The 56993-nt window shown below is 63.3% G+C and carries 54 protein-coding genes and 1 riboswitch (2 of these 55 only partly in view); of the genes, 29 read left to right on the top strand and 25 right to left on the bottom strand.

The features are described from left to right. The 4 genes from dxs to IG122_RS00785 all read right to left on the bottom strand — a co-directional run. Positions 1-41, bottom strand: the beginning of a protein-coding gene (gene dxs, locus IG122_RS00800) for a 1-deoxy-D-xylulose-5-phosphate synthase (protein WP_193179521.1). Its footprint begins 1879 nt before the window's first position; the window shows 41 of its 1920 coding nt (coding positions 1-41); its start codon is at positions 39-41; its stop codon lies beyond the left edge, outside the window. A gap of 20 nt (positions 42-61) precedes the next feature. Continuing rightward, complete coding sequence (locus IG122_RS00795; RefSeq protein ID WP_193179519.1) at positions 62-949, bottom strand: polyprenyl synthetase family protein; 888 nt, start codon at positions 947-949, stop codon at positions 62-64. 41 nt (positions 950-990) lie between these two features. After that, positions 991-1239, bottom strand: coding sequence for an exodeoxyribonuclease VII small subunit (locus IG122_RS00790; protein WP_193179517.1), 249 nt, complete (start codon positions 1237-1239; stop codon positions 991-993). A 79-nt stretch (positions 1240-1318) separates the two neighbouring features. Further along, the gene (locus IG122_RS00785) at positions 1319-2245 is read right to left on the bottom strand and encodes a histone deacetylase family protein (protein ID WP_193179515.1); all 927 of its coding nucleotides are present in this window, start codon (positions 2243-2245) and stop codon (positions 1319-1321) included. Between the two features lie 247 nt (positions 2246-2492). Here IG122_RS00785 and IG122_RS00780 point away from each other — a divergent pair, with 247 nt between their 5' ends. The 5 genes from IG122_RS00780 to IG122_RS00760 all read left to right on the top strand — a co-directional run bounded on the left by IG122_RS00780 (position 2493) and on the right by IG122_RS00760 (position 10171). Next, a complete protein-coding gene (locus tag IG122_RS00780) occupies positions 2493-3620 on the top strand; it encodes an efflux RND transporter periplasmic adaptor subunit (RefSeq protein WP_193179513.1) in 1128 nt (375 codons plus the stop codon). Between the two features lie 4 nt (positions 3621-3624). Then, entirely contained in the window at positions 3625-6819 is a 3195-nt protein-coding gene (locus tag IG122_RS00775; protein ID WP_193179511.1) for an efflux RND transporter permease subunit, read from the top strand. A 244-nt stretch (positions 6820-7063) separates the two neighbouring features. Next, a complete protein-coding gene (locus IG122_RS00770; RefSeq protein ID WP_193179510.1) occupies positions 7064-8323 on the top strand; it encodes a pentapeptide repeat-containing protein in 1260 nt (419 codons plus the stop codon). A gap of 158 nt (positions 8324-8481) precedes the next feature. Further along, positions 8482-8832, top strand: a complete 351-nt coding sequence (locus IG122_RS00765; RefSeq protein ID WP_193179508.1) for a hypothetical protein — start codon at positions 8482-8484, stop codon at positions 8830-8832. Positions 8833-8896: 64 nt separating this feature from the next. Continuing rightward, complete coding sequence (locus tag IG122_RS00760; protein WP_226893241.1) at positions 8897-10171, top strand: pentapeptide repeat-containing protein; 1275 nt, start codon at positions 8897-8899, stop codon at positions 10169-10171. 6 nt (positions 10172-10177) lie between these two features. Here the strand turns inward: IG122_RS00760 and IG122_RS00755 are convergent, their stop codons facing one another. Beyond that, the gene (locus tag IG122_RS00755) at positions 10178-11242 is read right to left on the bottom strand and encodes a threonine aldolase family protein (RefSeq protein WP_193179506.1); all 1065 of its coding nucleotides are present in this window, start codon (positions 11240-11242) and stop codon (positions 10178-10180) included. Between the two features lie 102 nt (positions 11243-11344). On the opposite strand from IG122_RS00755, the gene IG122_RS00750 reads away from it, so the two are divergent. Further along, on the top strand, positions 11345-11758 hold the full coding sequence (locus IG122_RS00750; protein ID WP_193179504.1) for a DUF4870 family protein: 414 nt from the start codon (positions 11345-11347) through the stop codon (positions 11756-11758). Positions 11759-11769: 11 nt separating this feature from the next. On the opposite strand, the gene IG122_RS00745 is transcribed toward IG122_RS00750, so the two are convergent. Then, a complete protein-coding gene (locus IG122_RS00745) occupies positions 11770-12609 on the bottom strand; it encodes a GNAT family N-acetyltransferase (RefSeq protein WP_193179503.1) in 840 nt (279 codons plus the stop codon). 108 nt (positions 12610-12717) lie between these two features. Between IG122_RS00745 and IG122_RS00740 the strand changes: the two genes are divergently transcribed. From IG122_RS00740 to IG122_RS00725, 4 genes are all read left to right on the top strand, one after another. Beyond that, complete coding sequence (locus IG122_RS00740) at positions 12718-14370, top strand: ABC transporter substrate-binding protein (protein WP_193179502.1); 1653 nt, start codon at positions 12718-12720, stop codon at positions 14368-14370. A gap of 107 nt (positions 14371-14477) precedes the next feature. Further along, the gene (locus tag IG122_RS00735) at positions 14478-15413 is read left to right on the top strand and encodes an ABC transporter permease (protein ID WP_193179501.1); all 936 of its coding nucleotides are present in this window, start codon (positions 14478-14480) and stop codon (positions 15411-15413) included. A gap of 14 nt (positions 15414-15427) precedes the next feature. Next, entirely contained in the window at positions 15428-16582 is a 1155-nt protein-coding gene (locus IG122_RS00730; protein ID WP_193179496.1) for an ABC transporter permease, read from the top strand. Positions 16583-16595: 13 nt separating this feature from the next. Further along, positions 16596-18659, top strand: coding sequence for a dipeptide ABC transporter ATP-binding protein (locus IG122_RS00725; protein ID WP_193179494.1), 2064 nt, complete (start codon positions 16596-16598; stop codon positions 18657-18659). 93 nt (positions 18660-18752) lie between these two features. On the opposite strand, the gene IG122_RS00720 is transcribed toward IG122_RS00725, so the two are convergent. Next, positions 18753-19208: a helix-turn-helix domain-containing protein gene (locus tag IG122_RS00720; protein WP_193180417.1), complete on the bottom strand. Its 456-nt coding sequence runs from the start codon at positions 19206-19208 to the stop codon at positions 18753-18755. 503 nt (positions 19209-19711) lie between these two features. Between IG122_RS00720 and IG122_RS00715 the strand changes: the two genes are divergently transcribed. Next, positions 19712-21265 (top strand): trimethylamine methyltransferase family protein, encoded by a 1554-nt coding sequence (locus IG122_RS00715; protein WP_193179491.1) that lies wholly within the window; start codon positions 19712-19714, stop codon positions 21263-21265. Between the two features lie 10 nt (positions 21266-21275). Here the strand turns inward: IG122_RS00715 and IG122_RS00710 are convergent, their stop codons facing one another. Continuing rightward, positions 21276-22067 (bottom strand): fatty acid desaturase, encoded by a 792-nt coding sequence (locus tag IG122_RS00710; protein ID WP_226893240.1) that lies wholly within the window; start codon positions 22065-22067, stop codon positions 21276-21278. A gap of 291 nt (positions 22068-22358) precedes the next feature. Here IG122_RS00710 and IG122_RS00705 point away from each other — a divergent pair, with 291 nt between their 5' ends. The 4 genes from IG122_RS00705 (at position 22359) to IG122_RS00690 (ending at position 25361) form a co-directional block, all read left to right on the top strand. Then, on the top strand, positions 22359-23222 hold the full coding sequence (locus IG122_RS00705; protein ID WP_193179487.1) for a helix-turn-helix domain-containing protein: 864 nt from the start codon (positions 22359-22361) through the stop codon (positions 23220-23222). After that, positions 23219-24022 (top strand): phosphate/phosphite/phosphonate ABC transporter substrate-binding protein, encoded by an 804-nt coding sequence (locus tag IG122_RS00700; protein ID WP_193179484.1) that lies wholly within the window; start codon positions 23219-23221, stop codon positions 24020-24022. The genes IG122_RS00705 and IG122_RS00700 overlap by 4 nt, the downstream gene beginning before the upstream one ends. 75 nt (positions 24023-24097) lie before the next feature. Then, the gene (locus IG122_RS00695) at positions 24098-24802 is read left to right on the top strand and encodes a glutathione S-transferase N-terminal domain-containing protein (protein WP_193179482.1); all 705 of its coding nucleotides are present in this window, start codon (positions 24098-24100) and stop codon (positions 24800-24802) included. A gap of 10 nt (positions 24803-24812) precedes the next feature. Next, complete coding sequence (locus IG122_RS00690) at positions 24813-25361, top strand: carboxymuconolactone decarboxylase family protein (protein ID WP_193179480.1); 549 nt, start codon at positions 24813-24815, stop codon at positions 25359-25361. 289 nt (positions 25362-25650) lie between these two features. On the opposite strand, the gene phnE is transcribed toward IG122_RS00690, so the two are convergent. The 8 genes from phnE to IG122_RS00650 form a co-directional block, all read right to left on the bottom strand. Further along, entirely contained in the window at positions 25651-26571 is a 921-nt protein-coding gene (gene phnE, locus IG122_RS00685; RefSeq protein WP_193179478.1) for a phosphonate ABC transporter, permease protein PhnE, read from the bottom strand. Positions 26572-26649: 78 nt separating this feature from the next. Then, positions 26650-27666, bottom strand: coding sequence for a phosphonate ABC transporter substrate-binding protein (gene phnD / locus IG122_RS00680; protein ID WP_226893239.1), 1017 nt, complete (start codon positions 27664-27666; stop codon positions 26650-26652). 34 nt (positions 27667-27700) lie between these two features. Then, on the bottom strand, positions 27701-28561 hold the full coding sequence (gene phnC / locus IG122_RS00675) for a phosphonate ABC transporter ATP-binding protein (protein ID WP_193179476.1): 861 nt from the start codon (positions 28559-28561) through the stop codon (positions 27701-27703). A gap of 889 nt (positions 28562-29450) precedes the next feature. Next, positions 29451-29921, bottom strand: coding sequence for a MaoC family dehydratase (locus IG122_RS00670; RefSeq protein ID WP_193179474.1), 471 nt, complete (start codon positions 29919-29921; stop codon positions 29451-29453). Between the two features lie 10 nt (positions 29922-29931). Further along, positions 29932-30990 carry a tartrate dehydrogenase gene (locus IG122_RS00665; RefSeq protein WP_193179472.1) on the bottom strand — a complete coding sequence of 353 codons (1059 nt, stop codon included), beginning with the start codon at positions 30988-30990 and terminating at the stop codon, positions 29932-29934. Positions 30991-31127: 137 nt separating this feature from the next. Beyond that, a complete protein-coding gene (locus tag IG122_RS00660; protein ID WP_193179470.1) occupies positions 31128-32363 on the bottom strand; it encodes a M48 family metalloprotease in 1236 nt (411 codons plus the stop codon). Next, entirely contained in the window at positions 32363-32752 is a 390-nt protein-coding gene (locus IG122_RS00655; RefSeq protein WP_193179469.1) for a hypothetical protein, read from the bottom strand. The genes IG122_RS00660 and IG122_RS00655 overlap by 1 nt, the downstream gene beginning before the upstream one ends. Beyond that, positions 32749-34239 carry a CHASE2 domain-containing protein gene (locus IG122_RS00650; protein WP_193179468.1) on the bottom strand — a complete coding sequence of 497 codons (1491 nt, stop codon included), beginning with the start codon at positions 34237-34239 and terminating at the stop codon, positions 32749-32751. The genes IG122_RS00655 and IG122_RS00650 overlap by 4 nt, the downstream gene beginning before the upstream one ends. A gap of 223 nt (positions 34240-34462) precedes the next feature. Further along, positions 34463-34565, top strand: a riboswitch (TPP riboswitch). Between the two features lie 81 nt (positions 34566-34646). Between IG122_RS00650 and IG122_RS00645 the strand changes: the two genes are divergently transcribed. The 10 genes from IG122_RS00645 (at position 34647) to IG122_RS00600 (ending at position 44578) form a co-directional block, all read left to right on the top strand. Further along, positions 34647-35762, top strand: a complete 1116-nt coding sequence (locus tag IG122_RS00645) for an ABC transporter substrate-binding protein (RefSeq protein WP_193179467.1) — start codon at positions 34647-34649, stop codon at positions 35760-35762. An 18-nt stretch (positions 35763-35780) separates the two neighbouring features. Continuing rightward, the gene (locus IG122_RS00640) at positions 35781-36674 is read left to right on the top strand and encodes a branched-chain amino acid ABC transporter permease (protein ID WP_193179466.1); all 894 of its coding nucleotides are present in this window, start codon (positions 35781-35783) and stop codon (positions 36672-36674) included. After that, complete coding sequence (locus IG122_RS00635; protein WP_193179465.1) at positions 36667-38322, top strand: branched-chain amino acid ABC transporter ATP-binding protein/permease; 1656 nt, start codon at positions 36667-36669, stop codon at positions 38320-38322. Before IG122_RS00640 ends, IG122_RS00635 begins: the two co-directional genes overlap by 8 nt. Then, on the top strand, positions 38319-39038 hold the full coding sequence (locus tag IG122_RS00630) for an ABC transporter ATP-binding protein (RefSeq protein WP_193179464.1): 720 nt from the start codon (positions 38319-38321) through the stop codon (positions 39036-39038). Before IG122_RS00635 ends, IG122_RS00630 begins: the two co-directional genes overlap by 4 nt. A 55-nt stretch (positions 39039-39093) precedes the next feature. Then, positions 39094-39780, top strand: a complete 687-nt coding sequence (locus tag IG122_RS00625) for an orotate phosphoribosyltransferase (protein ID WP_193179462.1) — start codon at positions 39094-39096, stop codon at positions 39778-39780. 37 nt (positions 39781-39817) lie between these two features. Then, on the top strand, positions 39818-40441 hold the full coding sequence (locus IG122_RS00620) for a glutathione S-transferase family protein (protein ID WP_193179460.1): 624 nt from the start codon (positions 39818-39820) through the stop codon (positions 40439-40441). Between the two features lie 84 nt (positions 40442-40525). Then, positions 40526-42223, top strand: a complete 1698-nt coding sequence (locus tag IG122_RS00615) for a peptide ABC transporter substrate-binding protein (RefSeq protein WP_193179459.1) — start codon at positions 40526-40528, stop codon at positions 42221-42223. 7 nt (positions 42224-42230) lie between these two features. Beyond that, the gene (locus IG122_RS00610) at positions 42231-43199 is read left to right on the top strand and encodes an ABC transporter permease (protein ID WP_193179458.1); all 969 of its coding nucleotides are present in this window, start codon (positions 42231-42233) and stop codon (positions 43197-43199) included. Next, complete coding sequence (locus IG122_RS00605; RefSeq protein WP_319024788.1) at positions 43196-44116, top strand: ABC transporter permease; 921 nt, start codon at positions 43196-43198, stop codon at positions 44114-44116. Before IG122_RS00610 ends, IG122_RS00605 begins: the two co-directional genes overlap by 4 nt. Positions 44117-44164: 48 nt before the next feature. Then, positions 44165-44578 (top strand): hypothetical protein, encoded by a 414-nt coding sequence (locus IG122_RS00600; protein ID WP_193179457.1) that lies wholly within the window; start codon positions 44165-44167, stop codon positions 44576-44578. A 47-nt stretch (positions 44579-44625) separates the two neighbouring features. Here IG122_RS00600 and IG122_RS00595 read toward each other — a convergent pair whose 3' ends face one another. From IG122_RS00595 to IG122_RS00585, 3 genes are all read right to left on the bottom strand, one after another. Then, complete coding sequence (locus IG122_RS00595) at positions 44626-45063, bottom strand: hypothetical protein (RefSeq protein WP_193179456.1); 438 nt, start codon at positions 45061-45063, stop codon at positions 44626-44628. A 269-nt stretch (positions 45064-45332) separates the two neighbouring features. Next, complete coding sequence (locus IG122_RS00590) at positions 45333-46127, bottom strand: ABC transporter permease (RefSeq protein WP_193179455.1); 795 nt, start codon at positions 46125-46127, stop codon at positions 45333-45335. Then, the gene (locus IG122_RS00585; RefSeq protein WP_226893238.1) at positions 46124-46705 is read right to left on the bottom strand and encodes an ABC transporter ATP-binding protein; all 582 of its coding nucleotides are present in this window, start codon (positions 46703-46705) and stop codon (positions 46124-46126) included. Before IG122_RS00585 ends, IG122_RS00590 begins: the two co-directional genes overlap by 4 nt. A 273-nt stretch (positions 46706-46978) precedes the next feature. Here IG122_RS00585 and IG122_RS00580 point away from each other — a divergent pair, with 273 nt between their 5' ends. Next, the gene (locus tag IG122_RS00580; protein WP_193179454.1) at positions 46979-48079 is read left to right on the top strand and encodes a lipase family protein; all 1101 of its coding nucleotides are present in this window, start codon (positions 46979-46981) and stop codon (positions 48077-48079) included. A 9-nt stretch (positions 48080-48088) separates the two neighbouring features. Here the strand turns inward: IG122_RS00580 and IG122_RS00575 are convergent, their stop codons facing one another. The 3 genes from IG122_RS00575 to IG122_RS00565 are packed head-to-tail and all read right to left on the bottom strand — an operon-like array spanning position 48089 to position 51522. Further along, complete coding sequence (locus IG122_RS00575; RefSeq protein ID WP_193179452.1) at positions 48089-49261, bottom strand: M20 aminoacylase family protein; 1173 nt, start codon at positions 49259-49261, stop codon at positions 48089-48091. 27 nt (positions 49262-49288) lie between these two features. Then, a complete protein-coding gene (locus tag IG122_RS00570) occupies positions 49289-50560 on the bottom strand; it encodes a metal-dependent hydrolase family protein (RefSeq protein ID WP_193179451.1) in 1272 nt (423 codons plus the stop codon). A gap of 47 nt (positions 50561-50607) precedes the next feature. Beyond that, entirely contained in the window at positions 50608-51522 is a 915-nt protein-coding gene (locus IG122_RS00565; protein WP_193179450.1) for a ribokinase, read from the bottom strand. A 67-nt stretch (positions 51523-51589) separates the two neighbouring features. Here IG122_RS00565 and IG122_RS00560 point away from each other — a divergent pair, with 67 nt between their 5' ends. Beyond that, positions 51590-53017 (top strand): mannose-1-phosphate guanylyltransferase/mannose-6-phosphate isomerase, encoded by a 1428-nt coding sequence (locus tag IG122_RS00560; RefSeq protein WP_193179449.1) that lies wholly within the window; start codon positions 51590-51592, stop codon positions 53015-53017. Continuing rightward, a complete protein-coding gene (gene bluB / locus IG122_RS00555) occupies positions 53014-53664 on the top strand; it encodes a 5,6-dimethylbenzimidazole synthase (RefSeq protein ID WP_193179448.1) in 651 nt (216 codons plus the stop codon). The genes IG122_RS00560 and bluB overlap by 4 nt, the downstream gene beginning before the upstream one ends. A 39-nt stretch (positions 53665-53703) precedes the next feature. Here the strand turns inward: bluB and IG122_RS00550 are convergent, their stop codons facing one another. After that, positions 53704-54291 (bottom strand): GNAT family N-acetyltransferase, encoded by a 588-nt coding sequence (locus IG122_RS00550; RefSeq protein WP_193179444.1) that lies wholly within the window; start codon positions 54289-54291, stop codon positions 53704-53706. Between the two features lie 206 nt (positions 54292-54497). Between IG122_RS00550 and IG122_RS00545 the strand changes: the two genes are divergently transcribed. After that, a complete protein-coding gene (locus tag IG122_RS00545) occupies positions 54498-55109 on the top strand; it encodes a TetR/AcrR family transcriptional regulator (RefSeq protein WP_193179442.1) in 612 nt (203 codons plus the stop codon). A 13-nt stretch (positions 55110-55122) separates the two neighbouring features. Here IG122_RS00545 and IG122_RS00540 read toward each other — a convergent pair whose 3' ends face one another. Both IG122_RS00540 and IG122_RS00535 read right to left on the bottom strand, forming a co-directional pair. Beyond that, positions 55123-56751 carry an MFS transporter gene (locus tag IG122_RS00540; protein ID WP_226893237.1) on the bottom strand — a complete coding sequence of 543 codons (1629 nt, stop codon included), beginning with the start codon at positions 56749-56751 and terminating at the stop codon, positions 55123-55125. Positions 56752-56903: 152 nt separating this feature from the next. Beyond that, positions 56904-56993, bottom strand: the final stretch of a protein-coding gene (locus IG122_RS00535; protein ID WP_193179440.1) for a tetratricopeptide repeat protein. 1473 nt of this gene lie beyond the right edge of the window; 90 of the gene's 1563 nt are visible here — the last part of the coding sequence; the start codon falls outside the window, past its right edge — the gene reads right to left on this strand; the stop codon is at positions 56904-56906.

Genomic DNA, 56993 nt, shown 5'->3' with positions numbered 1-56993 from the left:
ACGCGAACTCGGTCCAGAAGCGGGGTTCTGCGGTCAGGCATGTCCAAATCAGCGCGGTGGCTCAATGCGTACGATCGACGACATAGGCGGCGACCTGTTTCAGAAGGTCTGCCCGATCACCGAATAAATCAAGGGCGCGGGCCGCCTGTTCCGCCAGCAGCTTCGCCTGAGCGCGGGCCCGTTCGGGCCCGAGGATGGAGACGAAGGTCGCTTTTCCGGCGCTCGCATCCTGCCCGACGGGCTTGCCGGTGGTGTTGGAATCCCCCTCGTAATCGAGCAGATCGTCCGCGATCTGGAAGGCGAGCCCGAGCTCCTGCGCAAAGGAATGCAGCGCATGGGTATGACGTTTGGTCGCGTGTCCCATGATCGCGCCCGAGGTCGCGGCGAAGGCGAAGATCTCGCCCGTCTTCATGCGCTGCAGCCGGGTGATCGCCGAAATATCGATCTCCTCGTCCTCGGCGAGCAGGTCGATCATCTGGCCGCCGACCATGCCGGTACCGCCCGCCGCCCTCGCGAGGCCGGCAACCAGTTGGGCGCGGACCCAGGCGTCGGAACTGGTCTCTTCCGCAGACAGCACCTCGAAGGCCAGAGCCTGCAGCGCGTCGCCCGCGAGGATCGCGGTTGCCTCGTCGAACTTCTTGTGACAGCTCGGCCGACCGCGGCGCAGATCGCTGTCATCCATCGCCGGCAGATCGTCGTGAATCAGGGAATAGCAGTGCATGAATTCCACCGCCGCGCCGACGCGGTAAGCGCAACGCGGATCGACGGCGAAGAGCTTGGCCGACTGCTGGACGATGAATGGACGCAGCCGCTTGCCGCCTCCGAGGCAGGAATAACGCATCGCCTCGAACAGGCGCGCCTCGGCATCGTCGGCCTCTGGCAACAGGAATTCCATTACGCGCTCGACCTCGCGCGCGCAGCTCGCGATCGCGTCCTTAAGATCGGTCATGTCCGGTATCGGTCCTGCTCAGTCTTTGACGGAAATATGGATCAGCTGTCGAACGGTTCGGCGGAAAGAGCGCCATCGCCGTCCGGGCGCCGGATCTTTTCAACCTTCATGCGCGCTTCGTCCAGCTTCTTCTGACAATGGGCCTTGAGTTCCGCTCCGCGCGCATAGGCATTGATGGCATCATCCAGGGTACCGCTGCCGGATTCGAGCTTGCCGACGATCGCTTCAAGCTGTTCCAGCGCTTGCTCGAAGCTGAGGGCACCGATTTCTGCGGATGTGTTTTCGCTCAAGAGGCATCTCCTTCGGACCGTTGCCCGACAATAGTTCCCGCCCGCCCGCGTTACAAGGCCGGGCGGGCTCGGTCCGCACTCAGGCTTTCATCAGCGTCCGGACATGCGCCGCCGTCGAATTCGCCAGCGCTTCGAGGTCGTAACCGCCCTCCAAAACCGAGACAATCTTCCCGTCGCAGACGAGATCCGCGACACGCATGAGCTCCTCGGTTACCCAGGCGAAGTCCTCCTCGGTGAGGCAGAGTGAGGCGAGCGGATCGTCGATATGGGCATCGAACCCGGCCGAGATCATGAGAAGCTCCGGATGGAAATCGATCAGCTTCGGGGAAATGATCTCGCTGATCGCCGCGCGGAACTGCTCGCTGCCCGCCATCGGAGGCAGCGGCACGTTGCAGATGTTGCCGACGCCGCGCTCGTTTTGTTTCCCGGTTCCCGGAAACAGCAGCGTCTGATGCGTGGAGGCGTAGAAGACGCCGCCGTCGGCCTCGAAGATCGCCTGGGTTCCGTTGCCGTGATGCACGTCGAAATCGACGATCGCGACACGGCGCAGCCCATGCACGGCCCGCGCCTGCTCGGCCCCGACCGCGATCTGGTTGAAAAAGCAGAACCCCATGGGCGTGCGCGGCTCGGCATGGTGTCCCGGCGGCCGCATGGCGCAGAAAGCGTTCTTCGCCTCACCGCCGAGCACCGCGTCGACCGCCGCGCAGGCCGCGCCGGATCCGCGCAGGATCGCGTCGCCAGTTCCCGGTGTCATCACCGTGTCGCCGTCGAGATGCCGCTCGCCGCTTTCAGGTACGGCATCGAGGATCGCCTCGACATAATCCAGCGGATGCGCGCGGGCGATCTGTTCCACGGTCGCTTTCGGCGCCTCGCGGCGCTCGATCGCCGCGAATTCCTCCGCGTCGAGCGCGTTCAGAATGGCCTTCAGACGAGCCGGATGCTCCGGATGCATGCGGCCCGGATCGTGGCCGAAACAATCCGCATGGGTGAAAAGCATCGTCGTCATTTCCGTCCCTCCCCAACGTTACGCCGACTTCCACGACGAACAATGCCGCGCCGACCGTTCTTAGCAAGAACGCCGCCGCACCTTCCAGCGTCAACTTGCCGCGATCCGGAACGGATCCATCTTAGAAACGATTGCGATAAAGACCGGCGCCCGGCAAGATCGTGGTTACCGCGTTCGTAACCTTTTCCCGGAAGAAATCACCGACACGGGTCGCTTCAACAATTTGGCGTCGGAAGGCGTGTGCACAATGCCGTCTGTCTTGAAGTCTCTGCGCCGCGGCATCGTCCCGGCTTTCCTTTCGCTCTCCATCCTCGTTCCTTGCATTCCGCCTGCATTCGCCCAGGGCAAGGCGAGTCCGGTCGAAGTTGATGAAGTCCGCGAGGAGCAATTGACGCAGACGGCTCCCGCCACCGGGCGTTTCGTGGCTCTCGAACTCGGTCCCGTCGCGACCAGGGTGTCGGAGCGGGTCGAGGAGATTTCCGTGCGCGCCGGGGACAGGGTCAAGAAAGGCGATGTGATCGCACACCTGGCCGACAACCGGCTGCGGGCAGAGCGCAGCCTCAGGGCCTCGGAGGTCAAGAAGGCCGAGGCGCAGCTCGCGCGCGCGTCTGCGAACCGCGCCAAGGCCGAGCAGACACTGGCCCGCACCGAACAGCTCCGTGGCTCGAACGCATTCCGCAAAAACGCCCTCGAAGACGCCCAGCGGGATCTGGAAGCGGCAGCGGCCAGCTTTGCCGAGAGTGAAGCCGAGACGGCGCGTGCCAGTGCGGAACTTCAGCTGGCCGAGATCGCACTCGCGGACGCAAGCATTCGCGCACCCTTTTCCGGGGTCGTGCTCGCCCGGCATGTGGTTGCCGGCGACCATGTGCAGGTTGGCGGAGCGATCGTCACCCTGATGAACGACGAAGCGCTGGAAATCGAGGCGGACGTGCCCTCGCAACGGCTCTCGGGTCTCGCGCCCGGAGGACTTGTTGGCGTGCAGCTCCAGGACGGACGGCGTCTCAATGCCACGGTGCGCGCGATCATTCCGGAGGAAAACCCGCGCACCCGGACCCGCGCCGTGCGTTTTACCCCGGAACTGACGGAAGACGCGGTCCGGATCGCCGAAAACCAGGGCGTCACGATTTTCATACCGGTCGGCATGGAGCGTACTGTGATCAGCGTCCACAAGGACGCGCTGCTGCTCGACAGCGCCAAGCCCCGCGTCTATCTGGTTCAGGATGGCAAGGTGCAGCCGCGCACGATCGTCATCGGCGAGTCCCTCGGCAACCGGTTCGAAGTGCTGGAAGGCCTCTCCCCCGGCGATAAGGTCGTGATCAAGGGCAATGAACGTCTGCGCCCGGGACAGCCTGTAGCTGTCCAGGTAAAGGGATAATGCCATGAACGGCCTGATCCGGGTCTCGATCGACCGTCCTGTCGCCGTTGTCGCCGTCGTGCTGATGGTCGTGATGTTCGGCATCGTCGCATTGATCAACATCCCGATCCAGCTGGCGCCCGACGTGAACCGCCCGGTGATCACCGTGACCACGCAATGGAATGGCGCCGCGCCGGCGGAGATCGAACGCGAGATCATCAATCGGCAGGAAGACGAGCTTCGCGGTCTCGAGGGACTTGAATCCATGATTTCCCGTGCCGAGGACGGCCGCGGACGGATCGAGCTCGAATTCACCCCGGGCAACGACATGGACAAGGCCCTGCTGCTGGTCGCCAACCGGCTCGACCGCGTCGGCGGCTATCCGGACGAGGCCGACGAGCCGACCTTCCAGACCTCAGGCTCGGAAGACAACGCCATCGCCTGGGCCGTGATCATGCGGAACGACGGCAACGAGGCACCGATCCACACCTTCGGCGATTTCGCCGAGGATTTCGTGAAATCGCGCATCGAGCGCATCCCCGGCATCGGCGAGGCGCGCATTTACGGCGGTGCCGAACGGGAAATGCAAGTCGTCGTAGAGCCGCAGCTGCTGGCGCAGTACCAGCTGACCATCCCGGACGTGCTGCAGGCGCTGCGCGAGGCCAACGCCTCGATCTCCGCCGGCGCGGTCGAGGAAGGCAAGCGCCGGTACGTGGTCCGCACCGAGGGCGACTTCGAGACCATGGAGGACGTCCGCCGGGTCGTGCTGCGCTCGATCGAGGATCCGATGACCGGTCGCGTCGCGCGCGTCACGGTCGCGGACGTGGCCGAAGTCCAGATGGGCTACAAGGAGCCGGTCGCCCGTATCCGCCAGTTCGGCATTCCGGCCCTCGGCGTGCCGATGTACCGCGAGACCGGGGCCAATGTCATCGAGGTCATGGAGGAGGTCCGCGCGACCCTGAAGGAGCTGAACGAGACGCTTCTGCCCAGCCGCGGGCTCCGCATCGTCCAGGTTTATGACGAAACGACCTACATCGATTCAGCGATCGAGCTGGTGCGGCAGAATATCTGGGTCGGGGGCATGCTCGCAGCTCTCGTGCTCTACCTCTTCCTGCGCAGCGGCAGTGCGACACTCGTTGTCAGTCTCGCCATCCCGGTCTCGGTGATCGGGTCCTTCGTCGCGATGGCGGCGCTCGGCCGCTCGATCAATGTAATCTCGCTCGCCGGTTTCGCCTTCGCCGTGGGCATGGTGGTGGATGCCGCGATCGTCGTCCTCGAGAACATCTTCCGGCTGCGGCAGAACGGCTTCGACCAGCGCGAGGCCTCCTATCTCGGCGCGCAGCAGGTCTGGGGCGCGGTTCTGGTCTCCTCGCTGACCACGGTCATGGTGTTCATCCCGATCCTGGTCATGGAACTGGAAGTCGGGCAGCTCTTCCGGGATATCGCGGTCGCGATCTCGGTGGCGGTCTGTCTGTCCCTGGTGGTTTCGGCCACCGTGGTGCCTGCGCTCGCCAGTCGTCTGCTGAAGAAAAACGTGACCGAGATTTCCGCCTCGCGGCGGATCCCGCTGCTGGACGGCTTTGCCAGCGGCTTCGTTGCCGTCGCGCTCAGGCAGACACGGGCGGTGGTCCGCAATCGTGCCTTCGCCGTCGCCGTCATCGCGGGGATGACGGGCAGCGGCATCGCGGTCACCTGGGCGATGCTGCCCCAGCTCGACTATCTGCCGGACGGCAACCGCAATCTGATCATCGGGTACGTCCAACCCCCGCCCGGCTACAATCTCGACACCATGGCCGCGATCGCCCAGAAACTCGAGAACACGACAAAACCGCTCTGGGACTTCGAGGAAACGCGCAGCAATGCCGACGACGGCACGCCCATGCTGTCCCGCTTCTTCTTCGTCGCCTTCCGGGCCAACGTCATCGTCGGTGCGGCGGCGGTCGACCCGGGGCAGGCAAAGGCTCTGATTCCGGTGCTGCGGCGTTCGCTTTTCTCCGAGCCGGGAACCTTCGGCTTCTTCCGTCAGACCTCACTGTTCGGGCGCGGGGTCGGCGGAACGAGCGCGATCGACCTCGACATTTCAGGCGGCGAGCTGGAGGAGCTGGCGGAAGTCGCCCAGACCGTCTTCCGACGCGTAAGCGACGTCTTCCCGCGAGAGGAAGGCACACAGGTTCGCCCTCAGCCCTCGCTCTCTCTCGGCGCGCCGGAAGTCAGGGTCCTGCCGAACCGGACGCTGCTCGCCGACAACGGCGTGACCGCGCGCAATCTCGGGGTCACGGTCGACGCCTATAACGACGGAGTGCGGGTCGCGGAAATCACCGTCCAGGGCGAACGGATCGACCTGACGCTGCAGGGGCCGGAACGGCATATCCTGGAAACCCAGGGCGTACGCAACCTTCCCGTCGTCACCAGCGAAGGCACGATCGTTCCCGCCGGCTCACTCGCCGAAGTGGTCGTGACAACGGGTCCGACCGAAATCCGTCATGTCGAACGGCTGCGCACCATCACGCTCGTTGTCTCGCCGCCGTCCGGCATGCCGCTGGAAGCCGCGCTCAACCGGATGCGCGACGAGGTGATCGCGCCCTTGCAGGACGAAGGCCTGCCCCCCGGCGTCAGCATCCGGATGTCCGGAACCGCCGACAAGCTGGCGCAGACCTGGAACGAGATGGTGCTCGATCTGATCATGGCGCTGGTCATCGTCTATCTGGTGATGGCCGTACTGTTCGAGAGCTTCTTCTACCCGCTCGTGATCATCTTCTCGGTGCCGCTCGCGACCGCGGGCGGGGTCGTCGGCCTTGCCGCACTCAATGTCTTCACGCGACAGAATCTCGACATGCTCACCCTGCTCGGCTTCGTCATCCTGATCGGCATCGTGGTGAACAACGCGATCCTGCTGGTGCACCAGACCCTCTATCACATACGCGAGGAGCGGATGGAGGCCGGCGCCGCCATCATCGAGGCCACGCGCAACCGGATACGGCCGATCTTCATGTCGACGCTGACCAGCGTGCTCGGGATGCTTCCGCTGGTGATCTTCCCGGGTGCCGGCTCGGAGCTCTATCGGGGCCTCGGTTCGGTCGTGATCGGCGGACTGGCACTTTCCGCTCTCCTGACGCTCGCGATCATTCCGCCGCTTCTCTCCCTGACCGTCGGATTGCTCGAATCAGCCCCGCAAACCGGGCCGAGCGCGGAAACGGGGGCAAAACAGGCGGCAGAGTAGCGGCGGTGGCCCCGCCCAGCGAAACAACCGGGGCTTTGGCATCGCATTAATCATTTATTATGCGATCGCAAGACACTGTATTCGGGGTTTAATTTTGCTGGGCGCTGCGCCTTTCTCCTGAAGGGGCTGACGCTCTTCGTGCTTCCACGCCGGTCATCCGACGGCTATTGTTCCGGGTGAATTTCGAGTTACTTGGACCGCCCCGGGACAAGGGCCACACTAAAATGGGACATGGCTCACCGAGATGACGCCGCAGGAAATAGCCACCATCCTCGACGAGCATGAGAAATGGCTCAGTCGGGCGCATAGCGGAGCGCGAGCCAATCTCGCGCGTGCGAACCTTTCGGGCTTCACGCTCGAGAAAGTCAATCTCAAGTCGGCCAAGCTGTCCGGGGCCAATCTCGAAAAAACCATTCTCGCCGGAAGCAACCTCAGCAATACGGATCTGTTCTGCGCCGTGCTCGACGGTGCCGATCTCCGCAATGCGGACCTGCAGAACGCCGATCTCCGGGGCGCCAGCATCCGCAATGTCGCGTTCAAGGGCGCCAACCTCGTCGGCGCGGACTTTCGCGGCGGAACGCTCATGTTCGGCTCGGACGACGAGGACGGAGAGCGGAAAAGCCCGACCTCGAACCAGCAGGGTGCCGATCTCAGCTATTCCGCCATGCCGAACGCGCAGCTCGCGGGCGCGCATCTCGCCGGGGCCAATCTCTCGGGCGTCAACCTGCGCAAGGCAGACCTGAAGGGCGCCGACCTGTCCGGATGCATCCTCGTGGAAGCGGATCTCTCTGGCGCAGACCTGCAGGATGCGAACCTCAAAGGCGCCATCCTCGACAACACCATTCTGAAGCACGCCAACCTCTCGGGCGCCAATCTGGACGGCTGCGACCTCTCGGCCGCGGACGTGACCGGCGCCAACATGGTCCGGCACGAGGACTCGCTGCCCTTCGAGGTGCGCGAAGTGCTGAACATGCACTATGTCTGGATCCGCGAGGACGGCCGCCTCGGTGACCGCGCTATTCTGAAAGGCACGGATCTGAGCTTCATCGACCTGTCGGCCGTCAACCTGTCCGGCGCCGATCTGCACGGCGCCAATATCAGCGGCGGCAACCTTTCGAATATCCTGCTCGTGATGTCCGATCTGTCCTCGACCAACCTCAAGGGCACCAATCTCAGCGGGGCGACGCTCGAGGGTATCAACCTCGCAAATGCCGACATGACGGAAGCCGATCTTTCCAATGCGATCATCGCGCCGGTCGATCTGAAGGACTCGAAAGGCAAGGTCACCGGCCGCAAATGGCCCGCCAACCTGTCCGGCGCCAAGCTCGTCCAGGCCAATCTGAAAGGCGCGGATCTGCATAATGCCAATCTGGCCGGAGCGGATCTGACGGGCGCCAACCTCGCCGGAGCCGACATGAGAGGGGTTAACCTGACGGATGCCGTGTTCCAGCCGGAGCAGCTCGACTCAGCGAAAACCGATCAAAAGGAGAAAAACTCCGACTGAGGATTGCGGTCGGCGCGCCCCTTCGGAATCGAGCCGCCAAATACAGTCCCAATGGAATTTCCCCTTGACCCGCCGGCCCTTCGCCATGCGAATTCAGGATTGAAGGCACATTCCGGCTATCGATTTCACAGCGACCGGTAGGGAATCACCCCGTATTGATGAGTGAAGAGCAAAAAGCGGAACAACTTGCGTATTTGAGCGAGGAAATCGAGCGTCTCATCGACCGCGTTGCGACGGATGTGCGAGAACAGCGGGGCGAGCATGAAGAGCAGCGGGCCAGTAGTTTTGTGATTTACCTGCTCAGGAATTCCGACAAATCTCCCGTGGCGAGCCTCCGCCTCAGGGAATCCGGAATAGCCCCGGACGACATCAGCGGGACAGACGGTTTTTCGGCTCTGAAGAACTATTGCGAACGCCTCAGTCTTCAGGCGCGAGTTGAGGATACCATCCGCCCGTCCCGGGAAATCGCGGATCCATGTCTCGGAATCATCGTGGACGGATGGCAATGATGGTGCTTGACCTGTTAGAAGCCTTGTACAATGCATCGACGTGTCCGCTTCGCGGCGGCCCCGAATGTTTGGAAAGTGGCCGGAGCCGATGACGCCGGACGATATTCTGAAAGCGATCGAGAGCCACGAGCAGTGGCTAAAGCGGAAGCCGGGCGGCGTCCGCGCGGATCTGTCGGGTCTCGACATCACGGGCTTCCAGCTTGCCCGTGTGAACCTGCAGTCTGCGCGACTGTCCGGGACGAATTTCTCTAACACGTTCCTTTCCGGGGCCGATCTCAGCTACGCGGACCTGTTCTGCGCCAATCTCGACAATACGGACCTCTCGAATGCGGTGCTGATGCGCGCGGACCTGCGCGGCGCCACCATCCGCTCCTCAAATCTCGCCGGCGCCAACCTGAAGGAAGCCGACATGCGCGGCGGGGCGATCATCAACGATCTTACCGGCGAACGTCCGACCTTCATCCGCGCGGACATGTCCTCCTCGACGATGGACGAAGCGGATATCAACAACGCCAATCTTTCGGGCACCGATCTTTCCGATGCCAGCATGATCGGCGCCAATCTCGAGAACACTCTGCTCTGCGGCGCGAATCTCTCAGGCGTCAATCTCGAGAACGCCAATCTGACCGGTGCGGATCTTTCCGGGGCCAACCTCGCAAAGGCGCGGATCGTCGGCGCGAATCTCAAGGGGGCCAATCTGCGCGGCGCGCTCGTGTCCGAGACCAGCTTCGCGAATTCGGACCTCAGCAGCGCGATTCTGGAGCGGGTCAATCTCTCGACCGCCGATCTCTCCGGCGCCCAGTTGGTGACCGAGAGCGGCGACCGCAGCCGGTCTCTGCGCGATATCGTCAACGATCACGAGCTCTGGATCAAGGAACAGGGCCGCGGCGGCACGCGGGCGCAGCTCGCTGGCGCGACACTGCGGGACGTCGATCTCTCCGACATCAACCTCTCGGGCGCCGATCTGCGCGAAGTCGATCTGACCGGCGCCAAGATGCGCCGGACGCAACTCGTGATGACCGATCTGACGGGCGCGAAACTGACCAGTGCGGACCTGCGCGACAGCGACCTTTCCGGCGCCAAGCTGATCGGCGCGGACTTGACGGACGCGCAGTTGAACGGTGCCCTGCTCTATCCGGTGGAACTGAAAGACGCGCACGGCAATCCGACCGGACGCTTCTGGCCCTCGGATCTCGAGAGCGCCCTGCTCCGGAACGCCGACCTTTCCGGCGCGCGCTTCAAGGGGGCGAACCTCGCCGAGACGGACATGAAAGGCGCCCGGACCCAGGGCGCCCAGTTCACCGATACGGCGCTCGACAAGGCCCTGATGGATCCGTAACGGCGCTCAAGCCGTCGCCATAACCGCCTTGAGCGCCGCCAGCGCCGTTTCGATTCCGCTCCGATCGACGTCGATATGCGTAACCGCGCGCATCCGCCGAGGCCCCATCGCGCCGATCCGGACACGGTGCTGCCGCATCAGCCGCTCCGAAAGCCCGGCCGCATCGAAAGCCGGCGTCGTGACATCGAAATAAACCATATTGGTCTCGATCTCCGAAACCTCGACGCTCAGCCCGTCGATCGCGGAAATCCCCGCGGCAAGGGTGCGGGCGTTCTCATGATCCACGGCGAGCCGGTCGATATGATGGTCGAGCGCATGAACACCAGCGGCAGCGATGATGCCGGCCTGACGCATCGCCCCGCCGAACTGGTGTTTGAACAGCCAGCTCCGCTCGATGAACTCCGCACTGCCAGCGAGCACGCCGCCGACCGGACAGCCCAGCCCCTTGGACAGATCGATCCAGAGGGAGTCGCAGAGTGCGCCATAGGCCGAGGCGGGGGTTCCGGACGCCACCACGGCGTTGAGCAAGCGCGCGCCGTCCATATGGACCTTCAGGCCGTGGCTGCGGGCGCAGTCGGCGACGTCCTTCACGGTCGCGAGCGGCCAGACCGCGCCGCCGCCGAGATTGGCGGTGTTCTCGATATTGACGAGACGCTGGCGCTGACCGTGATGCCCGCGCGGAACACGGATCACCGTCTCCAGGTCGGCGGCGGTGAAGATCCCGCGCCTGCCCCTGACGGTACGCACCATGGCTCCTGCGAGCGCCGCCGGACCGCCGGCCTCGAAATGCAGAGCATGCGCGCTCTCGTCGAGGATGATCTCCTCCCCCCGGTCGACCCAGACCCGGTAGGCGATCTCGTTGCACATTGTGCCGGACGGCAGGAAAACGGCCGCCTCCTTGCCGAGCAGTTCGGCCACGCGTGCGCAGAGGCGATTGACGGTCGGATCCTCCATCGCCTGCTCGTTGCCGACCTCCGCTTCGGCCATCGCCCGGCGCATCGCGGCGGTCGGACGCGAGACCGTGTCGCTGTAGAGATCGACGGCCGGTGCCACGATTTCGTTTGCAGTCATCTTCATTTCCCCCGGGAGACGGCGACCTCGCCTATTGAATGGTCACGGTGACATGCCAAACTAGAAGGCGGCAAGCGATGCCGCAAAGGAACAGGATTGCACATGGCCGATACGAATTCGAACAGCGGGCGGCAGGTCGCCCGGACGAGAGTTCTCCCCTTCTCGCTCGGACTGTCTGAGAACGACCGGTTGGCTGTTCACATCGTCTACGGCCTCTATGGCGCCGCGATCGTCTTCGGCGTTCCCTCGGTGCTCGGCGTGATCCTCGCCTATCTGAAACGGGCGGATCTCGAAGGCACGCCGCTCGCGGGACACATCACCTGGCAAATCAGGACTTTCTGGATCCAGCTGATCGCGACGGTACTGTTTGCCGCTTTCAGTGCGACCTTCGTCCTCATCCCGCTCGCCTGGCTCGTCGGCGGTGTCGGCTGGCTCTGGTTCGTCTACCGGGTGATCAAGGGCTGGATCCGGCACTCGAACGATCAAGACATCAAAGATCCCTTCGCGCTGTTCTGATCGCCGGCGGGCTATTCCAGCGGCTTGACCATCAGCGACACCTCCTTGGTGCCGCCTTCCGTCTCCTGGCGTCCGACCTCGTCGAAACCGTATTTGCGGTGAAACCGCATCGAGGCTTCATTCGAGGGTCGGACATTCACCTCACAGGCCAGCCGTTCGGCGCACCCAGCGGCAAAACCGGCGAAATCGTCATAGAGCCGGCGCCCGACGCCATGTCCGCGCGCCGCGGGCGAGACGACGATCCGGTCGACGTAGAGGAAAGACGGATACCGGGCGTCAAACCAGCGATAGTTGAGGCTGTCATAGGGCCGTCCGGGCAAAAATCCGATCAGGAATCCAGTAACCGCATCGCCGTCCCGCGCCAGCCGGAAGTAATCCGCCGTCTCAAGAAACCAGGAAAAGCCATCGAGATCGACGCTGTTCACGTGCGGCACCTCCGCCTCGTTCAGCAACCGCACAACGGCCATGTCTTCCCTCTGAGCGTCTTCAACGCGCATCGAATGTCCTTTTTTGAACAGTTCCGCAGAACATGATTCCTCTTTCGATATCAGCCTCGAAGACGGGCCGCATCTCGAAAAATCGCTTTCCGATAAAATCTTTGACATCCGCTTTGCCGGTTGCCCATGATGAGTGACAGTGAAGGAAACGCAGCATCCGGGCGGCATGTTCGAGTGAATATAGCCTCCGTCCGGAAAGAAGAACTTCTGCGTATCAAATCGAACGGGCGGGGATAATACGTAACCAACAAAGCCCGCATCTTGCGTTCGATTGTCAGGGAACTGCTTCGGAGGCGAAATGCCAGTCGGAATGTTCACGATTTTCTGAACATTCATGGCGATGTCATGTTTCATCTTCGGCCTAAAATGCTCTAAAAACGACACTTTAGATGTCGCAATCAGGGCATTATGATCCGGGCGAGCAAGATCGGAACACGCGCCAGAAAAACAGGGAGACTTGGAATGAACAGGGATTTGAAAGATCGCGCCGGCCGGCCGCTGAACAGCGCGGTCAGCGCGTGGGCTGCCGAGACCAAGGCAGGCAAGATGGACCGGCGCGAGTTTCTCGCGCTCGCAAGCGCATTCGGCGCGACCACGGCGACGGCCTACGGCTTGCTCGGGCTGAGCGCTCCGGCGAAAGCGCAAGGCACCCCAAAGAAGGGGGGCACGCTGAAGGTTTCGATGAGTGTTCGCCGAGTGGTTGATCCGCGGATCTTCGACTGGTCCGAAATGGGCAATGTCGCCCGGCAGATCTGCGAGACCCTCGTCGTCTACACCCCCTCCTACACGTTCGAGCCGGGTCTGCTCGAAGCCTGGGAGGTCAACGGGGACGCGACCGAATATGTCCTGAAGGTGCGCAAGGGCGTCACCTGGAACAACGGCGACACCTTCACTGCCGACGATGTGGTCTATAACCTCAATCGCTGGTGCGAGAAGAAGGTCGAGGGCAATTCGATGGCCGGCCGCATGGCCTCGCTGATCGACCCGAATACCGACAAGGCGCTCGACGGCGCGATCACCAAGGTCGACGATTACACCGTCAAGCTGACGCTGCCGAAGCCGGATATCAGCATCATCCCCGGCATGACCGACTACCCGGCCCTCATCGTCCACCGCGACTTCGACAAGAACGGTGCCGATCTCTCCAAGACTCCGGTCGGAACCGGCGCCTTCGAGCTGGAGAAACTCGAAGTCGGCGTCTCGGCCCGCTGCGTGCGCCGCAAGGACGGCAAATGGTGGGGCGGCGAGGCCTATCTCGACGCCATCGAATGGACCGACTACGGCACCGATCCCGCTGCTGAAGTCGCGGCGTTCGAGGCCGGGGACGTTCACACCAACTATCAGACCACGGCGGATTTCGTCGAAATCCTCGACAGCCTCGGCCTGAAGAAATCCGAAGCCGTGACGGCGGCGACGATCGTCGCCCGGATGAACGTCGCCAACAAACCGTATGACGACCAGCGCGTCCGTCAGGCCCTGCAACTCGCCGTCGACAATTCGGTGGTCCTGCAGATCGGCTACGGCAATGCCGGCACGCCTGCCGAAAACCATCATGTCGGCCCGATGCATCCGGAATATGCCAAGCTGCCGCCGATCAAGCGCGATCCGGATGCCGCGAAGAAACTGCTGGCGGATGCCGGCGCGGCCGATTTCGAGCATGAGCTGATCTCGATCGACGACGACTGGCGCAAGAATACCACCGATGCCATCGCCGCCCAGATCCGCGACGCGGGGATCAAGATCAAGCGGACGATCATTCCCTCGAGCTCGTTCTGGAACAACTGGACGAAATATCCGTTCTCGACCACGAACTGGAACATGCGTCCGCTCGGCGTGCAGGTGCTGGCGCTGGCCTACCGCTCCGGCGAGGCTTGGAACGAGGCCGGCTGGTCCAACGAGGAATTCGACAAGAAGATCGGCGAAGCCCTCGCGATCGCGGATGCCGACAAGCGCCGCGAAGTCATGGCGGACCTTGAGAAGATCCTCCAGGACTCCGGCATCATCATCCAGCCTTACTGGCGTTCGCTCTACAAGCACATGGCCGAAGAGGTCCGGGGCGACTCCATGCACCCGACCTTCGAGATGCATTTCAACAAGGTCTGGCTGGACGCCTGATCCGGGCCAAGGGCCGCTCCGCGTTTCGCGGGGCGGCCTTTTAACTTCCCGCACGGAAGACCAAAGGGCCCGCAAGAGCCCGCCCGTACGATGCAGTCGGGGGCGATATGCTGCAATTCATACTGAGACGTCTGGCGGTCATGATCGTGACGATGATCTGCCTGACGCTCGTGGTGTTCTATCTGGTCAATCTCGAGCCGAACCTGAAAAAACTCGCGCTCGAACAGAACAACAACCGCATGACCGAGGAAGCCGTCGAGAGCTGGCTGGAAAAAGAAGGCTACAGACGCCCTCTGTTGGAACGCTATGCGGAGTGGATCGGCAATGCGGCGACAGGCGATTTCGGACGCTCGACACGCTTCCGCAAGCCGGTCGCCGAAGTTCTCGCTCCGCGCATCGGCTATACCGGGACGTTGATGTTCTGGGTCATGATCACCATGGTCCCGACGGCGCTCATCATCGGCGTACTCGCAGGCATGCGCGAGGGTTCGAAGACGGACCGGAGTCTTTCGGTGGTCTCCATCGCCTCGACAGCGACACCGGAATACGTCTCGGGCATTCTCTTCACCGTTCTCTTCGCCTCCTGGCTCGGTGTCCTGAAGGGCGTATCCAAGGCCGGCGGCATCGATTTCAACAATTTCGCCCTGCCCGTCATGACAATGGCGATCTACGGCATGGGCTACATCGCGCGCATGACCCGGGCCTCCATGGCCGAGGTGATGACGGCGCAATATATCCGCACCGCGCGCCTCAAAGGCCTCTCCTTCCGCGCCCAGGTGCTGCGCCACGCACTCAGGAACGCACTGATCGCGCCCTTCACGGTGATCATGCTGCAGTTCCCCTGGCTTCTGACGGGCGTCGTGATCGTCGAAAAGCTCTTCAATTACAAAGGGTTCGGGTGGACTTTGGTGGAAGCCGCAGACAATAACGACATCGACCTGCTGCTAAGCTGTTCCCTCGTCTCCGTCGTCGTCGTGCTGCTGACGCAGCTCATTTCCGACATCGGGTACGCCTATCTCAACCCGCGCATCCGCGTAAGCTGAGCGGGAGAGGCAACATGTTGGAATATATCGGTTTCTTCGACATCTGGGCGACTGTCACCGCCCGCTTCTGGCCGGTCTGGCTTTCCCTCGCCGTGATCCTCGGCGCGAGCTATCACTTCCGCCGGAGCCTCAACCTCTATGGCCGCCTGTTCGACAGCCGGATCGGCATGGTCGGGCTCGTCATCGTGCTGTTCTGGATCCTGACGGCGATCTTCGCGGATGTCGTCGCAATGTTCGATCCGCTGCAGCAGTTCGCCATGCTGAAACGGAAGGCTCCCGGCGTGATCGATGCCGAGACCGGCAAGGCGCTGCTGTTCGGAGCCGACAATCTCGGCCGCGACCTGTTCAGCCGGATGGTCCACGGTTCCCGTTTCGTTCTGGTGATCGCGCCGGCGGCGACGCTCTTCGCCTTCATCGTCGGGATCACCATCGGCCTTCCGGCAGGATATTACGGCGGAAAGATCGATGCGTTCATGTCGTTTCTCGCGAACCTCGTGCTCGCCTTTCCGGTGATCCTGCTCTTCTATCTTCTGGTCACGCCCGGCATCCGCGAGACCCCGATCCCGATCGCCATGGCCGGGTTCTTCTTCATCTTCCCGATCATCTTCTTCGGCGTCCTGTTCTACAGCCGCTACGCGACACGGCCGGCTCTGCTTGCCGTGCAGTTGGTCGGAACATTTCTGGTCGGCGGCTGGCTCTATTCCGGCCTGGTCTTCAATGCCGATCCGCTCAGGATCATCACGCTGGCGCCGAACGAGCTGAACATCTTCGCTTCCGTCGTCTTTGTGAACTCACCGACCGTGTTCCGCATCGTCCGCGGCATCACCATGGACATCAAGACACGGGACTACGTGGCGGCGGCCCAGACCCGCGGCGAGAATGCCTGGTACATCATGCTCTGGGAGATTCTGCCGAATGCCCGCGGGCCGCTGATCGTCGATGCCTGCCTGCGCATCGGCTACACCACCATCCTGCTCGGCACCCTCGGCTTCTTCGGCCTCGGCCTTGCGCCGGAAAGTCCGGACTGGGGGTCGATGATCAACCAGACCCGCGCCTTCATCCGGATCGTGCCGACCATCGCCCTGCCCCCGACCCTGGCGCTCGCCATGTTCGTTCTCGGCCTCAATCTTCTGGCCGACGGACTGCGCGAGCAGTCGCTGAAAGACTGAGGAGGAAACGGAGATGACCGAACCGATCCTCGAGATCTCGAACCTCTCGATCTCCTTCTTCGTCCGCGCGGGGGAGATCCCGGCAGTCATGGACTTCTCCTGCAAGGTGATGCCCGGCGAGGCGATGGGGCTGGTCGGCGAGTCCGGCTGCGGCAAGTCGACCGTCGCCCTCGGGATCATGCGCGACCTCTCGAACCGCGGGAAAATCACCGCCGGCTCGATCAAGTTCAAGGGGCGCGAGCTGACCAACATGAGCGAGAAGGACCTGCGCAAGATCCGCGGTTCCGAAATCGCCATGGTCTACCAGGAGCCGATGGCGAGCCTGAACCCGGCGATGCGGGTCGGCCGCCAGCTCATGGAAGTGCCGATGGTGCATGCGGGCGCCTCGGTCGACGAAGCCTACGACCTGGCGCTGGAGATGTTGCAGGCGGTTCGCCTGCCGGATCCGGAACGGATGATGGATTCCTATCCGCACCAGCTTTCCGGCGGACAGCAGCAGCGCATCGTCATCGCCATGGCGCTGCTCTCGAAGCCGGCCCTGCTGCTGATGGACGAGCCGACCACCGCGCTAGACGTCACGGTCGAGGCCGGCATCGTCGACCTGGTCAAGGAGCTGGGAAATCGCTTCGGCACCTCGATGCTGTTCATCTCACACAATCTCGGCCTCATCCTCGAGACCTGCGACCGGATCACGGTGATGTATTCGGGCGAGGCCGTGGAGACCGGCAGCGTGAAGGACGTGTTCGACCGGATGCGTCATCCCTATACCCAGGGCCTGTTCCGCTCGATCCCGCTGCCCGGTGCGGACAAATATGCCCAGCCTCTGGTCGCCATTCCGGGTCAGCTTCCGCTGCCGCACGAGCGCCCTGACGGCTGCAATTTCGGTCCGCGTTGTTCCTATTTCGAGGCCGGGAAGTGCGATGCGGGCGATATCAGAATGATCGATACCGGGATGGCCGACGCACATTTCTCCAGATGCGTCCGGGTCTCCGAAATCGACTGGGACGCACCTCTCAAGCACGAGAACACCGTCGAAGCAACGAAACCCGGGGAGACGATTCTCCGCATAGACGGCTTGAAGAAATATTACGAGGTCGCGGCGAACCAGATGTTCGGCGGCGGCGAGACCCGCGTGGTCAAGGCGAACGAGGAGATCACCTTCGATGCGCGCGAAGCGGAGACCGTCGCCATCGTCGGCGAGTCCGGCTGCGGCAAGTCCACGCTCGCCAAGATCCTGCTCGGCCTTGAGACGGCAACTGAAGGGACTGTTTCCCTCAACAACACGGAGATCGGCAGCACCGACATCGGAGACCGCGACACCAACACCATCAGCTCGATCCAGATGGTGTTCCAGAACCCCTTCGACACATTGAATCCGAGTCACTCGGTCGGCTCCCAGATCGTCCGCACGCTCGAGCGCTTCGGCATCGGAAAGACGCCGAAAGAGCGCGAGAACCGAATGCTGGAATTGCTCGACCTGGTGAAGCTTCCGCGCGAATTCGCCAAGCGGATGCCCCGCCAGCTCTCCGGCGGACAGAAGCAGCGGATCGGCGTCGCCCGGGCCTTCGCCGGCGCCCCGAAAGTGGTGGTCGCGGACGAACCGGTCTCGGCCCTCGACGTCTCGGTGCAGGCGGCGGTGACCGAACTGCTGATGGATATCCAGCGCTCGTCACGGACGACGATGCTGTTCATCAGCCACGACCTCTCGGTGGTGCGCTATATCGCCGACCGGGTGATCGTCATGTATCTCGGCCATATCGTCGAACAGGGCACGACGGAAGAGGTCTTCGCGCCGCCCTATCACCCGTATACGGAGGCTTTGCTCTCGGCGATACCGATCGCGGACACGAAGGTGAAGAAGAAGCATATCGTGCTTGACGGCGACATCCCGTCGGCGATGAACCCTCCGAGCGGCTGCCCCTTCCAGACCCGATGCCCACACAAGCACGAAGTCCCCGGCAATCGCTGCGAGACGGAACTGCCGGAAAGCCGTGCGATCGACGGCGGACACCGTATCAAGTGCCACCTCGCGGACGAGATCCTGCGGAACATGGAACCGGTGGTCGCGCTCGGCTGAACGCGGCCTCTTCCGGCAAAGAAAAAGGGCGGTCCCGAGGACCGCCCCAAATCAACTCTTCCATGGTCCTCGAAAGGCCCCATGGAACAACCGTCAGACGTTGCCCGGCAGAGCCTGGGAAACGGACTTCACCATCTCGGTGATGCGCTTGCGCACGCCGACATTGGTGATGTTGTAGTACGCACGAACGAGCTCAAGGGTCTCGCGCCGCGCCATCGGATCGTTCGGCTTCTCTTCGTATTCCGCTGTCACCGATCCGCCGCGCACCTTGCGCGGGGAGTTGGCGGCGGTGTCGTCCGTCATGTCGTCGAAGAAAAAGCTGACGGGGACATCGAGAATCTGAGCGATGTCCCAGAGACGGGACGCGCTGATGCGGTTGGAGCCGCGCTCGTATTTCTGGACCTGCTGAAAGGTAATGTTAAGCGCCTCACCCAGCTGTTCCTGGCTCATGCCAAGAAGAGTACGGCGCAACCGGACCCGGCGTCCGACATGGACGTCGATCGCGTTGTTGTTGGTCACGCGAAAGTTCGGGTCGTCATTGCCATTCATTGCTTGCTTTGCTGCGGCCATTATCAGTCTCTAGCAGTTTCAGTGAAGTTGATGCCCGGTCGAGAGTATCAAACATAAGACCGAGCGTGGCGGGTTTCTACAACGCCCCGGCGATTTTTCCAACAAAAACTAAAGGATTCGTAGAATATTATTTGGTGACATCGAAGTCAAGATTAATTTCAATTAACTAATTTTCTTAACCACGATTAACAAAATACAGAATAGTTCAAAAGTTTGTAGAATTGCTTTTAATTTATTCTTGAATTGTCACGGTTCCGCAATGAAAGCGCCGGTATAGCCCGAAACGGCCTCAAGTATAAACAAAAACGAACGCGCCCTTGCGAAAGCTGTCTCGGGCCCCGGTACTGAAGCTCCGCCGCCCCTCGTCCCAAAAGCGACGAACCGCAAGGAAGTTCTGTCGCCGCACCGCTAGACAAGAGGCGCCCCAAAAGAGGCACCATTACGGCAACAAGGGGATCATTTGAGGACAAGGAGGGCGCACCATGGCAGAAGCCCGCAGCCGGACGAGACGGCGCGAACGCACGCGGAACCGCCCGGGCGGCGATAGCGCGGACAACCGGATCCGTCAGGCCCCGTGGCGGCATCTCCGCTCGCCTTACCCGCCTCTGCCGCTGATCTCGGAAGACCAGCTCGAAGCAATCCATGCCGCCTCTCTCCGCATCCTGAGCGAGATCGGGATCGATTTTCTGGATCCGGACGCCCGTACCCGTCTGAAGCAGCATGGCGCGCATGTGACGGAAGGATCGGAACGCGTCCGCTTCGACCCGGAAATGGTCCTCGAATACATCGCCAAGGCGCCTTCCGAATTCACCCTTTATGGCGGACGGCCGGAGCGGGACCTCACCTTCGGCGCGAACAACATCAATTTCTGCTGCATCGCCAGCGCCCCTTTCTGCAGTGACCTCGAAGGCGGACGGCGCGACGGCAATTACGCCGACTTCAATAATTTCTGCCGTCTGACCCAGAGCGCGAACATCGTCCATATGTTCGGCGGTTATCCGGTCGAGCCGATCGACCTGCCGCCGGCGACCCGGCACCTCGACTGCCACTATTCCTTTCTGACGCTCTCGGACAAGGTGCACCACGCCTATTCCCTTGGCCGCCAGCGACCGTCCGACGCCATCGACATGCTCTGCATCGCCCGCGGCGAGACCCGGGACAGCATCGCCGAGCGGCCCGGCATGCACACCATCATCAACACCTCCTCGCCGCTCCGCGTCGACACGCCCATGCTTCAGGGCCTGACGGAAATGAGCGCGCACGGTCAGGCGGTCTGCGTCACGCCCTTCACGCTCTCAGGCGCCATGAGCCCGGTGACCATCGCCGGCGCCCTCGCGCAGCAGAATGCCGAAGCGCTTGCCGTCATCGCCTTCACCCAGATGGTTCGACCCGGCGCCCCGGTGATCTATGGCGGCTTCACATCGAACGTGGACATGCGCAGCGGCGCGCCCGCCTTCGGCACGCCGGAATATGCCAAGGCCGCCCTTGTCGGCGGCCAGCTCGCGCGCAAATACGGCCTACCCTACCGCTCGACCAACGCCAACGCGTCGAACGCGCCGGACGCGCAGGCGGCCTGGGAATCGATGATGTCGCTCTGGCCGGTCATGCTCGGCCACACCAACATGGTGATGCACGCGGCCGGCTGGCTCGAAGGCGGGCTCACCGCGTCCTTCGAGAAATTCGTCATCGATCTCGAGCTTCTGCAGGGCATGGCCGCCTTCCTCGATCCGCTCGAGGTTTCGGACGCGACGCTCGCCCTCGACGCCATTCGGGACGTGGGTCCGGGAGGGCATTTCTTCGGCACGGCGCACACGCTGGAACGCTACGAGACGGCTTTCTACGAACCGCTGCTTTCCGATTGGCGTAATTTCGAGAGCTGGGAGGAAGCCGGCAGCATGGATGCGACGACGCGGGCGAACCGGGTCTATCGGGCCATGCTGGAAACCTACGAGGCGCCGGAGATCGATCCGGCGGTCGACGAGGAACTGAAAGCCTACATCGCGAAGCGGCGGGAGAACCCGGGCATCGAGCAGTAGGCGCGAGCGTTCAACGGTAGGGATGCACCGGGCTTTCCTTCACCCGGAAGAGCCAGCGCCGGGCAATCTCTCGATATCCCCGATAGACACGTTCGCCCGCAGTGGAGGCGCCCAGGCGCCGGACCACCTCGTATTCCGGCAGGCGGTACCAGGGCATTCCCGGCCTGGTGTGATGCGCGACATGCAGATTGTTGTTCAGGAACAGCAGCGCGAACGGCTTTTCCGCCTCCACGATCGCGGTCCGGCCTTCCGGCTCGCGCGCCGCGTGATGTTCGGCGAAGGAACGCAGCAGCAGGAGCCCGGTGCCCGGATAGGCGAAGCAGAGGATGTAGGTCCAGAGCGGCATCCCGCAGACCAGCAGGAGCCAGACGAGCAGGACTGCGACGCCGGCGACATGCAGTCCCCATGCCTTCCAGCGTCCTCTGCCGCGTAGAAAGGCCATCGCTTCGCGGCAAAGGAAGAGCGCGCCGACGAACAGCGGCCCGATCACCAGCCTTCCCGCGAGCGTGTTCACCGCGCGATGCAGGAGACGACGCGGCGTCGAATAAAGCGCCCACTGCCCGCGCGATGCGTAAAACGACTCGGGATCCTCGATCGGGTCGGTAAGAAACTCGTTCTCGTGATGCTTCAGATGACTGTCGCGGTAAATCCCGTAAGGCACCCAGAGCATGAGCGGCAGGCCCGCAAGCGTGGCATTGAGCCAGCCGATCCGCGTCGGATGGCCGTGGATCGCTTCGTGCTGGTAACTCGCATGCCAGGCAACGAGAGGCGCTCCAGCGAGCGGGAGAAGCCATTCCGGCATATCCGCATGCCAGTAGGTCACGGCCGCGAAGAGACCGTGAATGAGAAGCCAGAGGAGGAGGGTCGGCCACTCGACAGGAGCAACGGGACGCCTCTCGCCCCCCAGACACCGGGCCGTTACGTTTCCTTCGAGAGGCAATCTGTTCAAGGATCTTTCAAGCATGCGGCCACGCTAGGCCCGTGCACCGCACCGCAACAACGGGCGTTTGCGCTATTTTTGCCTCATTTGTTGATTAGTCACTTCTTATGGTGATAATTTCCAACATCGCTGAATTTTTGCCTTGAGCCGCCCTTGGACCGTCGAGACACCGTAGAGATCTTCCGCACCCGGCTTGCCGAAAGCATGGAGCGGGCCGGGGTGAACCGGTCCGGGCTGGCGAAGCGCATCGGCGTCGACCGCTCCACGCTGTCGCAACTGCTTTCGGCGGAAAATGACCGGCTTCCGCGTGCCGATACGGTGGCCGCCATCGCCGCCTCCCTGCAGGTCAGCCTCGACTGGCTGCTCGGGCTGACCCAACAGGAACAGCTCGGCGCCGAGATCCTGCAGCGCTCGCTCCATATCACCGAAGCCTCGCGCGCCGCGGCGGACCGTAATATCGCGGAGTGGCACGCCGAGGCCGTCGGCTACAAGATCCGGTACGTCCCATCCAACCTCCCCGACCAGGTGAAGACGCCGGAGGTCGCCGCCTACGAGCACGGCGCGACCGAAGCCTTCGAGCGCGAGAGCGCCATCGAACGCACCCAGGACCGGCTCGCCTATACCAGGCGGCCGGAGACCGACATCGAGATTTGCATGTCGCGTCAGGCACTCGACGATTTCGCCGCCGGCGCCGGGATCTGGCACGACCTTTCGGATGACCTTCGCCTCGCTCAGCTCGAGCATGTTCTCCGGCTGCATGAGGAGCTCTATCCGAGCATGCGGATCTATCTTTTCGACGGCCGCAGGGTCTATTCCGCGCCGCTGACGATCTTCGGACCGCTGCGCGCCTCGCTCTATCTCGGGCAGAGCTTCTTCGTCTTCAACACGACGGAGCATATCCGCACCCTGACCCGCCATTTCGACCAGCTGATCCGGGACGCCGTCGTACAGAGTCACGCCCTGCCGGACTATATCCGCGGACTGATCCGGACGTTTTCCGAAGGCAAAGCCGAATGATCGCTTCCCTCGACATGTACGACCTTCCCGAGATCCGGGAGGCGACCGACGCATGGTGGGTCGCCCTCGCCCGCGCGTTCGAGGCCGAAGGGATCGTCGGCGTTCCGTCCAGACGCACCCGCTTCGCCGAGGAGAGCGAGGCCTGGTCGCGGCCGGACCTCTTCTTTACGCAGATCTGCGGCTATCCGCTGCGCAGGTTCCACAGCGAGAGCCTCACGGTCGTCGGCACGCCGTGCTATGCCGCCGAAGGCTGCACCGGTCCGCGCTACAGGAGCGTCGTCATCGTGCAGCGCGGCGCCGGCATCGGTTCTCTCGGCGCGCTCAGGGGACAACGCCTCGCCTATAACAATGCCTGTTCGCAGTCAGGGGTCAGCGCCTTCCGTGCACTGCTCGCCGAACACGGCGCCGGGCCCGGATTCTTCGGCGATGCGATCCGGAGCGGCGGGCATCGGATGAGTATCGCACTGGTTGCGTCCGGAGAGGCCGACACCGCTTCGATCGACTGCGTCACCTGGGCCTTGCTGCGGAAACATGCGCCGGAGGAATGTACGGAAGTCGAAGTGCTGGCACGGACACCTGACGCCCCCGGCCTGCCCTATGCGGTCCCGGCCGCGACGGATCCAGCGATCCTTGCAAAGATGCGCCGGGGACTTGCCCGCGCCGCCGCTGACCCCGATGCGGCAGCAGCACGAAAGGCGCTCCTCATCGAAGACGTCGCGCTCCTTTGCGATCACGATTACGTGGAAATCGAGGAAATCGAGACCCGTGCCGCCGAACGAGGGCTGCATTCCCTCTTCTGACCTTGTTGCCCTGTTCCAGCCGGGGCAAGATCCGCCGCGACAACAAGCAAATATCCGCACGGAGGAAGCCTCGACATGGCCATCACATTCTACGATCTGTCCGCGAAGAACGGCGCCCGTTTCAGCCCGTTCGGCTGGCGCGCCCGCATGGCCCTCGCGCACAAGGGTCTCGAGGCCGGCGCGACGGTGGAGCATGTGCGCTTCGGCGAGAAGGAGAAGCTCGAGTTCAGCGGCCAGAAGCTGGTCCCGGTGCTGCAGGACGCCGACACGGTCGTCTGCGACAGCTGGGACATCGCCTGTTATCTGGAAGACAATTACGCCGACCGCCCCAGCCTCTTCGGCGGCGAGGCCGGCCGCGGTGCGGCAATGTTCGTCAACGAGTGGGCCAACCGGGCGATCAACCCGCTGATCGCCGGCCTCATCGTCCACGACGTCTATCTCGCCTGCGACGAGCGCGACAAAGCCTATTTCAAGGAATCCCGGGAAGCCCGCTTCGGCAAGTCCCTGGAAGAGGTGCAGAAGGGCCGCGAGGAACGCCTGCCCAACCTGCATAAGGCCCTGGCGCCGGCCCGCGCGGTAATCGAGAAACAGCCCTATATCGGCGGCACCGGTCCGAGCTACGCGGATTACGCTCTCTTCGGCAGCCTGATGTGGGCGCGGATCTCCAGCTCCTTCGAACTGCTTCCCGAGAGCGATCCGCTCTGGGCCTGGCGCGAACGCCTGCTCGACGCCCATGACGGCGCCGCCCGCAAGGAAAAGCCCTGCGCCGACGCCGCTTGAGGAGCGAGAGATGACCCGAGTCCCCGCCCTCAAGCCCGAAGAGATGGATGCCGCACAGCGCGCCATCCACGATGCCATCGTCAACGGCCCGCGCGGCAAGGTGGAAGGCCCGCTGAAAGTCTGGCTGCACAGTCCGGCGCTGGCCGACAAGGCGCAGCAGCTCGGTCAGTTCGCCCGCTTCGACAGCTCGCTCGAACCGCGCCTCTCGGAACTGGCGATCATGGTGACGGGGCGCTTCTGGGGCGCCCAGTTCGAATGGTCGGTGCACAAGCCCTTCGCCCTGAAGGCGGGGATCTCGGAGGCGGTCCTCGATGCGATCCGGGACCGCCGCACGCCGCCTTTCGAGAAGGAGGACGAGCGGGTCGTCTACGACGTTTCGAAAGCCCTGCACGAGACCCACAGGATCGGTGATGCACTCTATGCCGAGGCGATGAAGGTTCTGGGACAGAAGCGGTTGATCGATCTCGTCGGCGTGCTCGGCTACTACACACTGATCTCGATGACGATCAACGCCTTCAACGTACCGCTGGAAGGCGACCAGGTCGCGGAACTCGACTGAGTTCCGCGACCTAACGCACAACTTTCGAGATTCACGCGAAACAGTCGCTAAATTATTTTTTGAATTTCGAACGTGGTTAACATTGCGTTAACATGAGATGATCGCTATCCTGTCACCATTGGATAGGAGGCGGATAATGACTACCGTTTCGATTGTGCTCGTGACGTGGTGCGCTATCGCCGTGGTTGGCGGAATTCTTCTCGGCCGGGGTATCCGGGAAAACTGAGCGTCGCTCCACTCTTCGCACCCAGACTCGCAAAAGTAGCGAATTATTCGGACTGACCTTTGGTCAGATCGGTCCTGTTCTCAGCACAATTTCAATCCCTACAATGATCGCCACCAGGAAGGCGAGATAACCGGCGAACCGGATATGCTCCTCGCCGTCGATCACCACCTTGCGCAGCCGCGCGCCGAAAATGTCGAACAGCGAGACGGTCAGCAGGATGATCAGCAGGATCGCTGCACCGGCCGCATAATCGAAGCCGCGCAGCGCTTCAGAAAGCGACATCCCGATGCCGCCGGCCCCGACGATCCCGAGCACCGTTGCCGAACGCACGTTGGCCTCGAAGCGATAGAGCGAGAACGAGATCCAGAGCGGCAGCACCTGCGGGATGACGCCGTAGATGATCTCCTGCAACCGGGAAGATCCGGTCGCGCGAATGCCCTCGACCGGCCGCGGATCGATCGCCTCAACCGCTTCCGAAAACAGCTTTGCCAGCGTGCCCGTGGTGTGGATCGTCAGCGCCAGCACGCCCGCGAGCGGGCCGAGACCGACGGCGGCGACGAAGATCAGTGCGAAGACCAGTTCGTTGATCGCCCGGAAGGCGTCCATCAGGCGGCGCACGGGGAAATGCAGCCAGGCCGGCACCAGATTGGCAGAGGACATCAGGCCGAACGGCACCGCGAGCAGGACGGAGAGGAAAGAACCCCAGACCGCCATCTGTACGGTCTCCAGCATCAGATCCAGATAGGTCCGCCAATAGCGGAAATTCGGCTCGAAGAAGTCGCCCAGCAGCATCGCCATATTGCCGCCGCCGGTGAGGACCTCGCCGATGCGATGCATGTCCGCCGGCACGAAGCTCCAGACCAGCATGACCACGAATGCGCCGCGGAGGAGCCAGTCGAAAACCTGTTCCTGGCGGGTGCGGCCCGGGACTTCGATCCCTTCGAGCCGGGGCGCGGCGCCTGTAGCTACGGCGAGGTCTGTCATGATCTGGCTCCTGAAAAGAATGCGGGGGCCGATGGCCCCCGCCGTTGAACGGCCCGGAAGCGACCTGGGCCGGCCGGATTACATGCGCGGGCGGGCGGCGGCCGCGGCGCGGATCACCTCGAGCTTCTTGTCGATCGCGGCGATCTTGTCCTTCTTCTCGGACTTGGACATGGTCTCGTCGCCCTCGATCGACATGCGCTGACGGATCTGGTCCATCTCGTAGAACGGCCAGAGCTGGGCGTTCGAGGATGGCACGAACGGCCCCATATCGATCATCGCCAGCGCTTCGCGCGCATTCGCCACTTCCGCGTCGCTACCGAGGCGGCCATAGGTCATGAAGAAGGACATGATCTTGGCCTTCAGATCCTTGTCGAGTTCCGGGCGCCAGGCCATCGGATCGGAGGCGATCAGCGGGGAGCGCCAGATCTCCTTGATCTCGGCGAAGAGTTCCGGGCGGGCTTTCTTGAGACGCTTGTAGAGGCCGCCGGAAGAGGCGACCGCCGCATCGACCTGCTTGGTCGCGACGGAGATCAGGTTGGTCTCGTGATTGGCGTTACGCACCGTCTTGAAGCAGTCCTTCGGGTTCACCCCCTCCTTGGCGAAGACGAAGGTAGACGGCACCAGAAATCCGGAGGTGGAGTTCGGATCGCCGAGGCCGAAATTCAGGGTCTTGTCGCACTTCATGACGTCTTCGTAGCTGAGGCCCGAATCCTTGTGCGTGACCATCACCGACCAGTAGCCCTGATCGCCGTTGGACTCGGTCGTCTGGGCGAAGATCTCGGCGCCGGCGCGGTCGACGGCGACCATGCCCGACTTATTGCCGTACCAGGCGATGTCGACCTTGTCGAAACGCATCGCCTCGATGACGCCGGCATAGTCGGCCGCGAAGAACGGCTTCACCGGCATACCGAGAGAGCTCTCGAGCGCCTTCAGAAACGGCCCCCATTTCTCGCGCTGGGCGGAGCTGTTTTCGGTGGCGATGATGCCGAAATTGATCTCTTTCGGATTTTCCCGGTCGGCGAGGGCCGGAACGGCGCTCGTCGCGAGGCCGGTTGCCAGCACCGCGGCGGCGGTCAGGCGGGTCATGATGGTCATCGGATCAGCTCCTCTTGGCTGCTGGGGGCATATCTCAGGCGGAAGCGACGAGCCGCTGTTCCGCCTGCTCATGGGCCGCCGCGAAATCCTCGGCATCGGGGAGGATGAGTTCCTCGCTCGCCTCGCCGTAGATCTCGCGGAGAAAGTCGGTGGTCAGGTCGTGCGACGGGCCGTCGAACACCACCCGCCCGTCGCGCATCGCGATGGTGCGCTTGCAGTAGCGCCGGGCATATTCGACCTGGTGCAGGGAGACGAGGACTGCGGTCCCCTCGCTGCGATTGATGTCGGAGAGGGTCTCCATCACCCGCCGGGCGGAGGCCGGGTCGAGCGAGGCGATCGGCTCGTCGGCGAGAATCGCTTCGGATTCCTGCACCAGACAGCGGGCGATGGCCGCGCGCTGCTGCTGCCCGCCCGAGAGCGTCGCGGCACGCTGCCGCGCAGTGATCTCGATCCCGACCCGGCAGAGCGCCTGCATCGCGCGCTGCTTTTCCGGATGGGAGAACTGCATCAGCGTGCCCCGCCATTTCGGCATCCGCCCAAGGCGGCCGGCGAGCACATTGGTCAGCACGGTCAGGCGCGGCACCAGATTGAACTGCTGGAAGATGACGCCGAGCCGGCGGCGCACATGACCGACGTCGCGGGAAAGTTTGCCATTGGTCTGAACCGGCTCGCCCAGCACCGATATCGCACCGCCCTCCTCGCCCCTGTTGGCGACGACGAGACCGGCGATGTGGCGGATCAGCGTGGATTTGCCGGAACCGGAGGCGCCAATCAGCGCCACCATCTCTCCGGCGCCGATCTCGATAGACACGTCCACGAGTGCGCGGCGTCCGTTCCCGAAAGTCTTGGAGACGTTCCGGACCTGAATGGCTGGCTGGTTCTGAGTATGTGACATACGGCCCCTTCCCGAGGGCCGAGACGTTACTCAGAAGGTTTGACCAGTACGCCGCAGGTCGATGACAATTTCGGGACTCGGAGGTTACCGAAAGCCCACAATTTGAAACCGAAGCGTCTTAAGAGCGTCATCTCAAGATGAGGCTCCCTCGCCTCTGCACAGGCCGCAGGGAGATGCTCTCAGGTTTGACTAAGCCGAAGATATTTGGTGCTCCGGCAAGCGCATGACGTCCATGTCTGATCGCGAATTAATCCGGAAATTGGTCAACAGCCCCGGTCACTGGGGTATTGGTCGTTTCCAGGGCTGCTGACCCGTTCACTTTCGATCATAGAGCATCTTTACCTGATGGCTTCTTCAGTCCACTAGCTCCGCTCGATTCCAAAACCGAGCTTAAGCTTTATGCGATTCCATTCCAGAACAGTATCAAGCCAAGCTTTCCAGCTACGCGGCTTTGGCGGAGAACGCTCCTGCTCGTTCAATTTTTGTTGCACATTGTGACTGACGATATTAGACATTTGGCACTCCTTATCTAGTAAAAGGGGTGCGGGGAAAGAGGCAGAGCAAGGGCAAGCAAACCATTAGATCTGCTCTCTGACCCCGCTGCTTGATAGGAAGCGTCAAGACCTCTCAAGCGAGTATTTTGTAACGACGCGTTGTTACGGTAAATAGTCTGATTTATTGCTGAATGATTACAGAGCTCGACTCAGTTATTACAGAGAACCAGCTCTGCGCAGGCTCTTGATCGAAGAAATCTATGTAACTTATTGAATAGTCAAAATTGCCCGAAATTTCGGGCCAAATTTTAGACAAGCGCAAAAATTTTCGAACGGCTCGGATTTTTTTTATCCCCCGCGAAAAGCGAGCTCACAGCGCGTTCAAATGAGCAGATTTACAGACATTGGCCGTTCGCATTGTCTCTTCGCCCGACAATCTGCGGGCATTCCATCGTCATGACCGCCTCGTCGTGCTGGTTGTAGGTGGTGTATTTGAAGCGCACGAAACCGCGGTCCGGCTTGGAGCGGGACTCCCGCTTTTCCAGCACCTCCATCTCGACGCGCAATGTATCGCCCGGCCGCACCGGCTTCAGCCAGTGCAGATGGTCGATGGTCCCGGCCCCGAGATTGGTCGCCTGCAGCCCGTTCGCCTGCCAGGCGAGCCGGAAGCTGACGGCAAGAGTCTGGAAGCCACTCGAGATCACGCCGCCGAAATGGCTCTCCTCGGCGTCCGGCACGCTGATGTGGAACGGCTGCGGGTCGTACTGCCAAGCGAACTCGATGATCTCGGCTTCGGTCATCGTCTTGCGCTGGGAGCCGAGGACCTGGCCGATTTCCAGGTCCTCGAAATAGACGGGGTTCTGCATCGTCCGCGCCTCAGACCGCCGCGGCGATGGCGTCGCCGAGATCCTTGGTCGAGGCCTGGCCGCCGAGATCCGGCGTCTTCGGCCCGCCGCCCGAAATCACCGCCTCGCAGGCCGCAACGATCGCGTCGGCCGCGTCCTGATGACCGTGATGCTCCAGCAGCATGGCGCCGGACCAGATCTGCCCGATCGGATTGGCGATGCCCTTGCCGGCGATATCCGGGGCCGAGCCGTGCACCGGCTCGAACATGGAGGGGTATTTCTTCTCCGGATTGATATTGGCCGAGGGCGCGATGGCGATCGATCCGGCCACCGCCGGGCCGAGATCGGAGAGGATGTCGCCGAACAGATTGGAGCCGACCACGACGTCGAACCAGTCCGGATGCAGGACGAAATTCGCTGTCAGAATATCGATGTGATACTGGTCCGTCTTTAGCTCCGGATATTCCTTCGAGATCGCGGCGAAGCGCTCGTCCCAGTAGGGCATGGTGTGGATGATGCCGTTGGACTTGGTCGCCGAGGTCACCTTCTGCTTGCCGGTCCGGCGGCAAAGCTCGAAGGCATAGCGCATGACACGGTCGGTGCCGAGGCGGGTGAAGACGCTTTCCTGCATCGCCATCTCCCGCTCCGTGCCCTCGAAGAGCCGGCCGCCGATGGCGGAATATTCGCCCTCGTTGTTCTCCCTGACGACGTAGAAATCGATGTCCTCCGGCGTCCGGTTCGCGAGCGGGCAGGTCATGCCCTTCAGCATGCGGATCGGCCGCAGGTTCACATACTGCTCCATCTCCCGGCGGATCGGGATGAGCAGGCCCCAGAGCGAGACATGGTCCGGCACGCCCGGAAAGCCGACGGCGCCGAGGAAAATCGAGTCGAACGCCTTGAGCTGCTCGATGCCGTCGTCCGGCATCATCTTGCCGGTCTTGTGGTAGCGCTCGCAGCTCCAGTCGAACTCGGTGAACTCGTACTCGATGCCGAACTTGGCGCCCGCCGCCTCCAGGACCTTGATGCCTTCCGGGATCACTTCCCAGCCGATCCCGTCCCCGGGAATGACAGCGAGTTTCAGTTTCGACATTTGGGCCTCCTCCGCCTCATCCGTTTATTTGGCCGGCATGATAGGCGGAGGACACACGATCCCGAAAGCGTCTCGGTGACGCGGGCTGTCTTTCCGGAGCGGAACAGCGCCACCGAATTGACGGCGGCGCCCCGCGCCTATTTCTTCGCGTAGGTCTTGAGCAATGTCTTGGCCTCGACGCTCGCCATGAAATTCCGGTAGAGCTCGGCATCGGCCTTCGGACCCTTACCCTGCTTGACCCCGAACTTTGCGGCGCCCCGCTTGTAGTGCACGGCGAAATAGTTCGCCATGAACTGACCGCGCGCCTGCCCCGAACGGTGCGTGTGCTCGGTCTCCTCCTTGATCGACAGCACGCTGTCCTTCATCGCGCCGCCGAAGCCGTAGGACTCCTGCCCGCTCTCCTGCTTGCTGTCGGAACCGCCGAGGCCGGAGAAGAAACTGGCAAAGGACGCTCCGCCTTCCTTGCTGGTCTCGGCATTCTGTTCGTCCGCCGTCTGCGAAGCCGCGATCCGCTGATCGGCGTTCTCCATCGAACGGCGCACCGCCATGAAGGAGATGCCCTTGGTCTCCCAAGCGGAGACGGTATCGAGTGCGCCAGTCACGTCTTTTGCACCGTAGCCGCAACTCCGCAGGATATCCGCACCCAGCATGTCGGCCTGATCTTCCTGGAACCGAAGCGCCGCATTCTTCATCCGGTCCCCTTCCATGCCGATGCTGAGCACCGCACTCGCGTTCTTGAGGCCGGAGAATAAATTGCTTCCGACGGAACTGAGGAATCCGCCGTTATCCACCTTGGCGATCCGCTGCTCGACGTCCTTTATCGGATCTTCGTTATGCTGCATCACCACATGCGCGTATTCGTGCGCGATGAAGAACAGGATGTGCTCCGGGTCCTTGACCCGCGCAAAGAGGCGGGGATCGATCAGGATCAGTCCGCTCTTGCGCGCTTCGAGCACGAGCGCACCGCTCTTGTCCTTCGGCCGGTGCGCGATCTTGAAGGTGACCGCCACGCGCGGCAGGTCCGCCTCCAGCCGCTCGAGGCAGGCACCAAGCAGCTTGCCGAGAAATCGTTCGGTTGCGGGTGCGGGGATGATCACGTTCCCGCTCTTCAGCGCGTCGATCTCGTCCGCCGCACGCATTTTCTTCAGCGCCGCGGGATCGAGATTCACATGGCTGAACATCTCGCCATAGACCCGGATCAGCCGGTCTTCCGGCAGCTCCTGATCGAGAAGCTCCCAGCTTTCCTTGCCGTTCTTCTCGACCTTGACCCACCGGTCGCCGGTATTCTCGTCGGTCCAGATCTCCTTTTCCGCCGACAGGGCCGAAGCGGCCGTGCCGATCAGGATGGCGCATGCCAGGATCGCGCCCCTCATTACTTCGTACATCCCGCGCCGAAACCACGCCCGGTGCCGCTCGCGGCCGCCGAAGCAGAGGTAACCTTGGTGCGGCAATTCTCCTGGAACTCCTCATCGAGATTGGTCTCGACATCCTCCGCGTAGATCAGGAATTTTCCCTCGCCGGGGATCTGAATCACATAGCCGGCACCGTCCCCGACCGTACCCTCGATAGCGATATGCTTGCCTTCGAGCTTGACGCGAAGAACGGATTTGACCGGTTCCTGCGTCTGGGGATCGAAGAGATTGAGTTCCTTCGGAATGACTTTGGAAACATGCGTCAGCTTGCCCGCGGCAACCGCGCCGGAAGCAAGGAATGTAGCGGCCACGATCCCCGCGGCCATGCGAGCGAATATGAAGTGCTTCATAATGTTTCTCCGGATAATTGGCGACCGGCCGGATGCACGGCGGGAAACACCGTCGCCCGGAACAGAAAATCTTCCAGTCGTTTCAGGTAATAAGATCCCGTGAGACCACGGGCGGCCGCGATCAGACCGTAAAGCCCGAACAGATTGGCCGGGGTAAGGCGCAGCCAGAAAACCTGCGCGATCGCAATCAGAATGAAGACGCTCAAGTAGAAGCCATTGGTGGTGCAAAAAAGCACGAAGCGGCGGCGCAGCGGCCGATCTTCGCGTTTCAGAAAACGTCCTTCCGCAAATGACGCAAAAGCATGAACGGTCGCCAGCAGAACGAATGCCAAATGGTCGACAAAGTCGGTATCGACCGTTAGGGAACGCAGAGGCTCGGGCAGGAACGGCAGAGTCAGATCGAGCCGCATCCTCAGATAGTCGTTACCGTGGAGACGCAAGTTCTCCAGAGCCATCGCGTGGCGGTACCCCGAGGAAACCGGCGGATTGACCGGCGGATCGACAAAAACCGAAACCCCGAAAAGAGCCTGGCTGTAGATCACATCCCTGCCGACGATGCGGTCCTCCAGCCCGACGGCAGTTTCCTTGCTCGCTTCCGCCGAAAAACCGTCACGAAGCAGGTTCGTTACGGATATCAGCGGCATGTAGGGACATATCTCGTCGGGCCGTTCCCCGAACATGATCAGTTTGCCCATGGCGGCTTGCAGAACATCCCCCTGGCTCTGCTCCGCCGCCGAGTATGTGCAACCTTTTAGAAATTCGTTCTTCTGCGAAGGCACCAGCCCCCATTCGATCTGCATCGATTCCCGAAAACCGTCATCGAGCGCGAGAAAGGCGTCCGCGTTCGCTCCGCAATCGCCGACAAGACAGGCATCCCTATAGAGGCTGAAAGCAGGCGATAACAGGTGCCCGTCGCGGAGGTCATAGGCGAGCTCTCCCAACGGCGACGGGTCGAGCCGCGTCGAAACCCCGATCGTGAGATTGCGCAGCTCCTCCCGCTGCTTCTTCCACTTCAGAACCGGTACATAGACCGGAACCTTCTCGGCCGCGTAGCGCCGGAGAACCGCCACGAGGCTCTCAAGCGACGGATCCTCGCGCCGGTCGATGAAGAAAAAATCGACGAAGACGGCTCGCGGACCGTAATTCAGTATTTCATCCAGAATGCGCGCATGATTTCCGTAGGAAATCGGCCAGAGCCAACCGTGCCGGTCGAGATCCTCGTCATCGACGAGTACCAAAGGCACGCTCTCACGCTCGGACGTGTCATGGAACGGAGATGTCAGCTGGTTCACAAGCTGGTAGGTGAGGCGGGAGGAAACCGGCCCAAGTCCGAAAAAGCTGGTATGCAAACCGTAGAGGCCAAAAGCCAGGATCAGGGAAAGCCGGATCAGTCTTCTGTCGAGCCAGCGCGGGCATTTCGCCGGAAAGCGGGGACGATAGTCCCGCAGCAATTCAACGAACAGCAACCTGGTGACACACAAAGACATATGCACTCACCTTTCGTGAGCTCTTCCAACAATCTCCTCAATTTTTCCGCGCATCTAAGGTTAACAAATTATGGCGAACTCGAAAGAAATTTCTCTTTCAACTTTCGGAAAATTCACCCTCTTTCTTTGCAAATCAACGTGATAAAGCCTCAAAAAATTTCGGGCTGCCAGTATCCTGCAGGGTGTTCCTTGACAAACTCCGGGCCGGTCCGCAGGTTGGGCGGAAGTGATGCTGGGGTGTTCCGGAGACCGTTCCGGAACTGAGAGGATACCCATCGAACCTGATCCGGGTCATGCCGGCGCAGGGAGACGTCACCGGACCCGATCTCCGGGCCCACTCGTCGCTTTTCCTCTCCCTGGCCGTGATGCAAGCCGTTCGCGTGAACGGATCGATTGGAGTGCCGGGAATGTTCCTGAAGAAGACCGCCATCGCCCTCGCCGCCATCCTCGCAACCGCAGGCTCGGCCCGCGCCGAGACCGTGCCTGTGCTCGTGCCGATCACAGGGTTTCTCTCGCTCGAGGGGACTTCGCAGCGCAACGGCGCGGTGATGGCCATCGATACGCTGGGCGCCGCGGAAGGCCTGGAAACCGAGGTGACCGATACCGGAACCACGCCCGAAGGCGCGGTCACCGCCCTCCGCCGCGCGCTTGCAGACGAGCCGAGCGCGGCGGTTTCCTCCATGCTCGGGACGCAGATGCTGGCGATGATCCCGGTGGCCGACCGGGCCGGCGTGCCGCTGCTCACCGTCTCCGGTACCGCCAGGATCACAGAGCTCGGCAGCCCGAACGTCTTCCGCTTCTTTCCGGGCGACAGTGTGGTGAAGGTCGCGCAGGCGCGATATGCGGTCGAGAAACTCGGCGCCAGGCGCCCCGCCCTGCTCTATCAAACCACCGCCTACGGCCAGAGCGGCGCGGCACACCTGAAGGAAATCCTCGCTGGTCTCGGAGCACCGCTGGTGTTCGAGGAAGCCATCGATATCTCGGTGAAGGACATGCTGCCGGCGCTGACCCGGATGCAGGCGGCCGAACCCGACATTCTTCTGCTGCATCTCCATTCGGGTTCCACCGCTCTCGTCATCCGGCAGGCGCGCGAAAGCGGGAACATGTTCCCCGTGGTCGCCGGCTCCGCGATGCACCAGCCGACCACGGCCGCGCTGCTGGAGCCCGCGCAACTGAAAGACGTCTGCGCCGAAAGCGCCTCCTCGCCGATCTCCGAGCCGGTCGGCCCGGTCGCCGACTTCACCGCCGAATACCGCAAGCGCTTCGGGATCGAGCCCGACGCGTTCGCGCTGGCGCAATATGACGGTGCCGCCATGCTGGTCGCCGCAAGGGCTGCAGGGGCGAAAAGCGCGGATGAAGTGCGCGACTGGCTCGCCGCCAACAGCTTCGACGGGCTTGCCATGACCTACAAGTCCGACGGCAAGGGCAACATGGCGCATGACGCGGTGGTGGTCTGCTACGATGGCAAGAGCCGCGTTCCGGCGATCGCGAGCCGGTACGAGAATGTCGACCGCACCAATTAAAGAGCCGAGACTTCCTGGATGACGTCACTCGCCCTCGCGCAGATCCTGCTGAACGGCCTCGCCCTCGGCGCGGCCTACGCCCTGATCGCGCTTGGCTTCGTCATCGTCATAAACGCGGTTGGCGCAGTGAACTTTGCCCAGGGCGAGCTGGTGATGGCGGGCGGCTTCACAGCGATTGCCCTCGCGCCCCTGGTCGGCGAGGCAGCAGGTTTCCCCGGTCTCCTGCTGCTGCCTCTGGTCATGCTCCTGATGGGCGGGTTCGGAGTCGGCTTCGCGCATCTCGCCTATTTCCCGCTCCGTCACCGGCCGCAGGTCGCCGTCTTCATCAGCACCATCGCCATCGGCCTGGTGCTGCAGCATCTCGCCAATGCCGTCTTCGGCGCCGCGCCGCGCGTCGGCCCGCCGCTGATCGCGGGCGACAGCCCGACCGTCGGAGGTCTCACCCTCTCCCTGCAGCAATTCGCGGTGCTGGGAAGCGCAGCCCTTCTGGTCTCCGCCACCGGCCTTTTTCTCGGCAGGACGCAGACCGGGCGACGCATGCGGGCGGTGGCGCAGGACCCGGAAATGGCCGCCGCCATCGGCATCCGCCCGGCCCGAATGATCACCCTCTCCTTCGCGCTGGCCGTCGCGCTCGCCGGCGCGGCGGGGCTGCTGCTCTCGAACCAGTTCTTCGTCAGCCCGAACGACGGCGGCCTTTTCATGCTGAAGGCCTATATCGCGGTGACCATCGGCGGCTGGGGACGGCTCGACGGCGCCGTGCTCGGGGCGTTGCTGATCGGCCTTTTCGAGACCCTGGTCGCCGCCGTCACCTCCTATCTCGTCGCGGAAGCCCTGCTCTACGGCGTTCTCCTCGCTATGCTCGCCTTCCGTCCCCAGGGACTGCTGCCGGAACGGGCCCGCGCCCGTGTCTGAGCGCCGCTCGCTGCTGCTCCTCGGCGGCGGCGCCGCGCTCGCGGTCCACGCCGTCGCTTTCGCCGGAGGCTACGGCCATGATGTGCTGACCCGGGCCGGGATCTATGCCATCGCGGCGATCGGCTACCAGCTCGTCTTCGGCCGGCTCGGCGCCCTCTCGCTCGCACAGGGCTGCTTCTTCGGGCTTGGTGCCTATGCGGCCGCCCTGACCGCGCTCGAACTCGGTCTCGGCTTCCCGCTCACCCTGATTGCCGGAACCGCCCTGCCGGTCCTGCTCGCCGCGCTGATCGCGATCCCGGTGCTGCGCCTCGCCTCACACTATTTCGCCCTCGCGACTCTCGGCATCGCGCAGCTCGCTCTGCTCGCGGCGACCAACTGGACCGAAGTGACCGGCGGCGCCAACGGCCTCTTCGGCGTACCTCCGGCCTCGCTCGCCAGCATAAAGATCGGTTTCGGCCTGCCGCTGACAGCCCTCGTCTGGACCTGCGTTGCCGTCTCGCTCTGGGTCTCTCATCGTCTCACCGCGGGGAGGCGCGGCCTCGCGGTCGAGACCCTTCGCGCCGCACCGAGCGCGGCGGCCGCCCTCGGTATCGACGGAGCCGCGATACGCTTCCGTTTTTTCCTGGCGAGCGCCGCTTTCGGAGGTTTCGCCGGTGCCTTGCAGGCCCATGCGGTCGGCGTCGTCTCGCCCGACGTGCTCTCCTTCCACATCCTGGTCCTGCTGCTGGCGATGACGGTGATCGGCGGCCGGGAATCCCCACTGGGCGCCATACTCGGCGCCTTGCTGCTGGTGCATCTCCCGGAATGGTTCCGAGACTTTGCGGATTACTATCTCGTCGCCTACGGCGCGGCCCTGCTCGGAGCCATCCTCTTCCTGCCGCACGGTCTCGCCGGGTTGCTGCCGGAGGGGCGGACGCGCCGGACCAAATCGAAGGTCCCGGCTCCGCGACCGCTCCGCCACGCGGCGCTTTCCATGGAACATGTCACGAAGCATTTCGGCGGCGTGGCGGCGCTCGACGACGTATCGATTTCCGTCGCTCCCGGCGAGATTGTCGGGCTGATCGGACCGAACGGATCCGGCAAGACGACTCTGGTCAACCTGATCGCCGGGATCGAGAAACCCGGCGCCGGCCGCGTCCGTTTCGGCGACGAAGATCTGACAGGCCGCTCCCCGGACCGGATCGCCCGCGCGGGGATCGCCAGGACGTTCCAGCACCCGCAGATCGCCCCGGCTCTCACGCTGCGGGAGAGCCTCGAAGCAGTCGCCCCCTGCGATACGGAAGCGCTGCTCGCAAGGGTCGGCCTCGGCGAGCGCGCGGACGATCTTGCCGAACGCCTGCCGCCCGCAGGGCAGAAGCGTCTCGAGATCGGGCGGGCGCTCGCCACCGGCGCCTCGCTGCTCGCACTCGACGAGCCGGCGGCGGGCATGAACGACGTCGAGCGTGCAGACCTTGCATGGCTTCTCAAGGCTCTCGCTGCTGAGGGACATGCGATCCTGCTTGTCGATCACGCCATGGATTTCCTGCTCCCGCTCGCGGACAGAGTGGTGTGCCTCAGCGCCGGCCGGATCGTCGCCGAAGGAACGCCGCAGGAGGTCGTGCAAAATCCGCATGCCGTCCGGGCGTATTTCGGGGAGAGCCCGTTATGAGCGTCGCGCTGCTTGAGCTTCGCAACGTCTCCATCCTGCGCGGAGGCGGTCTCGCCGTCGACAACCTCGATCTTTCTGTCTCCGCCGGAGAGATCGTCGCCCTGCTCGGGCTGAACGGCGCCGGAAAGTCGAGCCTGCTACGCTCCATCATGGGCCTCGAGCCGCTTGAGGCTGGCTCGATCCGGTTCCGGGACCGCGATCTCGGCCCGCTCGAGACGGCCGGACGGGCCCGGCTCGGCATCGGCTATTGCCCCGAGGGCCGGCGCCTCTTCCCGGGCATGAGTGTCTTGGACACCCTGCACGCCGCCTCCAGAGCCACCGCCAGAGAGCGTGACAGACGGATTGAAGAGATCACGCGCCTCTTCCCATTGCTCGATCACATCCTGGAGCAGGAATGCTGGCGCCTCAGCGGCGGCCAGCAGCAGGTGGTCGCCATCGCCCGCGCGCTGATGTCCGACCCGGATGTCCTGCTGCTCGACGAGCCTTCCCTGGGTCTTGCGCCTGTGATCTGCCAGGAATTGTTCCCCACGATTCGGCGCTTGGCAGATAGGGGGAACGGCGTCTTGCTGGCGGAACAGAGCCTCACCCATGCACTGTCCGTCGCCGACCGCGTTGCCGTGCTGCACAGAGGCCGGCTGGTGCTCGACGCACCGGTGGGCGACGTCTCTCACGATCGCTTGAAACATCTGCTGCTTTCCGAGGGTGAACACGGCTGAGGCTTCGTCTATGCTCCGGGCGTTTCAAATCGCCTGCCTTGGGAGCCCCCCGTCGATGGACGAGAGCCAGACCCCCGATTTCCGCCAGAGCATCGCCGAGACCGCAGCCAATATCCTGCTCGAGATCGAGGCCGTGCATATCCGCCCGGAAGAGCCCTTCACCTTCACCTCGGGCCGTCTCAGCCCGGTCTATGTCGATTGCCGGAAGATCATCTCCTTCCCCCGCGCGCGGAAGAAGCTGATGGAGATGGGCGTCGAACTGCTGGCCCAGAAGGCCGGGTTCGAACAGTTCGACGCGGTGGCCGGCGGCGAGACGGCAGGCATTCCGTTTGCCGCCTGGATCGCCGATCTGCTCGGCCTGCCGATGCTCTACATCCGAAAGAAGCCGAAAGGCTTCGGCCGCAACGCGCGGATCGAAGGCACCTTCCCCGAGGGTGCGCGCATCCTGCTGGTAGAGGATCTCGCGACCGACGGCGGCTCCAAGCTTTCCTTCATCGACGCGATCCGGGAAGCCGGCGGAGAGGTCGCGCACTGCTTCGTCGTGTTCCACTACGGCAACTTCCCGGAGAGCACGACCTCGATGAAAGAAAGGGGCGTCGATCTGCACGGGCTCTGCACCTGGTGGGACGTGCTCGCCGCGGCCGAGAAGCGCGGCTATACGGCCGCCCAGCTCGCCGAAGTGCGCCAGTTCCTGCGCGACCCGGACGGCTGGGCCGCATCCCGCGAGACTGTCGAAACCTGAGAAAGACAAGGACGAGCGAGGCGCCGGGAGGGCCGAGATGCTGAAGATTCTGGGACGCAACAATTCGAGCAATGTGCAGAAGGTGACCTGGCTCTGCGGCGAGCTCGGGATCCCGAACGAGCGCGAGGATTACGGCGGCGCCTTCGCCAACACGAAGGACGATTATTACCTGTCGCTCAACCCGAACTCCCGCGTCCCGACGATCATCGAGGATGATTTCGTTCTCTGGGAGTCGAACGCCATCGTCCGCTATCTCTGCAACAAGCATTCGAAAGGCGAGATGGCGCCCGCAGATCCGCGCGACTATGCCGATGCGGACCGCTGGATGGACTGGAAACACACCACGCTCCTGCCCCTCATCACGCCGATCTTCTGGGGCCTCGTCAGGACTCCGGAGGCCGAGCGCGACCATGCCGCGATCGACACCGCGCGCAAGGGCATGATCGACGTACTCTGGATCCTGGAAAAGCGCCTGACCGGCCGCGACTACATGATGGGCGACCGGCTGACCATGGCGGACATTCCGCTCGGCATGAACATTTACCGCTGGCTGACCCTGGTCGAAGACCGCCCGCCGATGCCGGCGCTCGAAGCTTGGTACGCCCGTATCGCCGCGCGGCCCGCCTTCAGGCAGCATGTGCTCGATATTCCGCTGACCTGAAGCGGCAGCATCCGCGGCGCTGGAAATAACCGGCGCCGCTTCCTATCCTCAATGGAGACCTGACCGAGAGATGGAGGCGGCCCGATGCGGCGTCCGATCAAACTGTTCGCCCTCTGCCTGATTTTGCTCGCGGCATCTCTTCCTCCGACACGACCCGCCGAGGCCCGCGAACAGCTGGTCATCGGGATGACCCAGTTCCCGACGACGCTGAACCCGATGATCGACGCCATGCTGGTGAAGACCTATGTGCTCGGCATGGCGCAGCGGCAGATCGCCATATTCGGCCATGACTGGGAACCGGTCTGCCTCTGGTGCACCGAACTGCCAACCTTCGAGAACAAGCGGGCGAAACGCTTCCCCATACTCGATGCGGCGGGCAACCCGACCGGGCGCGAGGGCGTGCGCACGACCTACACAATCAAGCCCGGCGCTTTCTGGGGCGACGGCACGCCGATCACGACAAAGGACGTTCTGTTCAGCTGGGAGGTCGGCAAGCATCCCGAGACCGGCGTCTCCGACATCAGTACCTACCAGGACATCGCCGAGATCGAGATCGAGGACGAGCGCACCTTCACCTTCGTGCGCAACAAGATCGACTATCGCTACAACACGCCCGGCGATTTCGACCTGCTGCCGGCCCATCTCGAGCGTGACGCCTTCGCCGTGCCGCGGGAGTACAAGAACCGCACCCTGTACAAGACAGCGCCGGCGACACCCGGTCTCTATAACGGCCCGTACCGGGTTTCGGAGGTGAGCGAAGGCGCCTACATCGTGCTCGAGCGCAACGAGCACTGGCAGGGCAAGAGACCGGTCTTCGATCGCGTCGTGGTCAAGACCATAGAGAAGACCGCCGCGCTCGAAGCCAACCTGCTCTCCGGTGCCATCGACTATATTGCCGGCGAGGCCGGTCTGACGCTCGACCAGGCGCTCGGCTTCGCCAAAAGGCACGGCGACGCCTTCGACGTGATCTACAAGCCCGGCCTGATCTACGAGCATATCGAACTCAATCTCGACAATCCGGTCCTCGCCGACATCCGGGTCCGCCGCGCGCTGCTGCATGCGATCGACCGGCAGGCACTTTCCGACCGGCTCTTTGCCGGCAACCAGCCGGTCGCGCACGGCGCCGTGAACCCACTCGACTGGGCCTACCACAAGGGCCTGCCGAAATATGACTTCGACCCGGAGCGTGCGAAGGCACTGCTCGAGGAAGCCGGCTGGACGGAGATGAAGAGCGGCGTCCGCCACAAGCCCGATGGCACGAAGCTCAGCCTGGAGATCATGACCACTTCGGGCAACCGGATCCGCGAACTGGTCGAGCAGGTGCTGCAGAATTACTGGAAGCAGGTCGGTGTCGAGGTGACGATCCGAAACGAGCCGGCCCGGGTTTTCTTCGGCGAGACCGTGCGCAAGCGCAAGTTCCCGGCCATGGCTATGTTCGCCTGGCTCTCCGCGCCGGAAGCGCTGCCCAAGACCACGCTCTATTCGACCTCCATCCCTACCGAGGCGAACAACTGGTCCGGCCAGAACGCGACCGGCTACAGAAGCGCCGAGATGGACCGGCTGATCGACGCCATCGAGGTCGAGCTGGACCAGGAAAAGCGGCGCGCACTCTGGGCCGAGCAGCAGACCCTCTACGCCACGGACCTGCCCGTCCTGCCGCTCTATTTCCGGTCGGACGCCTATATCCTGCCGAAATGGCTGAAGGGGCTGCGTCCGACCGGCCACAAATACAGCTCCACCTACTGGATCGAGCAATGGCGCGACAGTTCGGACGCCAATTGACCTCCGCATGAGCGCCTTCCTCGTCCGGCGCCTCGGGCAGGCACTGCTGGTGCTCTGGCTGATGTCGTTCGTCACTTACGGCCTGCTGGTGCTGATGCCGGGCGATCCTGTCGATCTGATGATGGCGGGCGATCCGGACATGACTGCCGCCGACGTCGTGCGGCTGAAGACGCTCTACGGCCTCGACCGACCCTTCCTAGAGCGTTACGGCACCTGGCTCTCCGCCGCGCTCCAGGGGGATTTCGGCTATTCCCGCCTGTTCGCCGCGCCGGTCACCGAGGTGCTGGCGCCGCGGCTCTTGAACTCAATGCTGCTGATGGGACTGGCCTTCGCTCTCGCCGTCGCGATCGCCCTTCCGGCAAGCGTGCTCGCGGCGCGGAACCCGGGCAGTCTGGCCGACCGGGCTATCAATCTCCTTTGCTTCGCGGGAATCTCCGTTCCGCCCTTCTGGCTCGCCCTGCTGCTGATCCTGCTCTTCGCGGTCACGCTCGGACTGTTCCCGGCGAGCGGTATGACGACCATCGGTGACGGCGGCATCGCCGACCGTGCGGCGCATCTCGTCCTTCCGGTTGTGACGCTCGCCGCGGCCAGCATCGCGCAATATACCCGTCACGGCCGGGCGGCGATGGTCGAGGTGCTGCGCGAGGACTATATCCGCACCGCCCGGGCCAAGGGCGCACCGGAACGCGCGATCCTTTGGCGTCACGGGTTCCGCAACGCGCTGATCCCGCTGGTCACGATCATGGCGCTCGATTTCGGCGCGCTCTTTTCCGGTGCGCTCATCACCGAGACCATGTTCGCTTATCTCGGCATGGGGAAGACGATCTACGACGCAGTGATGGGCAACGATTTCAACCTCGCCCTCGTCGGGCTGCTGCTGGCGACGACCGTTACACTCGCCGCCAACATCGCCGCCGATGTCGCCTACGGGCTGATCGACCCGCGAATCCGTCTTACCGCGAGGACGGGGACGTGACGGCCGGGCTCGCGCTTCACGGCCGACGCGGTGCCCTCGGGCGACTTCTCGCAAACGGCACCGCCGCGCTGAGTCTTGCAATCCTCGCAACGATGATGCTCGCCTGTTTCGCCGCACCTCTTGTAGGTGCGATGCTCGGGCTCGACGCCACCACACCGGACCTTTTCAGCATCGCCGCTCCGCCATCCATGGCCCATCCGCTCGGCACCGACGAAATCGGGCGGGACCTCCTGATGCGCCTGCTCGAAGGCGGCCGGGTCTCGCTTACAGTCGGGCTCGCCGCGGCGCTCAGCGCGAGCGCTATCGGCACGATGCTCGGCCTTCTCGCCGGCTGGCGCGGCGGTGTATTGGATGCCGTCCTGATGCGGCTCGCGGACGGCGTGATCTCGCTCCCGCTGCTGCCCCTGCTCATCGTGCTCGCCGCGATCGATCCGGCGAAAGCCGGACTGCCGGCGGCCGTCGTGCAGTCCGAGAGTTTCAGCATCTACCGGATCGTGATCATCATCGCGCTGGTCGGCTGGACCACGACGGCGCGGTTGGTGCGGGGCGCCGTCCTCAGCCTGCGCGAACGCGAGTTCATCGAAGCCGCCCGGGCGCAGGGTCTGCCGCCGATGCGCATCCTCTTGCGTCACCTTTTGCCCAATGCCGCTTCGCCGGTCCTGGTGGCCGCGACCCTCACGATCGGCAACGTCATCCTGTTCGAGAGCGTGCTGAGCTTCCTCGGCCTCGGCGTGCAACCGCCGATCCCGAGCTGGGGCAACATGCTGACCGGTGCACAGGACCTGATCGCGACGGCTCCCATGCTCGCGGTCTGGCCCGGCCTGCTGATCTTCGCCGCCGTGATCGCCTTCAACTTCCTCGGCGACGGACTGCAGGACGCGCTCGATCCCCGCGCCAACTCAAGGCGCCGGAAATGAGGAGCGCTGTTCATTGACGCCCCGCCGACCGCTCACTAGCTTGGATCCATGACCCGTTTCCGCGCGCTCGCCTTCACGCTGCTTTTCGTAGCCTCCCTCGGCCTCGCCGCCTGCGAGGAAGAGCCGCCGAGCGTGGTCAACCGGCGCGACGCGAAGCCGCCGCCGGGCGACGGGCAGACCGGCGAAGTCTGCGTGCTGGTGCGCAACCGCACCCCCTTCACCATCACCGGACGGGTACAGCTGAAGACCCGCGAACGCACCAGCTTCAGGCTGGCGCGCAACGGGCGGACGAAGATCTGTCTCGTGGGAACTCTTTATGGCCAGGACACGGTTTCGCTGGTGGTGACCAACTTCCTCACCGTGCCGCTGTTTTCCTGCTATGTCCGTTTCGATCAGTCGATCGACATTTATGCCCGTCCGCATCCGGAGGGAGGTTGGCTCTACAACGCGCCCTGCGCCTGACGCGGCCAAGCCGTCCCAGTCAGGACAGCAGGGTCAGGACAGCAGGGTCAGGACACCAGTTCGGGCTGCAGCGCCTTCACGTGCCGGCGCATGGCCTGGATCACCGGAAGACCGCCGAGAGCCATGATGTCGACCGGCGTCTTGCCGCGGAATGGCGCGTTGCTGTTGCCCGTGGTCGGCCAGGTGTCGGCGGCCTGCTCGTCCATCTTTTCCTTCAGGTCGCGATAAAGCGCGACCAGATTCGACGTCCGCTCGAGCTGGTCGACGGAGAGGATCCCCTGCCAGTTCCCGTCGCTCATGGCGGCCCAGGTTCCCTCGTCGACATTCATCAGTTTCGCGGCGGCACGAGGCGGCACCTGCCAGAGATCGAACAGACTCGCGATCGTCCGCACGGCGACCGGCGTCAGGTCTTTGCGTTCCTTGTCGCGGTGAAACCGGCCCTGCGCCCGGCCTTCCTTGCCGGATATATTACTGGTTGTTTCCATGTCTCAAGATCCCTAGCCAACTCATGCGCACGGAGTTCTCTCCCAGGTGCCATTCTGCCTGTTTTGGCGCTTTCGCCGTTCAGTCAGATTTAGATTTAATTTCATACTACCGGCGTAAAATGCTATTTGAAAAGCGAATAATACATGGCACTTCAGCAGTATTTTAGTCGATTTAGCTTGGTTAAAATTAGAGAGATTTTTGTTTAAAGACATGTACTTCTGCACTCATCTTCACAGATGATCAACAGAAGCACATTCCGAGGAAAGGTTTATTCGGAAAGCCGGTCGAGACGCAACCGATGGCGCGTATCCGTGAGGCGTCGAAGCACGGAGAAAACGGCAATAGTCACGCCGATTCCTGTCGCACCGGAAATCAGAAACATTACCAGTAATTGATATTTCACCGCCTCGACCGGATCGATGCCGGCGAGAATCTGCCCGGTCATCATCCCCGGAAGGGAGACGAGGCCGGTTGCCGCCATTGCATTGATCGTCGGCGTCAGCGCGGTCCGCAGCGCCGCGCGGGTCATCGGAAGGACCGCCCGACGGAAACTGCGCCCGAGAACGAGCTGTGCCTCGACAGCGGCGCGGCCGTCGCTGAGAGCGGCGGTGATCGCGCGGATCGCCAGCGCCACACCGGTCATGCAATTGCCGAGCACCATACCGAGCAATGGCAGGAGATAGCGCGGATGATACCAGGGGTCCGCCGCCACCTGGGTCGTCAGAGCAAAACCCATCATCAAGAGAGCCGCAAAGCACATGGCGCCCGCGCCGAGCCCATAGCCCCAGAAACCCTTCAGTCGCCGATCCTGACGCGCCATCGCCTCGTACCCGGCAAAACCGAGCATGGTGAGCACCGCGAGGCCGGTCCAGAGCGGCGACACCGTACTCAGGAGGAAATCCAGAATCACGCCGATGAGCAGCAGCTGCACAACCATGCGAACCGACGCGATCAGAAGGCTGCGCGCCATCCCAAGCTCAAAGGCGACGGAGACCGCACCGTTGATCAGCAGGAGCAGGGCCGCAAAAGCGAGATCGGCGTAGGACAGCACCTCGTAATTCATGCCACCCGCTCCTCGACGAGGCGGCCATCCTCAAGCCTGTAGCCCCGAGTTCCGACGCGTGCGAACTGCGCCTTGTCATGGGTGACGAAGAGACAGCAACCACCGGCGGCGCAATGTTCCGCGACCAACGCCTCGACCGCGGCTGTCGCAGTCTCGTCGAGCGCTGACGTCGGTTCGTCCAGCAGGAGGCAGAGAGGTTTGTTCTCGAGCAGGCGCATCAGACCGAGCCGCTGCCTCTCGCCGGTCGAGAGCCGCGAGATGGACCAATCGCCGGCAACGGGATCTATACCGAGACGCTCCGCGAGATCCCGGCAGGCGTCCCAGTCGGCGAAATGCGCGGCGACCCGGTCCGCCCACCAGCCGGGCTCGGCCGGCAGATAGGCGACCTGCCGGCGCCAATCCGGTGCTGACATGGCCTCGCGGTCGCGCCCGTCGAGGGAGACCGCTCCTTCGGCGGGATCGAGGTCGGCAATGGCGCGCAGCAGCAGGGACTTTCCGGAGCCCGACCGGCCGCGCAAGACAATGGACGTCCCGGACGGCACATCCAGATCGACCGGCCCAACATGCAGGCTCCTCAATCCCCGTAGAGTAAGCAGCGCACAGGCCTCCCTCCGGTTTTCCGACCCGCATTGGAGTCACATTGGCACATTCCGAAACCTTCAGGCCAACGCTGACCTTCTCTCCATGCCTGATTACTTCGAAGTCCACGCCCAGCCGCGGTGAGAAACGCGCTTTTCAGTTTTGAAAAAAGTCTTTCCGGGGAAGATTTGCAATCCCCCATCAGGGGAATATTATAGGACGCATTATTACTTTTGATTTTATTCACGTCATTTCAAACGAGGAGCGATTTTATGGCTCACGAAACGCTCAAGAGCGATCTTCTCAGATTTACCGATATGAAACCGCCCGTTCGGCGTGCCGCCTATAGCGACCGTACCGCCTGGCTGATGGCCGTGCTTTCTGAACTTGCCTATCTACGTTTCGATGAGGAGGACGAGGACACGATCATGAGCCTCGCCGTCGAACTGGCTAAGCTGACCGATCAGAACAGCATCGCGGAAAAATTGCGCGGTCTTGCCTTGTCCTTCCACCCGCAGCGGGAAACCAAAAACGAGATCCTTCGATCGGTGTTGCAGGTCGGCGGTTTCGAACTTGTCGGGATCATCTACAGCCGGGAGACCGACACCCAGGGTTTCGTCGCAGCGCGCCGGCCCGAGAACGATGTCGGAATGGCCGTTATCGCCTTCCGAGGCACCCAGCAGACCAAGGACTGGATGACCAATCTCAGCGCGTCCGCCACCGGCGTGATGCACTTGAAAAACGGCCGCGAGGTGAAGGTTGGCAATGTCCACAAAGGCTTTGATGCGGCCTTCAAGTCAGTCCAAGAGCAGATCAGGAGCTATGTCGAACAGGTCGCCGACCTGCCGCTCTATATCACCGGTCATTCCCTCGGCGGCGCGCTCGCGACCCTCGCCACCTGGTATACGAGCGGCGACAAGCTAGCGGCCTGCTACAGTTTCGGTGCGCCGCGCTGCGGGGATGACGGCCTGGTCAGCGAATTCCGCACACCGATCTACCGCATTGTGAACGGCGCCGACCCGGTTCCTTTCGTCCCGCCGTCCAGCATCAGCATCGATATCGCCAAGGCTTTGTTCAGGGGGATCGGCGTGTTCTTTGCTCCGGCGAACTGGCTGGCCAATCTCTTGGTACGCAGCCAGCATTTCCGCCATTACGGCTACCAGCGCTATCTCAGCATCTGCGATCCTGCGGCGGACGGCACCTATCCGGACCTCAAGAACGAGTTCGGCATCAGCTCTCTGGAACGGATCTATCGTTACACGCGGCGTCTGCTAAGGGGCGAGGCTTCGACCCAGAAACGGATCGACCGCTATCACGACATCGCGGAGTACCGCGCGAAGCTCAGGGAGTTCGCTCTCCGCCGCCAGGCCTGACGGGAGCGCTCACCCCGTCCGCGGCAGCCTGTCCTCGACGAGTTGACTCCAGTAGCTGGCACCCCACGGCAGGGCCTCGTCGTTGAAGTCGTAACCGGCATTGTGCAGCATCTTGCCCTCGCCGCCGCCGCCGTTGCCCATCCAGATGTAGCAGCCCGGCTTCTTCTCCAGCATGAAGGCGAAATCCTCGCCGCCCATGCTCGGGGTCGGGTCGCGGACGACCTTCTCGCCGCCGACCAGCCGTTCGGCGACCACGGCCGCCATCTCGCTCTCGGCATCGGAATTGACGGTCGGCGGATAGCGCTTCTCGTAGCGCAGTTCGGCCGTCGCGCCGAAGCCGGCGCAGACGCCGTCGATGATCTGCTGCATCCGCGGCTCGATCATGTCGCGCACTTCCGGGCGGAAGGAACGCGTCGTACCGGCGAGTTGCACCATGCCCGGAATGACGTTGTAGGCGTCGCCGCCATGGATCTTGGTGACCGAGACCACGATCGCGTCCATCGGATCGACATTGCGGCTGGCGATGCTCTGCAGCGCCGTCACGACCTGGGCCGAGACCAGGATCGGATCGATCCCGAGATGCGGCATCGCGCCATGGCCGCCGACCCCTTTGATGTCGAGTTCGAACATGTCGTAGGCGGCCATCATCGGCCCGGCCTTTACCGCGACGGTGCCGACCGGCATGCCCGGCCAGTTATGCATGCCCCAGACGCTGTCGACCGGGAAATTGTCGAAGAGGCCCTCCTCGACCATCCGCTTGCCGCCGCCCTCGTTCTCCTCGGCCGGCTGGAAGATGAACTGCACGGTGCCGGAGAAGTTCCGGGTCTCGGCGAGGTACTTTGCCGCGCCGAGCAGCATCGTGGTGTGGCCGTCATGGCCGCAAGCATGCATCTTTCCCGGATTTTCGGACGCGTAGTCGAGGCCAGTCTGCTCGGTAATATCGAGCGCGTCGATATCGGCCCGCAGCCCGATGGCGCCGCCATCCCCGTTGCCCTTCAGCGTGCCGACCACGCCGGTTCCGGCGAGCCCCCGATGCACCTCGATACCGAAGCTCTCAAGCTTCTTGGCGATGAAGGCGCTGGTCCAGTGCTCCTCGTAGGCGGTTTCCGGATGGCGGTGCAGCTCGCGCCGCCATTCGGTCATTTCCTCATGAAATTCAGCAATGCGGTTGTTGACGGGCATCGGAAGACTTCCTGCTCGGGAACCTGATCAGAAGGCCGCGTTGGCGGCCGAAGTGAAGCGGAGGACATTGTCCGCGGGGCTACGGGTCTCATGCACCGCATCGTCGGTCTTGATGCGGGCCGGGACACCGTTCTTGATCACCATACGATGGTTGGCCCGATCCGCAACCCGGTCGATATCGGCGAGCGGATCGCCGTCGACGATCAGCAGGTCGGCATGTTTGCCTTCCGCGACCGTGCCGCGGTCCTCGAGCCCCATCAGGTCGATACCGTTTCGGGTGGAGAAGACAATCGCGTCCGTCGGCGCGATGCCGATCTCAGTCATGTAGCGCAGTTCCAGCGCGTTCTCGCCATGCCGGTTGAAAGGCGTGCCGGCGTCCGTACCCATCGCGATCTTGCCGCCGGCATCGTAGAACATCTTGATGGACTGGATGTGCCGTTCCTGGACCCGCATGGCCTTTTCCACCACATGCGGAGGAATCCCGTTATCCTTGTTGGCGACAATATTGCGAACCGCCGCGAGCGTCGGCACGAGATAGGTCCCGGCCTCCAGCATTTCCCTCAGACACTCGTCGGTCATGAAGATCCCATGCTCGATCGAGGCGACACCCGCGCGCACCGCATTCAGGATGCCGAGGCTGCCCTGGGCGTGGCTCGCCGACCTCTTGTGGAATCGTTTGCCCTCCGCGACCCCGGCCGCCATCTCCTCGGCGGTGAAATGCGCATCCTCCGGGCTGACGCCCGGGGTCATCACCCCGCCGGTCGCCATCAGCTTGATCAGGTCGGCGCCCGCATGAATCTGCTCGCGCACCGCCTTGATCACCTCGTCGGCACCGTCGGCGATGCGGCCGTTCCGGTTGCCGTGCCCGCCGGTCATGCAAATCACCCGGCCGGAACAGAGAATGCTCGGCCCGATCTGCGTGCCGCTGTTGCAGGCATCGCGCACGGCAAGCTCCAGATAGTCCTTGCCGCCGCAGTCGCGCACTGCGGTGATGCCGCTCATCAGGGACTGCTGGGCGTGCTTGTAGGTCGCCATGGTGATCTGACCCGGTGTCATCGCCGCCTGCACCGCGACCGGATTGCCCTCGCCGCCCATGGTCAGATGGACATGGCAGTCGACCAGCCCCGGCAGCAAGGTTCCTCCGGTGAAATCGACCCGGAAGCCCGCAAATCCCTGGAAGCGGTCGAGCGGCGCCAGTTCGGCGATCCTCCCGTCCCGAACCATGACCCCATGCTTCTCGAGCCGGGCTCCGGTTCCGTCGAGCACGGTTCCGCCTTCGTAGAGCGTTTCCTTGACCATCGATATCCCTTACCGGGCCGTTCTGAGCCCGCGTTGCTGCGTCGTATTTAAATATGAACCACGGAAGGCAGGTCGGCCAGAGCCGCGTTGATCCGTGCCCCAGTCAACTCCGGAGACTGGGCGCCTGGCAAGGTGCAAATGATCCCGCTGGCGGTTGTGGCACGGCGAACGGCCTCGATGAGGCTCTCCCCCCTGTCCAGAGCGGCGGTCAGCGTGCCGCAGAACGCATCACCGGCGCCGACCGTATCTACCGGAACGATCGGCAGGGCCGGCACCTGGAATGTGCCGCCTTCATGCGCGACGACCACGCCGGCCGCGCCGATTGTCACGATTCCCGTGCCCCGGCAAAACGCCGCGAGGCCGCGCGCCAGGTCGGCATTCTCCAGCCCGGCGCTGTTGCCGAGCAGGCCCATCGCCTCCTCTTCGTTGGCGATCAGGATATCGACCTCCGCCAGCGCTTCGCGGGAAAGCGGTCCGAGCGGTGCGTCGTTCAGGATGATCCGGCACCCGCATGCCCGTGCCCGTCGGATGGCGGCCTCGGTATCCGCCTGCGGCAACTCCATCTGCATCAGCAAAGTGGTGTCCGGCCCCAGAAGTTCTTCCGCGAGCCAATCGGCCGATGCTTTCATGTTGGCCCCGCTGGCGACGAGGATCTGGTTCTCGCCGCTCGCCTCGACCGAGATCACCGCCGTGCCGGTCACACCATCGACCGCATGGACATGGCGCACGTCGACTCCCGCCGCCGTCAATGCGTCGAGGCAGGGCGCCGCATTGGGGTCGCGGCCGACAGCTCCGACGAAACGGACCTCGGCGCCGTCCCGTGCTGCGGCGGCGGCCTGATTCGCCCCCTTCCCCCCGGGACAGAAGGTATAGCCGTCGGTCAGCACCGTCTCACCCCGGCGGGGCAATTTGGCGAAGGAAAAGAACAGGTCGGCGTTTATCGATCCGAAGACGACGATCATGATCTGCTTTCGTCCAGCGCTCTGTGTTACTAAGCCATTCTTGATACAGAATTAGCGCGGTCCAAGCATGATTTATCCCGTGATCCTCTCCGGCGGTTCCGGCACCCGGCTCTGGCCGGTCTCCCGCGCGCTCTATCCGAAGCAGCTGCTGCCGATGCTGAGCGAGCGGACCATGCTGCAGGAAACCGCGCTGCGTTTCCCCGAAAGCGCTAGCTACGGGGCACCTTCGGTGATCTGCAACGCCGAACACCGCTTCGCCGTCGCCGAACAGATGCAGGGTATCGGCGCCAAGCCGTCCGCCATATTGCTGGAGCCGGTCGGCCGGAACTCGGCCCCGGCCGCCGCCGTCGCGGCACTGCATGTCGCGAGCGTCGATCCCGAGGGCCTCGTCCTGCTGCTCGCCTCCGATCACCGGATCGAACGGCCCGACGCCTTCCGTGCCGCGGTCGAGACCGGGGCCATTGCGGCGCGTGCCGGGCGCCTGGTCACGTTCGGCATCACACCGGACCGCCCCGAGACCGGCTATGGATATATCCACCGTAACGGTCCGCTCGACCACATGGACGGTTGCTTCGGGATCGAACGCTTCGTCGAGAAACCCGATCTTCCGACAGCCGAGAAATATCTCGCCGCCGGGGACTATTTCTGGAACAGCGGCACCTTCCTCTTCCGGGCCCGAGACTTCCTCGCCGAGCTCGCGAGGCTGGCGCCGGAGATTCTCGACGCCGCAAAGGCGGCTCTCGACCAGGGCGTCTCCGACCTCGACTTCCGCCGTCTCGACGCGGACGCCTTCGGCAAGGCGCCCTCGATCTCGATCGACTATGCGGTGATGGAGAAGACCGCGCTCGGCGCCATGGTTCCGCTCGATGCCGGCTGGTCCGACGTCGGCTCCTGGAGTGCGCTCTGGGCCGTGCAGGAGAAGGATGCCGACGGCAATGCCGTTCAGGGCGACGTCTGGCTGCACAAGAGCAGGAACAATCTGGTGCGCGCGGAATCCCGTCTCGTCACCGTGATCGGCGCCGAGGATCTGGTCGTCATCGAATCCCCCGATGCCGTGCTCGTCGCCGCCATGGGCGCCGACCAGGACGTGAAGCTCGCCGTCGAGGCACTGAAGGAAGCCGGCCGCCCCGAGGCGATCAGCCACGCCACCACGCACCGTCCCTGGGGCAGCTACCGCAATATCGACAGCGGCGACGGATATCAGGTGAAACGCATTACCGTTTCTCCCGGCGGCCGCCTGTCGCTGCAGAGCCACAAGCACCGGGCGGAGCACTGGACCGTGATTTCCGGCAAGGCCCGGATCACCCGGGGCCCCTCGATGGACCGCCTGGACGTCACGCATCTCGATGCGGACCAGTCGGTCGACATTCCGCTCGGATGGATCCACCGTTTGGAGAACCCGGGCGCGGACCCGCTCATCATCGTCGAGGTCCAGTCCGGCGCCTATCTCGGCGAGGACGATATCGAACGCTTCGACGACCAGTACGGACGATGACGCGCGGCACCGCATCGCCCGAATTCGACGCCACGTTCCGCAATCGGCTCGAGGACCTGCTGCGCTGGCGCCGGGATGTGCGCGAATTCCGCACCACGCCCCTGCCCGAGGGAGCGCTCGAACGGCTCGTCGGCCTCGCCGCCCTCGCGCCCTCGGTCGGCTACAGCCAGCCCTGGCGCTTCGTTTCCGTGGTCCACCCGGCCCGACGGGCGGCGGTCCGAAGCTCCTTCGAGGCTGCGAACCGGAAGGCCCTCGAGGGCTACGAGGGGGAACGCAAGCAGCTCTATGCCAGCCTGAAGCTCGCCGGGCTCGACCGGGCCCCCGTCCAGCTTGCGGTCTTCACCGATCACGGTTCGGAGCGCGGCCACGGGCTCGGGCGCCAGACCATGCCCGAGATGCTGGACTATTCGACCGTCACCGCGATCCACACCTTCTGGCTCACCGCCCGCGCCGAGGGCATCGGCGTCGGCTGGCTCTCCATCCTCGACCCGGAAGAGGTCCGCGACGAACTCGAGGTGCCGGCCGACTGGTCCCTCACCGCCTATCTCTGCGTCGGATATCCGGAACGGGAAGACGACCGGCCGAAGCTGGAGCAACTCGGCTGGGAAGAGGAAGCACCGGAAAGCCACCGGCTGCTGAAACGCTAGCCGGCCCGCCCGGCGTCCGCTCTTACACCCTTCCCCCGGTTAAATGTTCTTGATCATCAGGCAGTAATGCTCGGCATCGATGTCCCAGCCGTCTTTCACGATTGGCCGGTGTTCGATCTCGCAGAAGCCGAGCGTGCGATAGAGCCGCGCCGCCCGCTCGTTGCCGTCGGTGACGATGATGCTCATGCGGCGCAGACCGGCGGCCCGCGCCTGACGTTCCGCTTCCTGCATCAGGGCGGTGCCGAAACCCCGCCTCTGAAACCGGTCGTAGGTCGCTAGAACGTTCACATACCAAGTGCAGAGCGCCTCGTTTTCAAGCTCGATCAGCGGCACGAAGAGCGGCGGTGTGTCCCTGCCGATCCCGGCCGGCTCGGCGCCGATCGGATAGCCGACGAGCGCCGCCGCAATCTCGCGGCCGGACATCGCGATAGTCGCATTGCGGTAGGAGAAACTTCCGTCTTCGCGCCGGGCCCGGCGGCACCCGACGTCCCAGACGCTCTCCCCCTCTTCCGCCATCCCGCTCCAGATATGGAGCGGCAACCCCTCGCCGGCGAGATTGATCAGCTGCGCGAGGGCCAGCGCGTCGTCTTTCTCCGCGCGCCGCAAATATCGGATCTGCTCTTTCATGATCCCGACTCCGTTTTCGATGCATTCATGGATGAAGGCGCGGAGCATCGTCGATGCCGGAAGCTGCCGATAGTGAACGCGCGGTACGGTTGAAGCGAAAAATTCGGCCTTGTGAGATCAATCACTTACAGCGACGCCGCGAGAGTATTTGCTCCCCGCCGCAGCAAAACCGTACTTTCGGTCAAGAAATCTTGGGGACAATTGCAATGCGCAAGGGCGAAGCGACACGCGAAAGGCTGATGGACATCGCCGAGGGATCGATCCTGGCGAAAGGTTTCGCCGCGACCTCCATCGAGGAGATCATCGCCGAGGCCGAGATCACAAAGAGCGGATTCTTCTACCACTTCAAGGACAAGAACGAGCTCGCCCGGGCTCTTCTGAAGCGCTATATCCAGCGCGAGGACGTCCTGTTCGACGACCTCTTCGCCCGCGCCGCCGACCTGCATGACGATCCGCTGCACATCTTTCTGATCGGCCTGAAACTGCTGGCGGACATGCTGGCCGACATGCCGAACGCCCATCCGGGCTGCCTGATCGCAGCCTACTGCTATCACGAGAGGCAGTTCGACAAGGACGTCAAGGAACTGAACCGGCAGGCCGTGCTCAGCTGGCGCCGACGCTTCACCGAGGCGTTCGATGCCATCAGCGAACGCTATCCGCCGCGCGATGCGGTCAGCAACGAGGCGCTGGCCGACATGGTGTCCAACACGGTGGAAGGCGCGATCATCATGTCGAAGGCGCTGAACGAGCCGAAGGTCCTGGCGGAACAGATCCTGCTGCTCCGTTCCTACGTCAAACTGCTGTTCCAGCCGACCTGAAAGGCCGCCGCGTTCAGTCCCGCGTGCGGAACCGGCTCGCCTGCACGATAGCAATCGCTGTCAACGGGATGGCCACCGTCAGGACGGCGACGGCGATCAGCAGATATCCGAGTTCGCTGTAATCCGCCGGTACCTGGATCTCGCCGGTCGTGCGGTCCTTCACCTCCCGCGTGACGAGGAAAATCTCGTTCATGTATTTCGTCCCCATCGCCCTGGCCGAGAGCGCGAGGTTCACGAAGGACGCCATCACCGCGAAGAAGGTTGCTTTCAGTTGCGGCGGTGCGTTCCGGGCAATCCAGGCGAGCATCGGGATCATCGAGACCTGTGCGAGCGGCGACTCGATCGCGGTGTCGAGAATGGCGATGAAACGCGCATCCACCACTCCGCCGGTGAGCGGCCCGGTCCATTCGTGGATGCCGTAATAGAGCCCAATATTCGGCAGAGACAGGATCCCCGCGAAGACCGTCAGCAGGGCGACGATATAGGCGATCGAGCGCGATGCCATCAGCGGCCGGAGCACCACCATCCCGGCAAGCGCAAGAAGGGCGCTGATGAGGGTCAGGACGGAGATGAACTGCTGATCGAAACCCAGCAGGTCGATCTCGAACCATGCCGCCCCGGGGCCCGGTCCGGGAACAGCACGGAAGAAAAACACGATGGTCGAGGTCCCGATCAGGGCAAGGCGCTGATGCGGCGCCAGCTCAGGCAAGAGTCGCGCGATCAGGAAACAGACGATCGCCATCGAGCCTGTAAAGACGATCTCCTGCGAGAAGGCGAGATCGCTGAGGCCGACCGTAATGGTGAAGGCACCGAATGCCAGACTGCCGCCGAAGATCCACCAGTTCGGCGTCGCTTCGCCATCCGGACGGAACAGCATCTTGTCGACCTCCGCCCGGCCGACGCCGGCGGCGATCAGGTCTTTCGCCCGGCGGCGCAGCATCATGCCGCCGAGAATCACCCCGGCCACCGAGATCGCCGGCACGGCTAGTGCGATCAGGTGGATATCGGCATAGATCACCGCCTTCTCCGCCTGGCTCATCGCCTCGACGCCGTCGAACATGGTGATGTTGACGATCGCGACGAGCGCGAGACCGCCGATCAGGGCGAAGCGGCCGAGCATCTGCATCGTCGTGTGCATGGTCTTGATCGCTTCGTCGGAAAAAGCCTCGCCGTTCTCGTCGAGGACTGGAACAGCCTCGACGGTCATGGCGTCGGCGACGGCGTCCTGCAGGACATATCCGAGGGGTGACAGCAGCACGCTCAGCACGAACCAGGCGGTCGCCGGCATGATCGCGGTCATTGCCGTGGTATGCGCGATCAGCCCGTACATGATCAGCAGGCTGGCCCCGATCAGCGCGGCGCCGAGATAAACCAGCGCGCCTTTCCACTTCCAGATGATATCGACCAGATGGCCGACCGGCATCTTGAGCGCCCAGGGAATACCGGCCCAGAAGCCGAGCCCGGCCAGAAAGGCCGCCGAGAGATCGAGATATTCCTTCACGAAGAAGGTGCCGACGATCGAGGTCAGCCCCGAAATGCCGTAGGCGAGATAGACCATCAGCGGCGGCAGATAGGACCAGCGCAACTGCTCGATCAGCCCGGCGAAGACGTCATGCATCCAGTTCGTGCGGGACGAGATCAATTGATTGCCTCCAGCTGTCGTCCTCAGCCCCGGCCTAGGAGCCCGGAACGTATAATCCCGTTGGAATGGCGACCCTTTCAAGGTGCGCGATCACAAATGCCGTGCTCAGCATGGCGGAAATGCGGCGCCTCCCGAAATTGAATATGCAAGGCTCACCGACCCGCAGCCAATTCCGCAAGTACAGCCGCGAGGTCTCCGAATACCGGTTCCCAATCACCCGGGACCGGCTGACGGAATAGTCT

This window comes from Nisaea sediminum, assembly GCF_014904705.1.
Taxonomy (GTDB): domain Bacteria; phylum Pseudomonadota; class Alphaproteobacteria; order Thalassobaculales; family Thalassobaculaceae; genus Nisaea; species Nisaea sediminum.
The sequence above is the reverse complement of the archived record's forward strand: the minus strand, read 5'-3'. Positions and strand labels throughout refer to the sequence as shown.

What these genes read in the sequence shown, in the direction of transcription:
- IG122_RS00560 (WP_193179449.1), top strand. Translation starts at nt 51,590, where the DNA reads ATGATTTATCCCGTGATCCTCTCCGGCGGTTCCGGCACCCGGCTCTGG.
- IG122_RS00730 (WP_193179496.1), top strand. Translation starts at nt 15,428, where the DNA reads ATGTTGGAATATATCGGTTTCTTCGACATCTGGGCGACTGTCACCGCC.
- IG122_RS00720 (WP_193180417.1), bottom strand. Translation starts at nt 19,208, where the DNA reads ATGAATGGCAATGACGACCCGAACTTTCGCGTGACCAACAACAACGCG.
- IG122_RS00630 (WP_193179464.1), top strand. Translation starts at nt 38,319, where the DNA reads ATGAGCGTCGCGCTGCTTGAGCTTCGCAACGTCTCCATCCTGCGCGGA.
- IG122_RS00700 (WP_193179484.1), top strand. Translation starts at nt 23,219, where the DNA reads ATGATCGCTTCCCTCGACATGTACGACCTTCCCGAGATCCGGGAGGCG.
- IG122_RS00785 (WP_193179515.1), bottom strand. Translation starts at nt 2,245, where the DNA reads ATGACGACGATGCTTTTCACCCATGCGGATTGTTTCGGCCACGATCCG.
- IG122_RS00650 (WP_193179468.1), bottom strand. Translation starts at nt 34,239, where the DNA reads ATGTCTTTGTGTGTCACCAGGTTGCTGTTCGTTGAATTGCTGCGGGAC.
- IG122_RS00590 (WP_193179455.1), bottom strand. Translation starts at nt 46,127, where the DNA reads ATGAATTACGAGGTGCTGTCCTACGCCGATCTCGCTTTTGCGGCCCTG.
- IG122_RS00550 (WP_193179444.1), bottom strand. Translation starts at nt 54,291, where the DNA reads ATGAAAGAGCAGATCCGATATTTGCGGCGCGCGGAGAAAGACGACGCG.
- IG122_RS00645 (WP_193179467.1), top strand. Translation starts at nt 34,647, where the DNA reads ATGTTCCTGAAGAAGACCGCCATCGCCCTCGCCGCCATCCTCGCAACC.
- IG122_RS00620 (WP_193179460.1), top strand. Translation starts at nt 39,818, where the DNA reads ATGCTGAAGATTCTGGGACGCAACAATTCGAGCAATGTGCAGAAGGTG.
- IG122_RS00725 (WP_193179494.1), top strand. Translation starts at nt 16,596, where the DNA reads ATGACCGAACCGATCCTCGAGATCTCGAACCTCTCGATCTCCTTCTTC.
- IG122_RS00655 (WP_193179469.1), bottom strand. Translation starts at nt 32,752, where the DNA reads ATGAAGCACTTCATATTCGCTCGCATGGCCGCGGGGATCGTGGCCGCT.
- IG122_RS00775 (WP_193179511.1), top strand. Translation starts at nt 3,625, where the DNA reads ATGAACGGCCTGATCCGGGTCTCGATCGACCGTCCTGTCGCCGTTGTC.
- IG122_RS00545 (WP_193179442.1), top strand. Translation starts at nt 54,498, where the DNA reads ATGCGCAAGGGCGAAGCGACACGCGAAAGGCTGATGGACATCGCCGAG.
- IG122_RS00670 (WP_193179474.1), bottom strand. Translation starts at nt 29,921, where the DNA reads ATGCAGAACCCCGTCTATTTCGAGGACCTGGAAATCGGCCAGGTCCTC.
- IG122_RS00640 (WP_193179466.1), top strand. Translation starts at nt 35,781, where the DNA reads ATGACGTCACTCGCCCTCGCGCAGATCCTGCTGAACGGCCTCGCCCTC.
- IG122_RS00710 (WP_226893240.1), bottom strand. Translation starts at nt 22,067, where the DNA reads ATGCCGGAATGGCTTCTCCCGCTCGCTGGAGCGCCTCTCGTTGCCTGG.
- IG122_RS00765 (WP_193179508.1), top strand. Translation starts at nt 8,482, where the DNA reads ATGAGTGAAGAGCAAAAAGCGGAACAACTTGCGTATTTGAGCGAGGAA.
- IG122_RS00570 (WP_193179451.1), bottom strand. Translation starts at nt 50,560, where the DNA reads ATGGTCAAGGAAACGCTCTACGAAGGCGGAACCGTGCTCGACGGAACC.
- phnE (WP_193179478.1), bottom strand. Translation starts at nt 26,571, where the DNA reads ATGACAGACCTCGCCGTAGCTACAGGCGCCGCGCCCCGGCTCGAAGGG.
- phnC (WP_193179476.1), bottom strand. Translation starts at nt 28,561, where the DNA reads ATGTCACATACTCAGAACCAGCCAGCCATTCAGGTCCGGAACGTCTCC.
- bluB (WP_193179448.1), top strand. Translation starts at nt 53,014, where the DNA reads ATGACGCGCGGCACCGCATCGCCCGAATTCGACGCCACGTTCCGCAAT.
- IG122_RS00580 (WP_193179454.1), top strand. Translation starts at nt 46,979, where the DNA reads ATGGCTCACGAAACGCTCAAGAGCGATCTTCTCAGATTTACCGATATG.
- IG122_RS00760 (WP_226893241.1), top strand. Translation starts at nt 8,897, where the DNA reads ATGTTTGGAAAGTGGCCGGAGCCGATGACGCCGGACGATATTCTGAAA.
- IG122_RS00735 (WP_193179501.1), top strand. Translation starts at nt 14,478, where the DNA reads ATGCTGCAATTCATACTGAGACGTCTGGCGGTCATGATCGTGACGATG.
- IG122_RS00610 (WP_193179458.1), top strand. Translation starts at nt 42,231, where the DNA reads ATGAGCGCCTTCCTCGTCCGGCGCCTCGGGCAGGCACTGCTGGTGCTC.
- IG122_RS00795 (WP_193179519.1), bottom strand. Translation starts at nt 949, where the DNA reads ATGACCGATCTTAAGGACGCGATCGCGAGCTGCGCGCGCGAGGTCGAG.
- IG122_RS00600 (WP_193179457.1), top strand. Translation starts at nt 44,165, where the DNA reads ATGACCCGTTTCCGCGCGCTCGCCTTCACGCTGCTTTTCGTAGCCTCC.
- IG122_RS00695 (WP_193179482.1), top strand. Translation starts at nt 24,098, where the DNA reads ATGGCCATCACATTCTACGATCTGTCCGCGAAGAACGGCGCCCGTTTC.
- IG122_RS00750 (WP_193179504.1), top strand. Translation starts at nt 11,345, where the DNA reads ATGGCCGATACGAATTCGAACAGCGGGCGGCAGGTCGCCCGGACGAGA.
- IG122_RS00780 (WP_193179513.1), top strand. Translation starts at nt 2,493, where the DNA reads ATGCCGTCTGTCTTGAAGTCTCTGCGCCGCGGCATCGTCCCGGCTTTC.
- IG122_RS00690 (WP_193179480.1), top strand. Translation starts at nt 24,813, where the DNA reads ATGACCCGAGTCCCCGCCCTCAAGCCCGAAGAGATGGATGCCGCACAG.
- IG122_RS00575 (WP_193179452.1), bottom strand. Translation starts at nt 49,261, where the DNA reads ATGCCCGTCAACAACCGCATTGCTGAATTTCATGAGGAAATGACCGAA.
- IG122_RS00660 (WP_193179470.1), bottom strand. Translation starts at nt 32,363, where the DNA reads ATGAGGGGCGCGATCCTGGCATGCGCCATCCTGATCGGCACGGCCGCT.
- IG122_RS00565 (WP_193179450.1), bottom strand. Translation starts at nt 51,522, where the DNA reads ATGATCGTCGTCTTCGGATCGATAAACGCCGACCTGTTCTTTTCCTTC.
- IG122_RS00715 (WP_193179491.1), top strand. Translation starts at nt 19,712, where the DNA reads ATGGCAGAAGCCCGCAGCCGGACGAGACGGCGCGAACGCACGCGGAAC.
- IG122_RS00625 (WP_193179462.1), top strand. Translation starts at nt 39,094, where the DNA reads ATGGACGAGAGCCAGACCCCCGATTTCCGCCAGAGCATCGCCGAGACC.
- IG122_RS00615 (WP_193179459.1), top strand. Translation starts at nt 40,526, where the DNA reads ATGCGGCGTCCGATCAAACTGTTCGCCCTCTGCCTGATTTTGCTCGCG.
- IG122_RS00745 (WP_193179503.1), bottom strand. Translation starts at nt 12,609, where the DNA reads ATGAAACATGACATCGCCATGAATGTTCAGAAAATCGTGAACATTCCG.
- phnD (WP_226893239.1), bottom strand. Translation starts at nt 27,666, where the DNA reads ATGACCATCATGACCCGCCTGACCGCCGCCGCGGTGCTGGCAACCGGC.
- IG122_RS00740 (WP_193179502.1), top strand. Translation starts at nt 12,718, where the DNA reads ATGAACAGGGATTTGAAAGATCGCGCCGGCCGGCCGCTGAACAGCGCG.
- IG122_RS00665 (WP_193179472.1), bottom strand. Translation starts at nt 30,990, where the DNA reads ATGTCGAAACTGAAACTCGCTGTCATTCCCGGGGACGGGATCGGCTGG.
- IG122_RS00755 (WP_193179506.1), bottom strand. Translation starts at nt 11,242, where the DNA reads ATGACTGCAAACGAAATCGTGGCACCGGCCGTCGATCTCTACAGCGAC.
- IG122_RS00770 (WP_193179510.1), top strand. Translation starts at nt 7,064, where the DNA reads ATGACGCCGCAGGAAATAGCCACCATCCTCGACGAGCATGAGAAATGG.
- IG122_RS00595 (WP_193179456.1), bottom strand. Translation starts at nt 45,063, where the DNA reads ATGGAAACAACCAGTAATATATCCGGCAAGGAAGGCCGGGCGCAGGGC.